Raw genomic sequence first — 56,305 nt, forward strand, 5'->3', positions numbered from 1 at the left:
TCCACTTGCTTTTTAGGTAGAGAATCTATTTTAGATTTAAGGCTTTTAAATAAATCATCTAAGCTAGATTCTGCTTTGGATACACTGCTTTGTGGATTAGCTATACTCTCTCTTAGCTCCCTTAGTTTTGGCATTAGTGAGCTTAAAGCACTTTGGCTTTGGGTAACCTGCCCTTGATTGATAAGATATTCTAAAAAGTCATATATATCTACTTCACTTAAAGCCTTGCCCTGTGTAAAAAATGTCGGTTGTGTGGCAAGTTCTAAGGCTTTTGGAACTTCTTTTAAGCACTCATATAGAGCAGAGCTTGGGTTTTCTTGGCGTGAGAATTTAGCTAGGGCAACGCCAAAGGCTTGAGCGGTAAGATTTTCCACCTTGTTAGAATCTAACACAAGGGCATTTTTTAAGGCTTGTTTATCTTTAGCTAGATTTAAAAAGCTTTCAATATCATTAATTAAATGTGTATAATCTAGCTCTCTTGTAGGATTTTGCTTTGCTGTGTAGAAAATTGCATCGCTTAGTATATCTCTAAACTCTAAGTTTTTAAAGCTAGGATTATGAGCGAGATTATAAAAGCTCCCTGCATTATCTATATACATATTGATGATTTTATTTTTATATTCACTATTGCCTTTTATGGAATCTAGGCTTTGTAAGATATTGCTATTTTTTCCATTTCTCGCTAGGCTTGTTAAAAGGGCTAGATTTGGCTCAAAGGTATTAAGCCCATTGCCTTGCTTATCTATATGTCTTGCCACAAGGCTTTTTAGCTCATTGACATTTTCACTTTGCAAAGCTTTTGGCAGTGTAGCGATATTTTGTCTATATAGACTAAGGGTTGATAGAGCTTTTTCGCCCATTGTGCTTTCTCTACCGATATTTGAGCTAAAAGCAAGTTGAAGTATTTGCTTATCACTCATATTTTCTTTTAATCTTCGCACGATGATTTCATCATTTTCTAATTCCACGCCTAGAAACTCTTTTGCCCCTTGCTTATACTTTTGCTTTGCAGTCTCTGCATTATGTGTTTGTGCGTTAAAAATCTGCCTTAGAGCTTGACTTCTGCGATTCCCGCTTACGACTTTGCCATCTCTTGTGATGATAGGCACTCCATTTACTCCGCCCTCTTGGTAGAATATAAGTTCAGGTTTAAAGTCATTAACGATATTTGCTATTACACCCTCTTGCTTGATTAATCGCCCTTGCGTGTTTGAGTTATCAAAGTTTGGCTTTATATCACTCAGTTTAACTACTGCAAACTCCGCTTCAAATGGAGCAGTCTCATCATTTAGCACTATACTTGTATCTCTTATGGGCTTGTAGAGTATATCCTGCCCCTTATCTAGTGGCACTTCATCAGCGTTTTTGCCAAGTTTTGCTTCTTTTAGGGCGATAATCTCATCTCTTTTAGCTTGAGTTTGTGCCGCAGAATCTGCCATTGCTTGTTGTGCTTTGGCTTCTTTTTGTATTTGGCTTTGTATTTGTGTAGAATCTAGCTTAGCTATTCCAGCTTTGCTCCTCTTTTGTGGTATAATGTCTTTTGCATTTGCTGAAGTAGTCTTTTCAGTTTCACTTTGTGAGCTAGGCAAGTCTGTCCTACGCCTAGCAATGCTTTCATCTTTTTCAAATGCTGTTAGAATCCAATTTTCTTTTTGTCCTTCAAAATCTTTTCTAATACTTAATTTATACATATCATTTTCTAGCTGATACCTATTAGCATTCTCTTTTACAATGGGTAGATTCTGCACTAATTCATCTAATTTATCTATCACTTCAGGGTGGTATTCTACAATCTTTGCTAAACCCCAGCCATCGCTTTTGTCTGTGCCTTTTTCACCCCACGCAAGAGTAATATCCCCTATTTCATCTCTATAAAATGCCCCTTGCACTTGTCCGCTTTTTGTTTCTAGCAAATGTTTTATAGCCTCTTGTGGCTTGTGATAAAACTGCGGATAATTCTCTCCAAACTCGTTTATAGGCTCTACTTTCACACTAGAATCTATCTTTTGTTTGTCATAACCTTGCTCCTCCCCCTTGTCATACTGAGGCTTTGCCGAAGTATCTTTTTTAGAATGAGATTTTTCGCTACCACTCAAAATGACAGAATCTACTTCTTGTGCTAAAGGCTTAGATTCTATTTGTTTGGCAAGTTTATTTTCTAGCTCATCTTTGGCAAACTTCTCTAGGCTTTCTTGTAGCATTAGCTCATCATAGCTATTAATCTGTTCTTTAAAATTACTTTGGATATAGACATTTTCTAGCATATCTTTTGAAAGGAGCAGTTTTTCCCCATTATCTAGCTCCACTACACTCCGCAGGACATTGCCATCTTGTTGCCATTTTAGGTTGTTTGTGGTAGAATCTGCCTTGCGAGTCCATTCAGCTTTGCTTTCACTCGCTCGGCTGGTAAAAGTTTGGATAAGGTCAGCGTTTTTTATTTTTGATTCTATATATTCATTTCTTGCTTTTGGTAAAAATGTGATTAATCTTTTGTTGTCCTGTTCTGTGATGAGCAGTGTGAAAAAGTTATCCCCATCGTTAAAAACCTTAACAAGCTCTTTCCTGTCGCCCTTTGTAAGTTTTATATCCCATTCTTTAAGTGTTGGCTCTACTAAGTTTAAATATGCTAAACGACTTTGTGCATCCTGCTTTTTTTGCAAATGGACAATAAAATTTTCTTGATTCTCCACGCTTTGAGATAAAGTATTTTTAAAAGTTTGTATATCTATCTCTTTTGGAATAGTTTGCCCTTGCGTGTTGTGTAGCTTTGTAATTGCTTCATCTGCGTTGATTTGCAATACTTTTAGGTCATCTGGTTTGGGTGGGGCTTTTTCTACCACTTCCCTTAACTTCTCCACCTGTTCCTTGCTTACCTTGCCATTGCCTATTGTGGTATAAATGAGTGTATCATCATTTATAGCTTTAAGGATACTTTCATCACTTGGCGTGGTTAGAGCATTATTTAAAGCATAGTTTTTAGCTCTATGTTTTAGCTCATCACTTAAAGTTTTTGGATTTGACACATAGCTTTGTATATCTTTTGCCACACTCTCATTGATATAAGCCTCTCCATTAGGATTGCTTGGGCTTTTTGGATTTGGGCTTGTGAGACGGGGATTATTAAGCATATCAAGTGTAATAGCTCGTGGGTATTTCAGCTCTTGGACTGCTTTTTTAAGGTGATGGAGCAGGGCATCTTTATCGCCAATGTAAGGCACTCTAAAAAATAATGCCTTAAACAACCTATTTGTCATAAATACCTGCATTCTGCCTTCCAGCGTAGTGCTTAACGCTCCACTTCCTGCCGCACTTTTAAAGCCCTTAGCTCCACTTAGCTTTTGCATAAACTCATAAGTTTGAGCAAGTTCTTTAAAGATATTAAGTGCATTTTGAGCTTTTGGGTGCAAGGGTAGAGATTCTAATTGCTCTATATCTTTTAGGGCTTTGCTTAAGTCTATAAAGGTAGAACTGTCCTTTTCTTTAATGTGTCGCTCTAGGCTTCTAAAGATAAGCAAGGTTTGTGTATGCTCTTGCATTCTAGGGTCAAATTTGGCAAATATGGTATTCTCTAGCCCCACGATTGAATCTTGCCATTGCTTATCAAGCACAGCTTGTTTCCACTCATCTACACTTCGCATTGAATTTATCGTGCTTTTCTTTGGTTGGTTCATAAAAATAGCTTTTGTGAGTTTATCATTGAGCCTTTGCTTTATGTCTGCATAGGCGATATTTGCTTCTCTAAACTCTTCTAGCACAGCTCTTGCAGATGCATCAAGCTCCCCTTTAGCTATACCACTTTCAATAGTGTTATGAATTTGCGTATCAATGGCGTCTTTAAGCTCTAGGGCATTATCTTGGAATCTAAATTTTTTTAAGGCATTTGGGTTATCGTTATAGTTTCTAATAATGGCATTTACATCTTTTTTTTCTAGGGCTTCTTTAATGGTGATATTCCGCCCTTGCAAATTATTCACTTCACTCACTAATGCTCTGCTTATCTCAGCATTTGCCCCAAACTCTCTTATAGCATAATCTGCGACATTTTTAAAAGGTGTAAGTAAGTCAATGCTTTTGTCTTTAAGTGTAGATTCTAGTTTGGCTACACTTTGAGCGTATTGAGTTTTCACATTGTGTTCTGCTAACTCTACGGCTTTTTGAAAGGCTTTTGGCAGACTAGGATTTGCTTCATCTTTGAGTATTTCTTTAGCGATTAAGTTTTCATAGCTTTGGCTTAGGGCTTTAAAGTCTTTTGCCATTTTATTACTTGCTTCACTTAAGATTCTAGCCTCTACATCATCAAGTTGGTTTGCAAGGCTATCAGCTAAGTCTTTATTTCTTAACGCCGTGCTTAGTAGCTCTTGGCGTTTTTGTGCTAGTGAGCTAGGCTCATTAGTTTTTTTAAAGACTTTAGGAGCATAGGCAGAGACTTTATTTAAGATTTTCTCCGTCAAACTTTCATTTTGAAAGTCTTTTTTAATCAACTCATCACTTTGAGATTCTTGAAAACTTTTTAAAATACGCGGGATTTCATCTTTTTTAGCTTGTTTTGATAAGGCTCTATCAATCGCACCCATATTTTGTCCGCTTAGGGCGAGTTTTACTTGATTTGTGGCTTCTTTTAATAATCCTAAGCCTTTGTCGGTTTTTACCATTCCACCTTTGATTGCCTTATAAGTGGTAGCAACACCTTTAAATACAAAATCCCCCGCGATATTTAGCCCCGCTTCTTGTGAGCCGTGTATAAGAGCTTGGGCTATGTCAAAATCTTTATTGAGCTTTGCATCTACAAGCAAAGAATCTAATGCACCACCTAAAAACGCCCCTCCCGCTCCATATAGCACCATATTGCCAAATCTAGCTTTAGCACTTGCTCCCTTGTTTGCTCCATACATCGCTCCTGCTATACCTAGCCCAAAAGAGCCTTTATTATCATTCAGCACACCTAAAAGCTCTTGGTTAAAATTCTGCTCTACCTTATACGCCCTTTCATCTTTTATGAAATATAGCCCATTTTTGTTATAAGCCACCGCTTCAAAGCCCAAAAACTCCGCTACGCTTTCAAAATTCTTTATCTTTTCTTGTTGCTTTTCACTAAGCGTTTCAGCATTTGAAAGCAGTCCAAAAAACTGCTCATCTTTTAGCACATTTTCTAAGCTCTTTGAGAGTTTGACATAGTTATTTGTCTGCTCCCTTGCCCTTTGTATATCCATAAACATTTTTTGTTTTTCTTGCTTATCTCTAAAAAGAGAGCTAAAAAAGCCCAAATCATTCTCAATGATTTCCTCTTGTTCTTTAGTTAAAATCACTTCTTTGTTTTGATTTTGGGTTTCTCTGATTTCCTCATAGAGTGCAAAGGCTTTTAGCTCATCTTGCAAACCTTTCTCTGCTTGGCTTAAGTGTAAATCATTCTTTAGTCCCAGCTCTTTAGCGACTTCTTTGCTAGGGCGTGTCAAATCACTCACCAAATCATCAGCTACTTCAAAAAAGTTTTTCTTCGCGTTTAATCCTAAATTGAGATATTCTTTAATCTCATTATAATGCGGGATATTCTCTACATCTTTCCCCGCTCTCTTTACAAAAAGTGCTAACTCATCTGTATCTTTAATCAGCTCTTTTATATCATCACTCTCATAGCCAAAAGTGCTAACCACCCCTTGAATATTTTTGCTTACATCGTTGAAAAAGCCTTTATTTGTGTATTTTTCTTTAAACTCACTTGCTTTTTTATTTAAATCCCATTCTGCTCTATGTCCGTATAAGCCTTTATTTGTGGCATTGTCTAAATCAAACTCTACTTTTAGATTTTGTTTAATATAGTCGTATTGTTGCTCTTTTGGGAGATTAAGCGAATCTATCTGCTCCCATTGTATATTTGTAGGATTCTTACGCAAAAAATCAATGCTTTGAGATTTAAACTCACTCTCTCCTAAGTTTTTGCGTTGTGTTTGGTTACTTTGCTCTAGTTTGTCAAAGTTAAAAATTGCCATTTTAGTCCTTTATGCTGTATAAGCCATAGGTTATTATCCCTATGGCAAAGCCCACTGCAAATATAAACATTCCTGTGCTTATCATTTTAGAATCCTATTTTGTTTCATTGTCGTGAAATTTTTCACCTTTAGTCCTTTTTAGATTCCTTTGTGTCGTGGTATAGTATGTTTTTAAGAGAGAAAATTAAAGGGTTAAAGCGGTTAAATGTAAAAGGTTGTTTTAAAAGGGTGAGAGTTATTAAGTAAATATTTATATAAAATATAATATAATTACGCTAATTAAATATCCGCAAGGGTGTTTAATCGGTAGGCGGTAGGGACAATCTTTTAAAGGATTTGAGATGTTAAGTTTCAAGTTCAAAAAGGTTGTGAGAATGCTTAGGCTTAAGATTTTGATTAAAGTCAAAATCTTAAGCCTAGCAATTTAAACAACTTTCCCCACTCTCTTGTGGTGGGGTTAGTTGTATTATATCCTTTTTAAAAAGTGGAGTCAAATGCAAGAGAATAAGCCCTTTTACACAACCCTAAGCTTTGAGCTAGACCTGCAAGAGTTTAAGTCTCTCTACAAACAAGCGGGGTTTAAAAATAAAAATGAGTTAGCAAAATTTTTAGATTTAAGCCATACCACTATCAATGCGTGGGGGAGTGTAACGCCCTTTCCACGCTACATAAAACCCCTTTTAGTTTGTATGATACAAGCCCAAAATAACAAATCCTCAAACTTTAAACACAAAAGCTAAGCCTTAGCCTAAGATTTATCCACGCTTGGTTATCTCATATCCTTCACACTAATCTGCATCGTTTTCTTTGCCATTTTTTGAGCATCACTTTGTTTGCCACTCTCTTGGGGATTATTTGCTTCTTGTTTCATTTGCTCTTGCATTTGACCCATCACTTCGCTTTGAGATTCTAGCTTTTGGCTTTCTTTTTGGAGTTTTTCTATTTGAGCTTGAAGTTTTGCCATTTCTAGCTCTTGCATTTTTTGGCTTATGGGCTGATTTGCTTTGTTTGCTTCTTCTTGTGCTTTATCAGCTTGTGCTAAGACTTCCTCTATATCCTCTATGATTTGAGAATCTGTATCTTTTAGCATTAAAGGCAAAAGTGAAGTAACAATATCGGGTCGTATGCTTGAGATTGTTTTAAAAATCTCACTCCAATGAGCAAACCGCTCTTCTCGCCCTTGCTGTTTGAGCTGGGATTTAAAGTCTAAGTCAAAATGTCCTATCTCTATTTTGTTACTCTCATCGGTATTAATGCTAAAATACCACTCTACTTTCTTTTTATCTGTCATCTTAAACATCTGCGGCTTGGTGAAGTAGTGCTGAATGAAACTTAGCACCTTTTCATAGAGTAATCTATCAGCATTATCTGCGGAATTGACATAATATTGAAGTCCCAAAAGCCCGCTTTCTCGCCTTTGAGCGATAGCTATGCCACTTTGCCTATTTGTCGCCATAGCTAGAGCTTCATCGTTTAAGCCACTTAGGATTTTTGCCATATTTTTCTTTTGCTCACTCTTTTGAGAGAGAGCGGCAATATCGGCTTGGTGCTGCACGAATTGAATCTTATTTTCTTGCAATGCCCCGCTTCTTACACCCACTACGGCATTATCTTGGCTCACTCCCTCTACAAACTCATCTATATCTTCTACTGCATCTAGCTCATATAAAGCCTTTATCGTGCCTAGCATATTCCCCATTTTAATTTCAGCAAAATTAATATAATCCTGTATGGGCTTAATATCACGGAATAATCCATACCAATTATGCTTTTCATCTATGTTATACCTTGCTATGATAAAAGGGTGTGTGTTGTTCTTAAAGGGGCGTTTTTCATATGGTATGCCAAAGGTAGCGATTCCAGCTAAATTTTTCTTCCACTTCCTCATCATATTCCCTTATCCAAGTTTCTATAATATCCACGCGATTATCTACAATAGTGCTGCCATTTTGAAAAATATCTACATTTTCTCCCAAAAGTAGCCTTGCTTCTAAATAGCTCAAATTCTGCTTTTTATGAAAACGATTAGAATCTAGGGCATTTTTATCCACGCTATAAGTATCCACTAAAAAACTTTCATTGTTTAAAGCCTTTAAAGAGATGTGAAAATCGCCTTGTTTGTCTTTATTAACCCATAGCTCTATAACACTCTGTCCCATAAGTAAGTCAAAGTCTCTTTTGTAAATCTCTTTTTCATAGTCTTTTTGTGAGTTAAACACACGCAATAAATCATTTAAAAGATTAGCCAAAGGCTTATATTGTTCTTGTCTGCCACTGACTTTTATCTCTTGCAGACTTTGAATCTTATAGCCCAAAATCTTATCGCATATCATTTTGTAGATATTTTCATAAATGGGGATTTGCCCCCGCCTTGCGAGTTTCTCTAGCTCTTGGGCGGCAAGTTGATGTCCGTGATAATACGCCTTAGCTTCTTTATACTCTTTTAGGGCTTTATCATTTGCTAGGGAATCGTTAGTAAGCATTGTGTTAAGTTCATATAAGCTCAGCATTTTCGCGTGTCTCCTTTTATTGTGTTGGCTTAGGCTTGTCTCTTTGGTTTAAATCGCAGATTCTGCGTTCGCCAACGGCGGCACTTACGCTTAAGTAAGCTTCTTGTTGGCTCACTTGAAAGCTACGATTTAAACTCAAAAATACTTCGCCCCCTTCTTCCGCTGTATTGTCGCCTTTTTGGCTAGAATCGGCGATTATTTCGCAAATCCTGCCGCCCTTTGTTTCTAGTTTTGTATCCCAAAGCCCCACCGCACTCGTGCAAAGCACTCGTCCAAACTTGCAAAATCTTAGAATTTTCTTGTCATACTGAGCCGTAGGCGAAGTATCTTTAATATTCTAAGCCTTTTACACGCTTAAGGCACGCCCACGAACGCCCTTAAGGGTAAGGGGCGGATTTATAAGGGGGAGTGAGCGGTATATCTGCGAACCGACTTCGCATTCGTGCGTAAGCACTAATCCACACTTGCAAATTTAAGCCCCTCCCCCTTATAAAAAAGAAAAAAGGAATTGTGAAAAAGCTCTTGTAGCCTTAACCCACTCAAACAATACAAGTATTAAACACAAAAGCTAAGTTTTTAAAAAGGGTTAAAGTCTTGATATTATAACGATATTATGTTATAATTTACGCTAATTAAATATCCGCAAGGGTGTTTAATCAGTAGGCTGTAGGGAATCACTTTGAAAGGCTTAAAATGAAACTCAAAGCTTGGAGTGTGTCCATTACTTTCAAGCTTGAACTTCATTAATCACACTCCTCTTGCATTATGCAAGGGGTTGTGTGATTATATCTTTTTTAAGAATCGGAGTCAAACAAGTATGTCAAATGTTTTATGTCCGCATTGTCAAAAGCCCATTAATCCAGCTTCACTGCTTAAAACACAGGATAAAGAGACCAAAGAGTGCATTATCTGCGGCAAAAGCTTCACAGGGAGCAAAAAGAGTAAGTTTTGCTCTAATGCGTGCAGATGCAAAGCCTACCAAGCTAAGAAAAAATCTAGTTAAAGCGTTGTCTTTAGGGCTAAAATCTTTGATTCTGCATTCGCCAACCGCGTTATTTTGCAAGTGTGGATTTGTGGCTTTGCCACTGCATATGTTTAATAAACTCCTTGTTGGCTTATTTGAAAACAAAGATTTTAACTCGTAAATACTTCCCCTATGGTTTTAAGTGTAGTGTTAGCAAAACACAGAGCTGTGAAATCAAATAAAAGGATTCTAAAATGCTAAAAGTCGTAGTAACCCCCTAAGTGTTTGCCAAGCAAACCACCTATTTTGAGTGGTTTCTAAACATTTGCTATAATTTTTGCAATACAAAAACTAAGGGGAAAAAATGGAAACACCAAAGAAAAATAAAGGCGGCAGACCTAGAAAATATGGAGAAAAAACTTCCATTCAAAGCCTTAGAGTAAGTCAAACAATAAAAAGCTTCTGTCAAAGCCTTGATAATGCAAACGATTTTTTAATTGACACAATCCAAATACACCAGAATATAAAGCCTTTATTGCTAAAAGAGAAGCAGAGCAACACAAAGACCAACCTAGTCTGTTTAAAGGGGAATAATGAGCCAAAAAGAACGCATTAAACTAGAGATTGATGTTTTTAAAAGCTTTAATATTGGCTTTTCTTACTGCTATCTTTGGAATTTTTGGTTATGCCCTTATGAATTATGCAAAGATAAATCTACTGCAAGGAATAGGCGGTTTTGTAGGCTTAATCATTATCTTTGTAGCTCTTTACTTCGTTGTAAAGAGAATAATTAAGAATCTAAAACAAATCGAGGAGCTAGAATGATAGGACTTATTGTTAGTATGATGGCTTTAATAGTTCTTGGAAGTTCGGTATTTATGATTTTAAAAATGTTTGAAAACAAATAAACTCATTCTTTTCAATCCAGCAGTATAAGAAACTACGCTTTACTTTTTTAGTCAAGGGCGTCGCAAAAAATGCTCTTTAAAAGCTCATAAATGGCTTTTAAATCGTTTTTTTGCTTGCAGGTAAGGGTTACCCATTACCCTTGACTAAAACCGCTTGTTTCTTTTTGGCTGGCTATGAAAGAATGAGAAGTTATATCTACCGCTTTGCAGTAGATTCTGCTTTGTGTCGGCGTGATTTTAGATACATATTCATCACCATAGCAGAATTAAGGCTCAATGCTTCAAACCAACTAGGTTCATTCTCTGCCGCATAGTTAAACAATTCGCTAAACTCTCTAATATCGTTTGCTTCGCAAAAACTCCGCATATCGTTGATAATCCTAAGTCTAGTTTCTTTTTAACCATATATCTCAAGTGTTGCATTAATACCCACAGCCTTAATATCTTTGAAGTCGTATTGTGCTTTTTCAGGATTATCAAGGTGTATAAAGTATCTCATCAAGCCTTGCAAATTATGAACTTTCTGCGGTATTGTAGCGTTGATTGTGTCGCTAATCTCTTTAACCTGCTCGTATCGCTTAACGCCATCAAACACTAAAACTATATGCCAATGTGGCTTTTTTTTGTGTCTCATCAGCGTTAATGTCGCTATCGTGCAAGGGACTTCTAGCCCATTTGAGATTAAATTGTTCTGTTAGAATCTGCTCCCAATCAGCAGGAACGCTATCAGGGTAAGCGATGAAGCTCCAAATTCTTGTGCGACCTTGACCGTCTTTATTTGTTTTTTGGTTTTCTTTTGGCATAATTACGCCTCCATTAGTGATTTTAAAAGGTTAGGTTTCAAAGTTTGGCGACTAGAACCTAACTTTTTTTTGCATTATAATAAACTTTGATAATACAAAACAATTTTCTCCCTTAAATTTCAAAATCCATAGAATCTAGATTCCAAAAAGCAATAAACTTTCCTTAAAGGTATTTAAAGTATAATCCCGCCTTAATGATTTTTTAAGATTAAAGGGTGTGAATGGCAAAGCTTTCAGTTGTCGTGCCTTGCTACAATGAGGCTAAAAATATTATGGCATTTTATACAAGTATGCTAGAAGTATTTACCGCCATAGTTTGCCATCACGACCATACAAAATTTTGAACTCGTCTTTGTCAATGATGGAAGCAAAGATGAAACGCTTTTGACACTGCGAAATTTAGAAAATCAAATCTTATCATCATTTGCCCACAGTTAAAATTTCAATCTCTATTGTTGATTTTTCGCGTAATTTTGGTAAGGAAGCGGCGATGTATGCGGGGCTACAAACAAGCAGTGGGGATTGTGTAGTGATTATTGATGCGGATTTACAAGATCCGCCTTTGATGATTGTTGAGATGTTTGATAAATGGTGTAATGATGAAGCGGATATAGTGTATGCAAGGAGGGTTTCGCGTAAAGGGGAAGGATTCTTGCGTGCGAGACTAAGCGAGGGTTTTTATGTCTTAAGCAATTTTATTTCTGATGTGCGTTTGGAATCTGGTGTATTAATAATCCTACTTGGTTTCTCTATCACAATATTCCCTGTCTAAAGAGTAAAAAGAAAAACCATTAGATTTTATGCACTTACATTAAGATTCTAACGCTAGAATTACGCACTTTTTTAAAAAAGGATATTATCATGTTTAAATCACTCTATTTTCGTATGCGAATTATTCACATTCTAGGTATCATCATACTCGCAACCAATGCCTTGCTCTTTACTGAGAATCTCATAGGGCAAATTGTGCAATTTGTCATCGTGGTCGCACTTATCATACACGATATCGATGAAAAGACTTGGGGTGTGAATATGACAAAAATCATTGCTAAGGAATTAAATTCTATCACACTAGCTTCAAAAATCAATGTCAATACTTCATATAGCACAGAAAATGGTAAGATTCTCGCACTTATCGATGATTTTAAGGCGCGTATACAAGCCGTAGTAAAAACTATACATGAAAAAGTCAAAAGTGGTCAAACAGATATCAACGGACTTGGCAATATCGCAGATTCTCTTGAAAGCCTCTCACAAGATATGAATGCTATCGTAGAATCCACAAACATAAAAGTAGTTTCTACAAGCGCGCTTTTGCAAACTTTTAACGAAGAAATTTTGCAAACCAAATCCGAGCAAGAATCGATGTTTGCTGCTATGCAAGAAATTAGAGCACTCCTTAAAGATGTATATAATTTGGTAGAAAATATCTTTAGCCAAAATGCCAATCTCATCTCGCACTTTGAATCTCTAGAAAACAATACCAATACAATTATCAATATCGTTGAAACCGTGCGCTCTATTGCTGATCAAACAAATCTTTTAGCGCTTAATGCCGCTATTGAGGCTGCAAGAGCGGGAGAGCATGGAAGAGGCTTCGCTGTGGTAGCTGATGAAGTAAGAAAACTAGCAGAAAATACCCAACATAGCCTTGGTGAAATCGATAGTAATGTCAAAGCAATGACTCAAGATGTCAATGAAAGCAAACAAATCATCATAGAAAATAAAGAAAATGTAGAAAGTCTGCTTTCACGCACCAACGATGTAAACACCAAGATTGATACTTTTGAGGATATCTTTAATGAAAGCTTTGAAACTACCCAAAAGCTTATCGATCATAGCGATGTGATGAGCAAAGATCTCACAATCATCAACGAAGATATGAAAAAAATCCTAGATTTTGCCAAATATAATCTCACAACCTCTCAAAATGTGTATGGCATATCTTTATCTATCCAAAATAGCTTTGGGGAGCTCAAAAAAAGCGTAGAAAATCTCGCATAAATGAGCTTAAGTTTATGTGTGCTACTTAGTCCCGGACACGCAAAAAGGGCAGCATTGTTTAAATCTTGGGGTGGATTCTATACCTTAAGCGATATTTGGGCTATGAGCTTGGAAGAGAAGTTGCGACTTGTAAATGATAGATATACAGGGTTTACAACCGCTTCTTTGCTTTTCTTTATTATTCCATCATTATTGTTTGTTTTGAATTGTAGCTATTTTAAGAGTAAGAAACTATGGGGTATAGGTGTATTGCTGTGTGTCATTGCTATAAGTGTTGTTGTCAAGAATCATAAAAGATTTTTATCCGATTTTAAAGAGAATTATGGTGGGTTGTTGTATTTTTCTGTGCTTTTTGTTTTATTGTTAGCGGCGGTGTGGTTTTATCGTAGAGAACATAATGAATCTACGAAGAGGCTGTTTATAAAAATCTTATTGCTTTTTGTGTTGTTTTGTGTGTTTGTTGGCACAACGATACAGGTGGGGATTCCCGATAGGGCAGGGCTTATGTTTATTTTAATCACTGCAATAATGGTGGCATTTGTATATCAGCATTGGAGTGCGATGAATGAGAGTGGAGCTAAGAAATGTAATAAGTGGATTTTTGCCCTTTTATGTGGATATGGCTTGTTTGTGTTGAGTGCATATATTGATGGGCGGCTAAAGTGGGAGAGAATGCTAGATTCTATACAGGAGCAAAAAATGCAGGGCAAGGAAGAGATTGTGGTGAGTGCTAAAACATTTCAGTCTTTTTATCGTAAATATGGTGATTGGGGGAATCCGGGAGAAGATCCAAGCGTATGGCCAAACACAACTTACGCTCATTATTATGGAGTTAAATCTTTTGTAGCAAAATAAGCTCCCCCAAACGAATAGCTTAAAAGAATTAAATCTAAAATAAAGGAGTAAAAATGAGTAAAATTTTGACACAAAAAAGTGTGAGTGTGCTATTTTGGGGCTTTGTATGTGTGTATGCTTTTTTGGTGGCGTATAATGCTGATTTTAGCGTAATTGATGATCACACATTGCTATCAACGCTTTTTGTTGGGAAAGATATTCCTTTGTTTATTATTCCAGATATTGGGAGATTTTTCCCACTTGATGGGCAGGAGTTAAATATTTTATCAGCAGTTTTTGGTGTTAAGACAAGTGTGTTTTATATGTTTAATGCGTTGTGTGTGTTTGTGGTTGTTTTGTGTTTGCAATATGCTTTAAGGGTATTTTTACAAGAGATTGCTTATAGCGAATCTCTTGCTTCATCAGTTTCTGCCCCCCCCCCCGTTAAATCATTCTCTATCCGTTAAAATAAATCTCATCTACTTTGTTTTATTCCTTTTGCTAGTATCTCCAGCCTTTAGCACTTCGTGGCTTAGGCTATTTGTGCCAGAGCGTATGGAGTTTGTATTTTTGAGTATATTTTTGATGTGCTATGCGTATGTTTTGCAGCATAAACAAGCAATTTTTGCCCTTATATGTGGCATTATAAGTGCTAATATTGCGTTGTATTATAAAGAGACTGCGTTTGCTATGATAGGAGCTTTTGCCTTTGTGATGTTGGTATGTGGGTATAGAAATTTTAGCGTTCAAATTAGAATCTTTAACCTAGTTTTGCTTTTAAGCTCCATAGTGTGGCTTGTGGTGTATTATTATGTGGTTTTGCTCAATAAGCAAGGCGATGGATTCTATGGGGAAACGCCCTATAATGCCCTATTGATGGTTGGAAAAGGTTTTTTTTACAGGCTTGATGAATGAACCTTTTTTGTATGGCGTGGTGTTTGTGGGATTGCTGCATAGAATCTATATGGTATTTGTGAAAAAATCAGCATTTAATCCCCTGCTAGATAGTAGTGTAGTCGCAAGTGCCATTTTGTTACTTGAATATATTGTGCTAAGGCTAGGCAGTTTGCATTATCCACTGCCAGCATATATTTTTGCTCTTATTGTCATTGGCTATTTTCTTGGAAAGTGGCGATGGCATAGGGTTGGGAAAGTGTTTTTGTGGTTTATTAGCATTATTTTTATAAGCAACACTCTTTTTATGTTTATATATTATTTTGCTCATTATAAATTTGTGCCAGTGAATTTTCAATCAACCCTTAGCTTTGTAAGTCAATATACACAACAGAATCCACATACAAAAATCTATCTTGAAGGAGTGGATAGGGCAAGTAATGTGGAGGTATATCATAGTTTTGGTGAATGGCTTTTGTATTTCAAAGCGTTGGATTTTGATCTATTGAGTGATAGGGCAGTAGATGAGCGATTCTTCCGTGAAGAGGATTCTGCTGCTAAATGGAGTGTTTTTAAAAACAATGAGATTGTTCCTAAAAAGAGTGGTGATATTGTCATTATCACACCTTTTACTGCTGAAATTCTAAATATGGATAGCTTAATGGAGCGATATGAACTCTTATTTGTAGCAGACTATGGCTATAATGTGCCGCTTTTAGGAATAAAATCTTTTTTAAAAAATGCTTTAATGTGGCTTGGGATAACAAAAAATAGTGATATGATTATTTCACAAAATATTTATGGTTTGCCTTTGCATTTTTATGTAATGCGTGTGCGTTAGCTCTTTGTAAGTCATTAAATCCCTTGTGATATAATCAGCCCAAATGTGTGGAGTGCAGGAATGAAAGACATATATCAAAAGGGTGTAAAATATCTTGCTGTGGGGGTGGCAAATACCTTTGTGGGCTATGGTATGATATTTGGGCTTATGTGGGGTGGGCTAATGCCCGAAATTGCAAATATTTTGGGCTATAGCGTTGGCTTTATTGTCTCTTATTTACTTAATAAACGCTACACTTTTGCTTCTCCTGCTTCGCACAAAAGGGATTTGCCTCGTTTTGGGCTTACTATGGGCTTAGCCTATATCGCTCAGCTTGGCAGTATGAGTACTTTGCATCGTGTATGCGAGATTAACCCCTATGTGGCGACTATTATAGGCAGTGGTGTGTATGTTGTGGTGGGTTTTTTTGTCAGCAAAAATTGGGCGTTTGTGAGCCATAAAAAAGGAGAATAGAATGATTGTCATTCCGGCACGATTAGAATCTACGCGTTTTCCACAAAAGGTGCTGTGTGATTTGGGCGGGTTGCCTATGGTAGTGCGGACTGCATTGAATGCGGGGGCGGTTGATGAAGTGGTCGTGGCTTGTGATGATAGGCAAATAGAATCTGTGTGTAAAAAGCACAATATCCCCTGTGTGCTAACAAGCAAGGAGCATAGTAGTGGCACGGATAGATGTGCGGAGGCGATAAGAAAGCTTGGCGTGGCAAAAGATGAGATAGTGATAAATGTTCAAGCTGATGAGCCATTTTTGGAACAAGGTGTGATCGTAACCTTGCAGAATCTAATGAAGGACAAGCAGCCTTTTATGGCAAGTCTTGCTAAGGTGATTGATGGAGAGCAAATCATAGATTCAAATCTTGTCAAAGTCGTGTGTAATGCTAAAGATGAGGCGATTTACTTCTCTCGTGCTCCTATTCCATTTTGTAGAGATGGGGTATGTGAGGCATTGCAAGATACGCCTTATTTGGGACATTTGGGGCTTTATGGGTTTTTTGCTAGAACTTTGGAGGAGTTTTGCTCCCTGCCAAAAAGCCCACTAGAAGATATAGAAAAATTAGAGCAGCTTCGTGCGATATATCATAAAAAAAGCATTGCAATGGCGGTTGTGGAGACACAGAGTGTGGGGATTGATACACGAGAGGATTATGAAAAGGCATTGCAGTATTTGACACATAATATGAAGTGATAAAAGGGTAAAAAATGAGTGTAGCAAGTGTGGAGACAAGTGCGAATGACAAAGTGGATATGCGTAAAGATTCTGTCTATAAGCTTTTTTTCTACTTTTTTATCCCAAATCTCTGTGCGATGTTGGCTCTTTCTACATATTCTACTATTGATGGAATCTTTGTTGGCAAAAAGCTAGGTGAAGATGCTTTGGCAGCTATTGGGCTATGTTGGCCTGTGTTTCCTGTGCTTATTGCATTTGAGTTACTTTTTGGTTTAGGAGCAGCATCAATTGCGGCATATTTTTTGGGGAAGGGGCAGGATCATCGTGCTAGGCTAATGTTTAGCTCCGTTGTTTATTTTGCTTCAATCAGTTCGGTGTGTATTGGGATCTTGCTCTTTGTGTATGCAAGGGAGGTTGGCATTGCACTTGGGGCAAGTGGAGATGTGCTAGATTATGTTGTGGAATATTTGCAGGTTATTTTTCTTAGTGCAGTAATTATTGTTCTGCACCCATTACTTGATGTTTTTGTGATTAATGATAAACGACCTATCCTTGCGATGATGGCGATGATTATCGGCTCGGTTTCAAATATTATTTTGAATTATATTTTTCTTTTTGTTTTAGAGCTTGGTATGTTTGGCTCAGCTTTGGCGACAGCTTTAGGACACGGGCTTGGTATGAGCATACTCTTAACGCATTTTGTGAGAAAAAAAGGGCGGATTTATCTTGTCAAACGCTTTAGTTTTAATGCTGTGTTGGCTTCAGCAAAAAATGGAATCCCACAAAGTCTATCCGAACTTAGCGTAGCGGTGGTAATTGTGGTGTTTAATCACACGCTTGTCTCCCTTGCGATTGATGAGGGTATGAAGGTGAGCTACTTGGCGATTTATAGCATTGTGATGTATGTGGGTGTGGTGTGCTTTACGATTTTGCTTTCTTGTGCGCAAGGGGTGCAGCCTGTGGCGAGCTATAACTATGGTGCAAAGCAAATGGGGCGTGTAAAGCAGGTCTATGCCTTTGGCGTAGGCTTTGCTACATTAATTGGAATCTTGGTGTATGTGATATTTTTGTTTGCAGATTCTCATCTTGTGAAGTTGTTTTTGAAAAGTGGGCAGGAGTGGATTTTAGAGCCTACGCTTGAAGCGATGAAGGTGTATTATGTGGGATATATTTTCCTTGGGCTTAATATTGTTAGCTCTATATTTTTTCAATCCATTCAACGCCCTAGAAGCTCGTTTGTTATCACACTTTCTTACAATCTCATTTTTATTATCCCCTTGCTTTTTGTGCTATCTCATTTGTATGGGGTGCTTGGTGTGTGGGTGTCCTATCCGCTTTCACTGATTTGTTCAAGTGTTGTAGTTGTAGGTGTGCTGTTGTATGAGTATCGCTATGGGGTATTTAAAGATTCTGCAATCAAAGCTCTTGTATAGAATCTAAAGCCATAGATTCTATACCTTTACGCAAAAAAGTTTTATTTAAGATTTATATTTTATTAGAGCAGCGTGATTTTACCCTTATGTGTGGTGAGTATGCCCTGTGTCTTTAGGGTTTTAAGTGTGCGGGATAGGGATTCTGGTGCGATATTTAGGGCGTTTGCGATGTGTCGTTGAGTGAGTGTATGGAGGCTGTCTTTGTTGTGTGAGAGATAGTTTAGGACTTTTTCTTGCAAGCTTTGGTTTTGCAGGGCAATGTGAGATTCTAGAATCTGTATCTTTTTGCATAATGAAGTGATAAAAAGTAGGCAAATCTTGCTGTTTTCCAAACAATGTGTGTGGAATTTTTCATAACTTATAGTGATAATCTCGCATATTGAGGCACATTCTGCATTTGCTGGATAGGGGTTTTGCATAAAAAAGGGCATTTCAGCGATAAATTGCGGAGATGAAAGCGTATGTAATGTCAGCTGTGTGCTTGAGATATGCTCTTTTGTCTTATAAAGTCGCACCTTGCCGCTAAGAAGCAAGTATAAATGTGTGGGCATAACACCTTGCAGGAAGAGAATCTCGCCATTTTGATATGTGCGCTTGCTGCCGATTTGATCCATAATATTAAATAGCTCTTGCATAAATAATCCTTTAAAAAATATATAATCTTAACATATATCAATGTTTTCTTGTGTGATTTTGTTTAATATTGCACTTAGATTCTGTAATTTATCATTATGAAAGGATACAAATGGAAGCAATCTATCCATATATGCTTACGCTACATTTGCTTTGTGCGATTATATTTTTGGGATTTATTTTCACTGATGTGGTGCTACTTAGTCCGTTAAAAAAGGTATTTGGCGAAGAGTTAGCCGATAAAATCTTTGGCACTATCTCAAAGCGGGGTATAAAAATAATGCCCCTTTGTCTGCTTTTGCTTTTATTGAGTGGCGGAGTGATGATAAGCCGCTATGTAGGTACAACGCAAGGATTTTTTAACTCACCTTTGCAGGTGCTATTGATGATAAAGGTCGTATTTGCGTTGTGTATTGTATGCATGATGATTGTGTCTTTATCGTGTAAGTTTTTGGGACTAAAAAATCCATTGGCAAAAAGCATTCACAAGGTGGCTTTAGTGCTTGGATTTTTCATCGTGGTGTTGGCAAAAATGGCATTTTATATGTGAAGTTAATTTCAAAAAAGGAGCGAATATGCAGGAAAAATTTGATGTGATAAGTGAAGATTCTATTATTAGGCTTATGGATATTTTTTATAATAAGGTGCGTTTTGATAAGCGTGGGCTAGGCGATGTGTTTAATGCTAAAATTGGCACTGATGAGATTGCGTGGGAGAAGCATAAAGCAAAAATTGCGACATTTTGGCAGGGTATGCTTTTAAATAGTGGCGATTATAGCGGGCAACCTTTGAAAGCCCATCTTGACCTGCCCCCTTTTCCTAGGGAGCTTTTTGCTGTGTGGCTTGAGCTTTTTAAGCAAAGTTTAGAATCTGTATATGCAAAAGATGAGCATATTGCAATGATTATGGAAAGGGCAGAGATGATTGCTAAGCGATTTATGTTTATGCTGTATGAGAGTGGGTATGTGGAGCGTGGATAAGGCAAGAGCTAGAATCCTATCTTTTGTAGTATTGCTGTGTGTCAGTGCGTGGGCAAAGCCTAGCGGAGTGATTGATCCGTTAGGTGTAAAGGCAAAAGAGCTTTTTGAGATTAAGACTTTTTGCATAAGGGGCAGTGGAGGGAAAACTAAAGAAATTATGCCAAATTCCTCGTGTGGGGAAGTGGGACGGAGAGATTCTATAAAAGATTTCAAACATAGGTGGTTTCAAATCCACATCGCTTTACCAAAAATAAAAAGTGATACACAGAGTGTGTTTTATATGCTTGATGGTAACGCATTTTTCCCTATAATTCTTAATCTTGTAAGTGCTGATATAGGTAGGTATGATAAGCTTCCTCTTATTGTGGGCATTGGACATAATAGCCCCTTGGCTTTTGATAGGGCTTTGCGAAGCTATGATTATTTGCCTTTTGTGCCACGAGATTCTATACTTACGCAAAGGGTTGATGAAACCGGTGGGGTAGAGCAATTTTTGGATTTTATAGCAAGTCAAGTTTTGTCTTTTGTAGCAGAACAATATGGGACTCCCAAAAAGCAGTTGCTCTTTGGTCATTCTTTTGGAGGCGTGTGTGTTTTGGAGGCATTTTTTACCCAAAAGGGTGGTTTTACTCATTATGTGAGTGCTTCTCCTTCATTGTGGATTGATAGGGGGCAGTTTGTTAAAAATAGTGTGGCAAATCTTACAACATCATTAAATGCACAAATGTTTTTAACATACGGAAGTTTGGAGAGGGAAAGTCAAATAACAACACAAGCTGATAAAATATCTCAAGGCAAAGTTGTAGATATTGATGAGATAGTGGGGATATTAGGGGTAAATTATAAAGAATTTGTCAATCAAACTCACGGCAGTTCAATCCCTTATGCACTGCAATGGAGTTTATACGAATTTATGAAGCAAGATTAGCATTATTTTACTTGAATAAGCACCTTGTCCCTTGCCATATCATTTGGGTTTGTGCCTAGCTCACCTTGTGGAATAGGCTTTTGTAGCTTATTGAAAATATCCTTCCAGTATTGTGGCAAAGTGCCATCGGGTGCATAAAAATTCATAGGTTTTGCACTAAAAATGTGCCGCCCTTTTGTATCTAAAAAAGCTTCATACACAAGCTCACTGCAATACATCGCACCATTATTTGCCGTGTAAGTAAAGTCATAAGGCTCTCCTAAATGCTTTTCTGCACGCTTGATACTTGCTTGTATATCCACATTTTTGGCTACTTTTGGAGCAAGACGCATAATATCAAAATGTGGATTTTCTTTAAGAAAAACCTCAAGCTTTTTGCGGACTACACCTTGCTTTGGCTCTGCTTCTAACACAGAATCTAAATGCAAATCAAAGATTCCTATATGCGTGTAGCTTACCTCATCTTTTTGTGTGGCTTGGCTAATGGCTTTGTCAAATGAAGATTGTGAGGCTTTGACAAAGATTAAATCCCCGTGTTGCAACTTTAGCTCTTGTGCCAAGGGGGAAGGGGTAGGGCTATTCACGCTAATGCTTTGATTTGCTAGGCAAGTGAGAGAGAATAGCACAAGACCTGCAAGAATTTTCTGTATAAAATGGCTCATTATATTCCTTTATTTTTGGGGTAGAAAGGGTGGATTCTAGCATATTTGTATTAACTATTTTTGCTTTTTCCCATAAGATGAGCGATTGAACCTGAATAGGCGATATTTTCAGCTGGAATTGAATCATCATTTAAAAACTCAATAACGCCATCTTGTCGGGACACAAGCTGTGCGTTTAGCTCATCTTCTTGGTAGGTGTAGTGCATATTGGCATTAATCACACCGGGCAAAGATTCTAAATGCTTATTAATCGCCACTTCCTCCTGTGTGCTTTTAGCTTCAAGCACGACTATGATTTGAGATGAAGTCTCATCTTCTAGGTAGATTTCACAGCCTTGCACTTCTAAAATTGCCTCTTTGACAGAGTTGAAGGCGGATTGTATTGTTTTGACAACAATGCTTGAAATATTCATTACTTTGCTCCTAATTGCCAAATTACAAAATGTTTATCATCGCTACCGACAATCAATGTTTGCTCATCATAGAAAATAAGCGTATTGATAAGCGAGGTTGCACCCTTAAGTGTCAAAAGCTCTTGCTTTGTAGTAAGATTTATAATAGCAATGTCGTTTTGCTCATTTTTGCTATATGCTCCAAGTGTGCCATTTGGGGAGATTCCAACTGCATAGATAAGAAACTCACTTTGAATCTTTGTAGCATTTTGCAAGGTAAAAGGAGTGCTACTATTTGTCTTAAAAGTGTAGATTGCCATTTGCCTATCCACGCTTGCTGTAAGGATTGTATTTTGCGTAGAGACGATTTGGTAGTTATTGTCCTTGTTAATCATATCAAGTCGTTTAAGAATCTTGCCATCAGTAATGTTAATGACATTGACAATGCCAGATTCATCAGTGCTAAAGATAAATGGAGGATTCACGCATAAATCTGAAAAACCTGCAAGGCTGGGGTGGGTATTGTAAATAAAAGTTTTGCTTTTTAAATCAAAAAGCCCAATTTCATTACTTAAAAAGCCAACAACTAATTTATCTCTATCGTAAGCCACAATGCGTTTGGGAGAAGTGCTTGTCTGCAATAGGGGCTTTAGATTCTGCGGGGATTGTAAGGGTAGTTCCAGAATCTGCTTTGTGCCTTTAGAGCCTTCCGCAAGGACAAAAAGTGTTTTGCCATCAAAAGTTGTTATATCATATATTCGTGGCATTTGGGAGTTGCCAAAATAATTGTGTATGGGGGGTAGAGTGAGCGTTTGTATTTTGTGGGTTTTTTGGGATTGAAGTGTAAAAATATCAATCTTCCCCCCAGCATTGCCCACAAAAATCATATTGTCAAATGTGCTAATATGGGTGAGAATCTCATCTGTTTGTATGATCTGGGCATTTTTGCTTGTTAGCTCCATAGGCTTTGCGTGTAGAGCTTGAGCCAAAAAGATGACACAAAGCCCCACAAACAAGCTAAATTGCACAAAAACACGCAAGTATGAAGCAAATCTACAAAGATACATTGTTACTTGACACCTTCATTTAAGACATCAAGAAGATTTGATGAGTTTTTGCTTTCAGCATCGCGAAAATCCGGTGCAAAAGTATTTGCAACTGCTGGGTTAATGTTTGCTTGTGGTGTATGGCAAAGCACACAGTTAAAACGAGCGTGGGAAACCTGCCCTAAATCTTTGTTTGTGCGTAAGTCGTGTGTATGTGAAGCAGGAACAGCCACCGCACCCACATCAGCTGCAACAGCAGGATCGTGGCAAGTAAGGCACATATTATTATCCTGTGTGATAGGGAGCATATCCTCAACATTATGTGGAATCATAGGCGGAGCATTTTCATAGGAGCGTTCAATTTTGGTGCTTTCCCCCGCCTCTAGTTTAGAATACTCATATTCAGGCAATTTTACATCTTTTTCATCTTGTAAATCTACCTTACGCAAACCAATCTCCGTATCTGTAAGAGCCTCACCTTTTTGTGTTTCTTGTGAATCTGAACACGCAAAGAACGCCAACCCAAGCAATCCAATCATTAAACCTTGAAGCCATTTTTTCATTTTTTCTCCTTTTGTGTAAAATTTAAAATACTAAAATGCAATGCATTATCATCGCATGCCTCAATACATCTTCCGCAACGCAAACAAGTCATTGTTTTTAAGATTCCATCTTGTTTGCCAATGGGCTTTAATACCTCTGGTTCAGGGCAAACTCGCACACATTCCATACATTTTGTGCAGTTTGCAAGTGTGTGTCTTACACGCAAAAGTGCAAATCTGCCAAGTAGGGAATACATCGCCCCAAGCGGACAGATATGCCCACAAAAACCATTTTTCAGCACAAATAAATCAAAGCAAAATACAGCAAATACAGCAAAAATACCAAACCCCATACCAAAAACCACACCACGATGCAGCATAGAAATCGGGCTAATAAGTTCAAAAGCAGCTACGCCAAACAAGCCACTTAGCAATAATCCTAGCCCCAAAATCACAAAACGCGTTGAGCGTGAGATAAAAAGTTTGCGTTGAGCAGTGTTGAATCCAAGCTTATCACGCAAGAAATTTGCAAAATCGGTTACAAGATTAATTGGGCAGACAAATGCACAATATACCCTGCCTAAAAATATCCCATAAATTGCCATTACAAGCAATGCTCCAAGTAGCACATCAAGGGCTAATCCACCACCAGCTAGAAAGATTTGCATAACGCTTAAAGGATCAGTTAGGCTAAAGATTCCACCAAACCAGCTTGAATGACTAAGATTGCCTTGCACGATATGGCTAAATATACTCGGCTCTTTGGCAAGAACAGAGCTAGAATCTCCCACTAGAGATTCTATATTGCCTCCAAAAATCCCCACCTTCTCTTTGTATTGCACATTTTTAAGAGTAGCAATAGAGTAGTTTCCCAAGATAAAAAGCACAAGAATGCTTATTTGGCAAACGCGTCTTAGTAGAAGGTATTTGACTTTTGCAAACTTCATTATATATCTCCGTCATTGAGATAATCTAGGCTACCACTTGTTTTTTGCTTTTTATTTTTTTGCTCTTTTATCTCAAAAAGACGATTTTCATCTAGGCTATCCCAGCCTTTTATGTAGTTTGTCCCCATTTTGCCCAAAGCCACACTACGAGGCAGAACAATAATGGTTGGAAGCTCTGTTACACAGGCTTTCTCACACATTCCGCAGCCCGTGCAGTAATCACTATCCACCACAGGGAGTAAGAATCCGTGTTTGCCTGTGCGTTCATTGCGTTTGTACTCAAGCTTGATTGCTTTATCAAGCAAAGGACACGCACGATAGCACGCATCACATTGAATCCCAGCATATGCTACACAATGTTTAGAATCCACAATCGCCACGCCCATTGTCGCATTATTAATATCAGGCTCTTTGTGTTCCAAAGCATCTACTTCTAGTTTTTTTGGCTGATACAAACGCTTTAAATCCAAAGCATCAGTGGGACAAGCCTCTGTGCAGGGAATGTCTCTACACATATGGCAAGGCACTTTTCGTGGCTGAAAAAAAGGTGTGCCAAGTGCTGTATCATCATTTGGTGTGGCAAGTTTGAGTGTGTAAAATGGGCAAGATTCCACGCAAAGCCCACATTTGATACAGCTTGCGATAAATTCTGCATCATTCTTGCTTGCTCCCGGAGGACGCAAGATATTGCCATTACCAGCTTTTGCAACATTCACATATGCACCCCATACAAACGCACCAAATAGGGCAAAACCTGCATTTTGTCCTATTTTGAGTAAAGCCTCTCGCCTTTTGGGATTGCTTGGTTGCTGTATTTTCACTTAGAATCCTTATGCCTTATAGATTTTTACCGCACATTTTTTAAAGTCTGTTTGCTTTGAGAGCGGACAAGTCGCATCAAGACATACTTTGTTTATAAAGACATTTTCATCAAACCAAGGCACATAGATAAGCCCCTTTGGAGGGCGATTTCTACCGCGTAGGTCAAGCTTTGCTTTGACTTTGCCACGGCGAGATTCTACCCACACGATTTGATTTTGTGTAAGATTCTGTTTAGCTGCATCATCTGGGTGCATATAGCAGAGTGCTTCAGGCACGGCACGATAGAGTTCAGGCACACGCATAGTCATCGTGCCAGAATGCCAATGCTCTAGCACACGCCCGGTGCAGAGCCAAAGTGGATAATCTTTATCAGGCATCTCACAAGGATCCATATAAGGACGGAGGAAAATTTTTGCCTTATTATCAATACTTACTTTTGCATCACTTGGGGCATTGAGTGAGCCAGCAGGCATACTTTTATCTTTGTTGCCATAGAATGCAAATGCCTTGCCATTACCAAGTTTTTGAGCGTAGAAGTCATATTTGGCGTTAAATCTCCATTGTGTTTCTTTGCCATTTACAACAGGCCAACGCAACCCTCTCACGCGATGATAAGTATCAAAATCAGCCAAATCGTGAGCGTGTCCTAAGCCAAATTGGCGATACTCTTCCCAAAGGTATTTGTGAATAAAAAATCCATAGCCCTTAAAGTCCTCATCATTGCCATCTTTAATCGCACGATTATCCCCAAATACTTCAGTATTGAGTTCATCTTTCAGCAAAAGATCATTCGTGCTAAAGCCTTTTGCATTTTTATTTGCAAAAAGCACATCATAGAGTGTATCACTCTCTTTATACCCCATAGCCTTAGCAGATTCTAAAACAGGCTTAAGTTCAAGGTTAGCATATTCCTTGCCCCATACCTCAGCAAGTGTAAAGCGTTTGGCAAATTCAGCCATTTGCCAAATATCAGGCATAGCCTCACCCGGAGCTATAACTTGTTGTTTCCAGTGCTGTGTGCGTCTCTCTGCATTCCCGTAAGAACCCCATTTTTCATAAATCATTGCCGTTGGCAAAATAAGATCGGCTACCTTTGCACTCACTCCCGGATAGCACTCACTCACAACGATAAAGTTATCAAGCTCTCTTGCTGCTGCAATCCAGTGATTAGCATTAGCTGTATTTTGCCAAGGATTATTTACTTGCACCCACGCCCATTTAATCTTGCCATCTTCTAAATCACGCATAATTTTAAGATAAGGTGAGCCTACCTTGCCATTAAGCGTTCCGCTAGGGAGATTCCAAATTTTTTCAGTGATTTCGCGATGTTTTGCATTTCCAACAACCATATCCGCAGGAAGCCTATGTGTGAAAGTCCCAACCTCACGAGCTGTGCCGCACGCACTTGGCTGTCCTGTGAGTGAGAATGCACCGCTGCCGGGCTTGGCTTGTTTGCCTAAAAGCATATGCACCATATAGCTTTGTTCATTAACCCAAGTGCCTCTTTGGTGCTGATTCATACCCATTGTCCAAAAACTCACAATCTTACGATTTTTATCAATGTAATAATCCGCTAAGGTTTGAAGTTTTTTCTTATAAGATTCTAAATCTTCATCGGGATTGCCTTTTGAGAGTTTTGCCACAAAATCAAGGCTATAAGGCTCTAAGCCTTTTTTGAAGTCTTCAAAGCTAATGCCCCAGTGGTTTCCAGCTGCATCTGCTTTATCCATTTTCATTGTATCTCCGGCTTTTATCCCAAGATATTGCAAGGTAACGCCTTCTTCTTCGCTCACCACTTTTGATACTTCTTTAGCGACAATGTCTTTTTCTTCAGCTTTAAACTTGGCGTGATTTGGGTTATTTCTCATACCATAGCCGATATTGACAAAGCCCGTGCTAAAGACGCAATTTTCTTTGACAAATGTAGAATCTACTGCATTGCGATTAATAATCTCGCGTGCGATATAGTTCCAAATCGCTAAATCTGTATGTGGCTTAAAGATGATTTCCATATCTGCTAAATCCGAAGTTCTATTCGCAAAAGTTGAGAGATTAATCACCTTGACATTGCTATTGCTTAGCTTTCTATCGCTCACACGACTCCAAAGCACAGGGTGCATTTCTGCCATATTTGCCCCCCAAGTAACGATAGTATCGGTTAGTTCAATATCATCATAACAGCCAGCAGGCTCATCAATCCCAAAAGTTTCTATAAAGCCCACAACCGCACTTGCCATACAATGTCGTGCATTTGGGTCAATATTATTACTTCTAAAGCCGCCTTTGACAAGTTTTACCGCAGCATAACCTTCTTGAATCGTATATTGCCCAGAGCCAAAGACTGCCACACCCGTTGGTCCAAGCTCGTTGTAAGCTTTTTTAAACTGCTTTTCCATTTCATCAAAAGCACGCTTCCAGCTCACCGGTGCAAACTTACCTTTTTTATCAAACTCACCATTGCTATTCACACGCAAAAGAGGTTTTGTAAGCCTATCTGCTCCATACATAATCTTGGCACAGAAATAGCCCTTAATGCAGTTTAGCCCTCTATTTACAGGAGCTTCTGGGTCGCCTTTGACAGCCACGATTTTGGCTTGTCCGCTACTATCTTTTTGGGTAGCGACCATAATGCCACAGCCTGTTCCGCAGAATCTACATACCGCTTTATCCCATTTCCAAAGTTTTTGTGCATTTTGTGCCTCTGCACTCATTGCACTAGGGATACTTAGCCCCACACTTGCTGCTGCTGAAGCTGCTGCCGCACTTTTGATAAACTCTCGGCGTGAAAGTGTGGGCTTATGCTCTTGCATTTTCTTTGTCATAAAACCTCCTTAAACAATGTTGTTTGACATTTGGGGAATCCAAATGTTTGAGGCAAGATTCTAAACTTAGATTCTCATTTTACTACTTGATGAAAGTCAATGTGAGTTAATAAAAATTTTACTTTTAATCACTCTATCTTTATACTTATAAATATATTTCTATTTAGCAATGTGTGCAGAATCTTTGACATATTAGATAAGCTTGATTTGTAAAATTCCTTACAATACATATTTTCGCTGTTTAAGGAATAAAGATGAAATAAAGAATATATCATGCTTTTTGATTTAGATGGGACGCTTGTAGATTCTACATAGGCTATTTATGCGAGTTTCTCTCAAGCCTATCTAGCGATGAATGACACGCCTCCAAGCCTAGATCAAGTCAAATTGGGCATAGGACATACTTTAGAATCTATGTTTTTACAAAATGGTGTCAAAAAGCAAAGTGTAGATGAGTATGTGAAGCATTATAGAGTGGCGTATCGTGGGCTAATGGAGCAAGGCACTCATCTATTAGTTCACGCAAAAGAAGCCATAATCTTAGCCCATAGTTTTGCGACACTTGGCGTGGTAACGACAAAGCGGGGGGGGGATTTCTCGCAGATTCTGCTTGATAAGCTTGGCGTGTGGGAGTATTTTAGCGGTATTGTTGGTATAGAATCTGTGAGTAGCCCAAAGCCCCACGCAGAGCCGATACTTAAAGTTTTGGAAATGTTGGATAAGGATAAGGAGATTCAAAGAGATAGAATCTATATGATAGGTGATACAATCCTTGATATACAAGCGGCAAAAAATGCTAAGATTCAGGCTGTTGTGGTGCTGTGTGGCTTTGGCAAAAAGGAAGCAATGCAAGAATCTCAAGCACCTTTATGTGAAAACACACTTGAAGCAATAAGGTGGATTCAGCAAAATTCAGCAAGGGATTTATCTTAAGTTCCGAGGTTTAATTTATGTTTATTTAACGAAGTTTGGCTATGATTTCGCTTTTTTGAGATATTTTTCAAGGGTGTTGTAGCCAAAATGTAAAATAAAAAATGCAAAGAAAATATAATCTTAAATATTGCGGGGAAAATAATGGCAGAACCAATGACAAACTACGGCTATGAAAAGCTATGTGCGGAGCTAAAGAATCTTAAAGAGATAGAGCGTCCAAAGATTGTGGTAGAAATAGATGTAGCACGCTCTCACGGAGACTTGAAAGAAAACGCAGAATACCACGCCGCAAGGGAGAAACAAGCTTTTATTGAAGCAAGAATTAATGAGCTTGGGCTTATGCTCTCTCAAGCTCAAGTCATTGACCCTGCGAGTTTAAAGCACGATAAGGTGAGCTTTGGCTCAAGTGTGAAGATTCTAAACCTTGATACCGATAAGGAGTTTGTCTATACGCTTGTAGGCTCAATGGAGAGCAATCCATCTAAAGGGCTTATTTCTGTTTCTTCGCCTATTGCCAAGGCGTTAATGGGAAAAAAGCAGGGCGATGAGGTGGGCATTATGCTACCTAGTGGCGAGAATGAATTTGAGATTTTAGAAGTGTTTTATAAAGAGATTGTGTTTGGGGATTAGGCTATGAAACAGGCTCGTATTAAGATTAAAAAGCTTCATTTAGATGCAGAGATTCCAAAATATCAAAGTATAGAGGCGGCGGGATTTGATTTGCATTCCATTGATGAGTGTGTGCTAAAAGCCGGAGATAGGGCAGTGATTAGCACAGGATTAGCCTTTGAGATAGAATCTGGCTTTGAAGTGCAGGTGCGTCCAAGGAGTGGTTTGGCACTAAAAAATGGCATAAGTGTGCTTAATACGCCCGGCACGATTGATAGCGATTATCGTGGGGAGATTAAGGTGATTTTAGTCAATCATTCGCAGGAGGATTTTATCATACGCAAGGGCGATAGAATCGCACAAGGCGTGGTGAATGAGATAACTCAAGCGGTGTTTGCTGAGGTAGAAGAGCTAAGTCAAAGTCAAAGGGGAGAATCCGGCTTTGGCTCTTCTGGCGTGAGTAAGTGAAAGTAAGTAAAGATAAACAAGGCAAAGGAGTTTTATGAGTTTGCAATCAAATCTCAAAGAGGTGAGAGAGGAATTTAAATCTGATGAAAGGATTTTAGAAAATGCGTTTCGTTTAGAAATTTTGTGGAAGCGGTATCGCAAGTATGTATATGTGGCTGTGGTTTGTGTGGCTGTGGCTTTGATATGGTGGGGTGTGAGCGTGTATATGCAGGAGCAGAGAGCAAAAGAGGCGAGTGCGGCTTATGCGGTGCTTACACAAGATTCAGAAAATAAAGAAGCTTTAGAATCTTTGCAAAAAGCAAGTCCAAAGCTGTATGAGATGTATAAGTATTTTAATGCTAATGGTGATAAAGCAGTGTATGAGGAGCTACAAAATTCTTCTTTTAAACTTATTGCAAATCTTGCTCAGTATGAGATAGCGACTTTATCTTTGAGCGAGAAACTCAAAGATAAAGAGGCGGTGAAAAATGTAGATATTGCAGGGGAGATTCAGTCTTTAGAAAATGTGGAATACAAGGCGTTGAGAGATTTAGCGATTTTGCAAGAAGCGTATGTGTTGTTTGGGCAAGATAAGGTTGAAGCAGCTCACCAAAAGCTTATGCTTATCGCTGAAAATTCGCCTTTTGCCGCAGAAGCGATTATGCTTAAGCATTTTGGGCTTGATGACTTGGCTAAAAATGCACCAACTAGCACAAATACAGAATCTAAGCCTTAAAGATTTGGTGGCAAAATGATGAGAAAACTTCTTTTATTTGCGTGTCTTTGTAGCCTTGCTATCTTTGCGGGGTGCAGCTCTAAGAAACATTTTAAACCAGAGATAATAAGTGGCAAAATGGAGTTTAAAGACAAGCTAAGTTCGCCCATACAAAGCGTTTCAAGGCAGGGAGCTATTTTAAGGGATAATACGCTTATTACTTTGGAAAATGGTATAACGCCCATTGTGCTAGAAAAGGGTTATAGGTTTTTGGCACAAGATGGGGATAGTTATGCGATACAAAAGCAATGCGATGAGATTCTTATTGTGCGGAATGGAAATGAGAAACTCCATAAAGTGCCTTTTAGCTCCTGTGTGCTAACTGCGAGTTTAAAGGGCGATAAGTTGGCTATGGTGCTTATTGACAACACGCTTGTGTATTATGACATAGCCAAGCAAAAAGAGATTTTTTCGCAAAAATACCCAAATGTCAGTGCGATAAACTCTTACCTTGCTTCACCTTTAATGAACGATTCGTATGTGATTTATCCGGATTTGGAGGGTAAGATTCTTATTTATAGTATCGCTCAAAATAAGATTGTTAAGGATATTTTAGTCAGTAGCGATAAGTTTTTTAATAATGTCATTTATCTTCACGCTAAGGGTGAATACCTGCTAGGTGCAACAGCAAAGCGTGTGAGTGCGATTATCAATGATAAGAGCTTTAAGTATGATGTGGATTTGCGTGATGTGAAGTTTTATAATGATAAAGTGTATGTGCTAGGCATTGATGGGGAGATTTTGGAGCTTGATCATACTTTGAAGTTGTTGCGTAAGGTGCGTTTGCCTTTTGCGGTGCTAAGTGGCATTGTGATACAAAATGACACGCTTTATACGCTTGAAAAGGGTGGCTATGTGATAGTGTTGAATCTCAAAGACTTTGCACCATTAGTGTATAAAAGCAATCTTTCCAAGAAAAAAAGCCTTTTTTACACCAAGGATAGTATATTCTACGATAAGGTTTATAAAAGGTTTGAGTAATGCTATTGTGCGATGTGGGGAATACTTTTTTACATTTCTATCATAATGGTAAGATTTGGAAAGAAAAGCCCTATGCCCTAAGCAAGAAAAAAGAGAATCTGCCTATATATTATATCAGTGTCAATGAACGCTTTGAGCGATGTTTGCTTGCTTCGCACCCATATTGTGTGAATATTGGCGAGTATATTGAGATAGAGAGCGAGTATAAGGGGCTTGGCGTGGATAGGCGTGCAGCGTGTAAGGCGGTGCAAGATGGCGTGATTATTGATGCGGGAAGTGCCATTACTGCGGATATTATGCAAAATGGAATCCACCTTGGTGGCTACATTATGCCCGGACTTAGTGCGTATAGAAAAATGTGTGCTGACATCTCCCCCGTGCTTGATATAAAAATAGAGCCAAGTGTGAATCTCTCCGCCCTACCGCAAAATACAAGCGATGCCCTAAGCTTTGGGGCGATAAAAAGTGTGATTTTGATGATAAAAAATACCACACGCACAAAAAAGATATTTTTCACAGGGGGCGATGGCAAGTTTTTTGCACGATTTTTTGAAAATGCCATTTATGATAACACGCTTGTGTTTAAGGGTATGCAAAAAGCCCTTGAGAAGCATATCTAGCAGAATCTAAAGAAAATCTTAAGGGAGACAAGATGATAAAAGTCGCTTTGCCAAAAGGTCGCATTGCCAAGGAGAGTTTAGCGTTGTTTGAGCGGTTGTATGGGGCGGGATTTGCCTTTGATGATAGGAAGTTGATTTTAGAGCATAGGGACTTTACCTTTATGCTTGTAAGAAGTCAAGATGTGTCTACTTATGTAGCTCACAGGGCGGCAGATGTGGGGATTGTAGGGCTTGATGTGATAGAAGAGCAACAGCTTGAAGTCATAAAGCTTTTAAATCTACAAATCGGGCAGTGCAAGGTTGTTGTTGGCTCACCTTGCGGGAAAAGCCTTGATTTTCAAAAGCCACAGCTAAAAATCGCTACAAAAATGCCAAATATCACGCGTAAATATTTTGCTAATAAAGCCTTATCTATTGAGACGCTTAAGCTCTATGGCTCTATTGAGTTAGCCCCGCTTGTTGGACTAAGTGATGCTATTGTGGATATTGTGGAGACAGGTAGCACGATGAAGCAAAATAATCTTAAAATTGATGAAGTGATTATGGAATCTAGTGCGTATTTGATTGCTAATACAAATAGCTTTTATGAGAAAAAAGAGCAGATTCTAGCGTTGTATGATAATCTTAAAAGCACACTATAAGGGGGCAAAGGGGGCAAAATGAAAAAGATTCTAAAGATTCTGTTTTTATGTTTAAGCGTAGGTCTATGGGCTGGAGAATGGGAGATGTTTTCTGATGGCAAGGATACTTATATCTATTCCACAAATACAGGCGAGATTTATATCCGTCATCAAATGGGGAAGAAAAACTATGAAGATGTATTTGTCAAAATGCCCCGTGGTATGCAACCAAATGAAGTGAGAAACCCTCGCCAAAGCTCCATATCTCAATCCCCACAAACGCCCCAAACCCCTAAAGATTCAAGTGAAGCAGAAAGACTCAAAGATATGCAGTTAAACGCGTTGAAAAAATCCCAAGATATGCTCAATGCTGCTATTGAGTAGGGCTTAGATTCTGCGTTTTTGTGCTTGTGCTTTACTAAAATCTTGCTTTGCTAGAATCTTGTCATACTGAGCTGTAGGCGAAGTATCTACATTCTTTAAAATTCTTTTTTTAGCTAAGGGGGAGAGGCTTGAATTGTGAAGTCGCTCTCTCCCCCTTAGCAATCCCCCACTCCGACGACACTTTCAAGGTAGGCGATTCACGCAGTGAAACGCCACCATTGATTTTATGCGTGGCAAGGGTGTGCCTTGCCACTGCGGTGGTTGCTGAATCGGCTTGAGATTCTACGGCTTTCTCCGTCATTGCGAGACTTCCGCAGGAAGTCGTGACAAAGCGTATCTTCTTTAGCAATCCATATAAAAACACAAATCCCAAAGCTAGAACCCACTCACAGAATCTGCCCAAAGCCTAATTCATCTCTCTATACAAATCACAGCCTTGCTGATAGCCTAAATAACAAGCTTGTCCGTAGAAGCTTAAAGCCGCTTGTCTGCTTTTTGCCACACCTATGCCCTTAGCATACATATCGCCTAGATTCACGCACCCTGCCACGCTCCCGCCAGCACAAGCCCTTTCATAAAGATTTAAAGCGTCCGCATAGCTTTTACTTACAAAAATCCCCTCTTGTGAAAGCACCCCTAGATTATTGCACCCATCAGGCTCAAAGCGTGAGCAGGAGAATTTATACAGCTGCAACGCCACGCCATAGTTTTGCTTCACACCTAGCCCATTTTGATATAAGATTCCAAGGTTGCTACACGCTTTTAGCACCCCACCATCACAAGCTTTTTTGTAAAAATAAGCAGCTTTGTTATACCACTGCACGCCATTTTCGCCTTTCATATATTCGTGTGCGACAAAGTAGCAATCACTCGCACTGCCTTCATTGCAGTTTTGTAGATACTCCGCCACTCTCTTTTTCATATCTGCACTTTCATAGTTATTCATATTTTCATCAGCTAGCCACGCCCCAAACGCAACAGCACACATCACACCTAGTGTCAGCAAGATTCTCATCTTTTCTCCTTTAGTTTCAGGGCTTTGTATTCTTCGCACCCCTCTTGGAATCCCAAATCACAAGATAGCCCATAATACTCCATCGCCTTTTTCTTATCTTTTTTTAGCCCCTTACCAGTAAAAAGCATTTCCGCGATATTAAAACACGCCCTATCATCTCGTGCCAAACACGCATCACTATAATACAACCCCGCTTGTTTATAATCCCGCTTTATCCCAAGCCCCTCTTCAAACATCACACCTAGATTATTACAGCCCCTAGGGTAGCCAGCTTGACAGGATTTGTGATAGAGATTGAGCGCGACTTTATAGTCTTGTCGCACACCTAGCCCATAATGATACAAGATTCCAAGTGAGCTACAGCTCTGCCCAAAGCCCCCATCACACGCTTTGTAATAATAGCTCGCACTCATCGCATAGTTTTGTGCCACACCGCTCCCTTGAAAGTAAAGCGTCCCAATAGCGTGGCACGCTCCCAAATCCCCATCATAGCACGCATTTTCATAGAGTCTTATAGCGGTGCTAAACTCCCCATTAAGCCACGCATTATACGCTTCTTGCAATTCACGCGAGGGCTGTGCATTAGCATTGTATGAGGCTTGTGCTTGTGGCGTGGTGGCTGAAGGTGGCGTGATTTCTTTGGAGTGTGGAGTTTGCATAGATTCAAGCGGGATTTCTGGCATTGGCACTTGAGTTTCACTCAGCGTAGAATCCGCAGGTGTAGAATCCACAAGTGCGGAGTTTTTCTCAATCTGTGGAGCGATATACTCGCTATTTGGCGTTGGGCTTAGTGCAGTTGAGCTTACAATATCGCTCTCACTGCCAATAAGGCTTGTCGCCACGCCCAAGCCCACAACCAAGCCTATGATATACAATCTCGTGATATACAATCTCGCCTTCCGTAGTATCATTATTATTCCCTTCCGCGAATAGAATTTTATCTAAAAATATGTATGCTAAAAGTGTTCCTTTTTTAAGATTCTAGCAAAAATTTTAAAAACTTTTATGCGAAAGTCTGTAAAATGGCACGATTTTTTCTTACTTAAAGATTCTAATAAATGTTTATAGAGGTGCATATGCGACCAAAACACAAAAAAATGGGACATAGGACAATGAGACATAAAGTAATGGCACTAGCGATGTGTGCGGGAGTAAGTGGCTTTGGCTTGGAATTTGGCTCTATGGGGCAGGTCTCTGCTGGTATGGGCGGGGCTGGTGTGGCTGTGCGTGATTCTGCGTGGGGGCTATACTATAATCCCGCATTGCTAGGATCGGATAGACGCACGAAAATGGGCTATAGCTTTGGGATTCAGTTCAAAGAGCAAAATCTTTTGCAGCTTGCCACCATTGATGTGGCAAATTTAGAAAAACTCCCCGATACGCTTACAAATCAGCTCACCGGTCCAAGTAGTGGCGGCACAAGTGTAACAATCGGCGGACAAAAGGTTGATGGTGCGTTGGGTGGAATGCTTAATGCTCTTTTTCCAAGTAGCGGTGGCACCATTGATAAGGACGCTGTGCAAGGACTTATGCAGGAAGTAACAGGCACACAAACAACTTGCACTGATGTAAAAGATTGTTGGGGTAAAATTACTGATCCAACGGCGTTAGAGAATTTGAAAGATAAGCTTGCAGGGGCAGCCACAGAGGGAGGCTCTCCGCTGATAGGAAGCATTATTGGTGGTGTTGATGTAGGTAAGTTGCCTGAAATTATGAAAGAAGTCTCAAGTGGGAATTTTGATGCTAATACTATGTTGCAGCAAGTAGGGAAAATAACTATCGCAAAAGGGGCAGATTCTGTTATTGATAAGCTTTTAAATGACTTTGGCGTGGTAGATGGGGCGTTAAAGGGCAATGATGTGAATCTGGCTACGCAAAATGGCTTTGTCTTTCAGTTTGCTGGGGATAAAGGCTCAAGGCGAGTGGAGAGCGATAGCTTAGGCACAATCAATGTCCAAGAGATAGATTTGGGGCGTGGAGCTGTGGGGATAGGGCTATTTGCTTCAGCATTTTCTAATGCCTCCGCACAGATTGATCCAAATAATAATAAGCTCATTTTTGACTTAGGCAGGAAGTATTATCAGGCAAGTATTAATGGTAATAGTGTAACGCTTGAGTATTTGGTAACTCAAAGTAATCTCAATGGCTCAATTATGAATCCACAGGCACAGCATACTTTGTATGCCAACGCCTTAGCCCTTGTGGAGATTCCAATAGGCTATGGGCATACGATTTTTACACCTATGGGTGATGTGAATCTAGGCTTGGCGGTGAAATTTATCCAAGGGATTGGCTATGGTGATAAGGTTAATTTTGCTGTAGGGAATATGCCAAGCGTGAGTGTGGATAAAAATAAAATGGATATGGCTCAAACCTTTGGACTTGACTTTGGACTGCTCTATTCGCCAAGATTTGTGAAGAATCTTCATCTTGGGCTTGTGGCTAAGAATGTCAATTCCCCCACCATTAACCGCACGGGTGTGGCAGATACGACACTTCACCCGCAGGTGCGTGCAGGGGTGAGCTATGAGATGATGGACTTTCTCACTTTTGCCTTTGATGCAGATGTGCTGCCAAATGAGACACTCTCACTCTCAAGCCCCAAAAGTCAGTTTTTTGGCGGTGGGGTGATGGCGAACTTTAAAAAGGTGGATTTCCGCCTTGGGGCTATGCAGGATATCCGCTCAAATGCGGGAGAGGGACTAATCCTAACCGGTGGGCTAAATCTCTTTGGATTCTTAGATGTGGCTATGCAGTATGGGCTAGGGCAGAATATCACTATACAAGGCATAAATGTGTCAAACTATATGAGCTTACGCGTAGGCGGGCAGTTTAGCTTTTAATCAAAAGGAGTTGTTGTGATGTTAAGATTTTTTGTTGCTGTGTTGAATATAGGTTGTAGCTCTTAATAAAAAGTTTAAATCCTATCAATCCTTGAATCTTGCCAATCATAGTAATCCAACTCTCATCAAGTAAGATTCTGTCCTTACTTTGTGAGCTACAAAATCCGCAAAGATTCTTTAAAAAAAACACAAGTATTTGTCATAACGCTGTCAAATGCTTGTGTTATAACTTCACTCAACAAAGCGATACTTCACTTTGCAATACACATAAGGAGCGAGTATGGCAACACAAGCACAAAGAGACAATAAAGTTCTAAGCAAATTTAAAGCAAAAATGCAGAGAGCATTAAAAAAAGCAGATGGAATGCTTTTAGATTCTAGCGCACAAGCCCTGTAAAAGCTTTTGCCCTTTAAGCCCATAGCCAATGATAAAAACTATGACAAAAAGCTTTTTGTCGCACACTTAATGAATCTTGTCCCGCATTTGGTGGATTTTGATGAATGCTTTAAGCTTTTTAGAAAAAATTTTAATGCAGATTTGGCTAGTTTTAAAGATGAAGCTATGGTCGCGGAGTTTATCACGCCCTATCTTTTAAGGCATTTTCATACATTAAAGCCTAAAGCCTTTGTGCGTAAGAATCTTAAGCTTTTACAAGAGTGCTTTGGATTAAGTGGGTTAGAGACAAATATCTTATATGCAGTTGATTTATTTGAGAAAATAGGTAGATACTATGATGATGATAAACTTGATTATTTTGAGTTTTGTTTTCTTTTAGGTGGTGTATTACATACTAATCCTAAAAAGATACAAAAGCTACTTATGGCAGATATGCCACTGAGAAAGTTTGGCTTTATTAGTAGTGGATATAGGCGTGGTGAATTTGAATTAGAAAAGTTTGCTGAAAGACTTATGATAGAACCTTTTAACAAACAAGAGATGATGAAATCCCTTGCTAGAATCTATCCTAAAAGCACACTTGAAAGAGCGGATTTTAGCTATATGCAAAAAGATTTAGATATGTTGCTGTCATTTTGCAAAAACGCCAAAAACCCTAGCATTTTTCTCTATGGCAAAGCAGGAGTTGGCAAAAATGAAATCGCCGCTCTTATCGCAAAAGAGTTAGATAAGGAATTATGGGAGATTTATAATATCAATGAGAAAGGCGAGATTGAAGATGATAGACTTGAGCAGTTTATAAGAGCTCAAGCTATGCTAAATGCGGATAAATCTGTGATTTTGCTTGATGAGTGCGAGGAGTTTTTCCCTAACTTAAATGCGAAATACAATGAAGATAAGGCAAGTAAAAATACGCTCAATAAAATGCTAGAATCTGTGAAGATGCCAAGTATTTTTCTAAGCAATAGTGCGGATATTGACCCGGCGTTTTTGCGGCGATTTGGCATAGTGCTTGAAATCCACGCCCCACCAAAAGAGAAAAAACAAGCAATGATAGAAAAATCCCTAAAATCGCAAGGAATACGACTAGATTCTATGATTATTAGTCAAATTAGTGAATCTTGTCTTTCACAAGGGGTGCTTTTGCAAGCTTGTAAGGTAGCAAAAACTCTAGCCAAGCACAAAAGCACACAAAGCCCAAAAGAGCGACAAAAGCACATTAAAGAGAGCTTTATCCAAGTGCTAAATGAGCATTTAAAGCTACAAGGGCAAAAGCTCATTTCTATTAATGTGAAAAAAGAGCAGAATCTACCTTATGATATGAGTCTCATTAATGCAAGTGTTGATATGAAAGCTTTGTGTGAAAGGATTAAAAATGTATGTGGGATAAAAGATTCTCTATCGCAAGATTCTACACCATTACAACAAGGCATTAGAATCTTAGCATACGGAATGGCAGGAAGTGGTAAAAGTGAGTTTGCCAAAGCCTTAGCAAAAGAGCTAGATAAACCTATAATGTTAAAAAAGGCGAGTGATTTACTCTCTATGTGGCTAGGAAAGAGTGAGCAAAATATCGCAAAAGCCTTTAGTGAAGCGGAGCAAAAGGGAGCGATTTTAGTGCTTGATGAAGTGGATAGCTTTTTACAAGATAGAAGCGGGGCAAGTCGTAGCTGGGAGATTACACAGGTTAATGAAATGCTTACACAAATGGAGAGTTTTGCTGGTATATTCATCGCTACAACAAACTTTATGGATAATTTAGATAGGGCGAGTATCAGGCGATTTGATATGAAAGTGGAGTTTAAACCACTAGATTCTACTAGGCTTATAAAGGCTTTTGGGCTATATGCTAGGCATTTAGGCATTAATGATTATGTAGAATTTTTAGAATCTAGCTTTGCTATAAGGGCGTTGGAGAAGCTAGATAATATTTGCTTTGGAGATTTTGCATTAATTGCAAGAAGTGCTAATTTTACGCCACTCACTTCTTCACAACAATTATTAGAGAAGCTACAAGAAGAATCAAAGCTCAAAGATACACATACAAATACGAGGAAAATGGGGTTTTAGAGTCTGCCTTAGAATCCACTTTTGGGTGCTGCCTTTGGCATTTGGGGACTTAGGTTGGCTTAAGATTCTAGGACATAGCGGCTTAGAATCCTTATCGCGTTTTGCGTTGCATTTTTTTTGATTACAATGCGTGCGTTTATTTTATTTGATAAGGAGTATTTATGGGTAGTCAAATCTACAAACCACAAACCATAGAAGAGCTAAGAAAATCTTGTCAAAGATGAGAGTATCCATTTGGGTGATATTGATACAAGTGCTATTAATTATATGGGTGGGTTGTTTTACAATTCTACACGCAGGGACTTTAGCGGGATAGAATCTTGGAATGTGAGCAATGTAACTCATATGAATAGTATGTTTAAAGGGGCAAAATTTTTTAACGCTGACATTAGCAATGAGAAGTATGTTTGATGGTGCAAGGAGTTTCAATCAGCCTTTAAACTCTTGGAATGTCAGTCAAGTAACTAATATGTCTCATATGTTTGCGGAGGCAAAGAGCTTTAACCAGCCACTAGATTCTTGGGATACAAGCAATGTAACTAATATGGCAGGAATGTTTATGGAGGCAAAGAGTTTCAACCAGTCGCTAGATTCTTGGAATTTGACTATTAGAGAGTGGAAAATATGTTTTGGTGATTAAATAAAGATGAGTGGCAAAGATTCTAAATACTTAGAATCTACCCCTTTATCTCATGTTTTATTTTAATTTAGCACATTAACTCCCTCTCTTTCTTTTTTATGTGAAATCCCACAAGCCCACGCAAAATCCTCTTACAATTCTGCATACATTTCAATCCATTTGTCATAACGCTGTCAAAGCTCTTTGCTATAACTTCATTTATCAAAACAATAGTACAAAGGAGACAATGCAAATCACACAAAAAAAATCTATTTTCCCTTATGCAAGATTGGCTTAGAGAATGCGATATGAAGATTCTAGGTTATCACAATGACACTAAGGCACAAAAGGCGAAAAAATGCTTTTGTGAATCTCTGCATTTGTTAGAGTTTTTAGACATATTTTCTTATGATTTAGTGTATAGCTCAAAAGAATTTTTCCTAGCAGTAGCAAAGCAATCGCAGAGAGATTTAGGCGTGAGTGAATATGAGTTTGAAACCCTTTTGCAAGATTCCATTGCCAAGCTTAAGAATCTTGCAAAGCTTAGAAATGCACGCATTTATGTTAAAACAGATTTTAGCTTTGGGGCAAATACGAGACCACTCCATGTTCTTGCGATGGCACAAGGGCTTTTGTGGCTTGGATTCGGTCCGCAATATACACAAGCTACCCTAAGCCTTGCAGAGATTTTACAAATGACAAAAGGAATGGTGATAATGCACTATATTAAAAACAAAGGCAAACTAAACATTTGGGGCAATATTTTAGAATATTATTTAATCTATGATGACAATCGCTATGAGTTTGACACACAGGGCAATCTCAAAGATAGCACTCAAGCTAAACTCGCACAAGGTATAACTTTTATAACACTAAATGTTTAGTTTGTGAGTTAAAGCTTTTTTAGCTAGATAGTAGTTTATAAACTATAGCCTTGCTGTTTTTTTGATTATAATACGCATACACATATTACATTTAAGGAGCGACAATGGCAAATGATTTCAAAGTAGAAGGTTTCAATTTAGAGGACTTATTGGCAAATAAAAAGATGTCATATCAAATCCCATCGTATCAACGACCTTATGCGTGGGATAAAGATCAAATTAGCGATTTAATCGAGGATTTGACAGAATCTTATTGCAATGGCAAGGAAGGACAATATTTTTGTGGTTCCTTAGTGATTGCAAAAGGTGCAAATAGTGAGCGATATGATATTATAGATGGACAACAAAGACTTACAACTTTTACCATTTTAGCCTGTGTGATTAGGGATTTTCACATAGACAACTTGGGAGCTGAAAACAAAGATCGCATACAAGATAGCATATATGATAAATATGATAAAGACAAACACAAGCTAAAATTTTTAACAGATGAAAAGTATCAAATTGCCTTTGAAAATAGCGTATTAAGAGAAAATGTTTTACAAGAAAGGCTAAAAGATATTAAAAAAGCACAAGATATAAAGGATAATAGATATTTGCAAAATGCGTATTATCTAAAAGAAAGGCTTAAAGAAGCAATTAGCGAAAATAATATTGGTATAAATGATTTTGTATCGTGGCTTTATACAAAAGTTATTTTAACAAGGATTGAATGCCCTGATGAAGAAAGTGCGATTAGAATCTTTAATGTTTTAAATGATAGGGGTATGCCACTTAGCCCTGTGGATATTTTAAAATCTTCTCTTATGCAGTCATTAGACAAAGAGCGTAGAGAAGCTTTTAAAACAACTTGGCAAGAGATTATGTCAAATTTGAAAACAATGGGATTTTCTATGTATGACACATTAAATGCTTATCTTTACTATGCGATAGCAAAGAATCCAAAAGAGAGACTTGATAAAGAGCTTAAAGTCTATTTTGAGAATATTAAACAAGATTCAATTGCTATTATTGAAGAGATAAAAACATTTGCAAACCACTATATTGAGATGATTAACACTAAAGATAAATATATCTATTGTTTAAAGTATCTGCTTAACCAAATCTATTGGCGAAGCATTTTGTGTGCTGCAAAAATGGTGGATTATAAAGATTACAATAAGCTAAAAGAATTGCTTATGGCTTACTATTACCAAAACCTTATAGGTATGGCAACAGCTAATAGATTTAAGCAAGTTTCGTTTAATGTTATCAAAGCAATCAAAGACAATAAATCAATAGACGAGATAAAAAACATTATGTCTGAAAATCTCATATACTACCGCACAACAGAATCTTATAAAGAATGGCTAGATGATGCAGATGTTTATGATTTGAAGTGGGTAAAACCAACATTGCTTTTGCTTGAATACTTTTCTAAAGATGATGAAATTGGATTTATAGAAATGGATAATAAGCTTCATACAGAGCATATCTTACCGAGAAACCCCAAAGATGAATGGAAAGAAATCTTTAGCGATGAAGAAAGGGATAGAAGGACAAATGCCATAGCTAATCTAACATTGCTAAAATTTAAAAAGAATACTCAAGCTCAAAACAAAACCTATGAAGAAAAACGCGAAGTCTATCTCAACAAAGATAATGTAAGCACAAGCTTTAATATCACACAAGATATTTTTAAACATAAAAAGTGGAATGTGGAAGCGTTAGAAATGCGAGATAATGAGATTAAAACTAAGATAGCAAAAATTATTGATATTTTTTAAAATCTCATTGGAATCCTAACATATATAAACAATGCGATTAAGGTAGCTTTAGCTTAATCGCATTTTGCAACCTATATCTAGTATTTTTGCTTTACATTGTTTAAAATATGTAATTTTTCCATCATATTTCAATCCATTTGTCATAATGCGCTCAATAGATTGTTACACTTACTAAATATCAAAAAAAAAGTTAGCAAATGAATAAACATAAACTCAACAAGATTCTAAAAACCTTGCCTGACACATTTAACTTTAAAGCGGTGTTTGAGCTGGATTTAAAAGATAAGAAAAATACACAACCACACGATACAACCACACAAAAGGATTCTAAAGAATTAGAGTTGCTACAAGATATACAAGCAATAGAAAATGAATGGCTAAATTTTTCCACGAATTACTACGATATGGCTTCTAAAAAATGGGTAGATTATACAACTTATTGGAGTAATCGCATTAAAGAAAAGCTAAAATTTTATGGAATCTTTATAAGTGATAAAGAGATTGAGGCATTAGATATTGACCTAGAATTTTTCTATGAATATGAACTTGATGACTTTATTAGGGAATATAAATTATCAAAGACATCTAAGGAAGTGTAATGGATTCTAAGCGAGTGATGATATTTAGCGGAGCAGGACTTAGTGCGGAGAGTGGATTGCGAACATTCCGTGATAATGATGGCTTATGGGAAGAGTTTGACATTATGGAAGTATGTAGTGCGAGTGGCTTTGCTAAGGATAGAAAAAAGGTGTTAGACTTCTATGATAAAAGGCGGATACAATTAGGGCAAGTCGCCCCAAATACTGCACATAAGATGATAGCAAATCTTAAAGCAAACTATCCACAAGAAATAGTCGTTATCACACAAAATGTAGATGACTTGTTGGAACGAGCTGGGTGTAAAGATGTGCTACATTTACACGGATTTTTACCTGAAGTGCGTTGTGAATTGTGTGAGGCTATCACAAATATTGGCTATCAAGCTATGCCAAAACTTATATGTGAATCTTGTGGGGAAGAATCTTTGCGACATAATATTGTAATGTTTAGCGAATATGCCCCAAACTACGCCTTGCTAGATAGGGAGTTAGAGAGACTAAGGGCTGCAGAGAAAAGCCTTTTTGTGTGTATTGGCACAAGCGGGGAGGTGCTAAATGTCGCACAATTTAGTCAATACGCAAAGCAGAGTGTATTAAATAACTTAGAATCTAGCTGGTTTGATGAGTATTTTGATATGTGTTTTATAGAATCTGCTGTGAGTGTTGCTCCTAAGATTGAAAAGCTAGTGAAAAAGTTTATAGAATCTTAAGAAGTTTAGATTCTAGATTTTGCGTTGTCTTTTTGGCTAGAATCGGCGATTACTTCGCCTCGTGCTTCGTCATTTTGCAAGTGTGGATTTGTGGCTTGCCACTGCATATGTTTAATAAACTCCTTGCACTCGGCTCGTAAAACCCCGATTCTAACTCAAAAATACTTCCGCAGGGCGTTTTGAAATGTGCTAGATTCTAAGCTAACTTGTCATACTGAGCGTAGCGAAGTATCCAATATGCAATCTAAAACAGATTTTTAGCCTACGGCTCAAAATGACAAGAATCAAGAATCTAGATTCTATACACTAAAAGATATTTCATTTTTCAAAAGCTTACATAAGCAAAGCTCTTGCCTACACTTGCAAAAATAACAAGATTCTAAAAGTTAGGATTCCAAAACCCCCAAATACTCTCTCACCCTCTTTTTAATAAAATCTTTAAGCCCTTGTGGCTCTAATACTACAACATTTGGAATCCACATAAGCATTAAAGGGGTAATCTCCATAAAATCTGTAATATGCAAGGTAATATCTAGGCTGCCATCTTTATGTTCTATTAAATGTTGATTTGGTGAGATTTTCTTGCGTTTAAAATATTTGGCTACTTTAGAATCTATCCATAATCTCACTATAAAAGGTTTTGCTTCAGGCACAAACCACGTATTTAAAGCACTATCTAACCGCCCTAATACTTCTTCGCTTACACTTTGCCCTTGTTTTACTTCTTTTATGTCAGTAATGTTATTGAGATAAAACTTTTTTTACTACGCTAGATTCTAGCCCGAGTAGATACCATTCACCATTAAAGTTTAGAATCTTTAGTGGCAATACTTCCCTTTGTGTATGGGTTTTGGCATTGTTGTTAGATTCTTGTAAAAATTTAAAGCTAATGATTGTATGCTCTTTAATAGCTTTTTGTAAAAGCAGAATAGATTTAGTCTCAAGGGTGATTTCTTCTAAATTTGAACGGGTGAAAAACACATTTGTGCTTTGTTTAGGTTGGCTTTTAGATTCTAAGCTTTCAAGTAGGGATAGGATTTGTGTTTTTGTAGCCCCTCCCATACTATATGCAAAGCTTTTTAAAAGTAAAAATGCCATAGATTGCTCTTCATTTTCTTGTGTTGTGTAGTGTCTGTGAAAATAGATTTTATCTTGTTTGTAGCTATACTCTATGCCCATATTTTCCACATCTCGCCGCAATGTCCTAAGGCTTACATTAAACTCTTTAGCTAATTCTTTGGCACATATCACACCATTATTTTCAGGGTTATGAAGTGTGGCAAAAATCTTACTAATACGAGCCATTTCTGTTGCGTAATCGTGGAGTGGCATAGGTAAGTCCTTATGTAGTATGAAAATCTAAGATGAATTTAAACAACAATATAGAATCTAAAATATGTAAGCCTAGATTCTAGGCAGGGCTAGAATCTCACTCAATATTTGTATAAACCGCTTGGACATCATCATCTTCTTCAATTTTATCAAGGAGCTTTTCAATCTCTTGGAGTTGGGTTTCATCAAGTGTGATTGGAGAGGTTGGGATTCTCTGTAGGGTGGCTTTTGAGATGGGAATCTGCAAGGTTTCAAAGCCTTCATTTAATCGCCCAAAGTCTGTATAATCTCCATAAGCGATGTAATATTCCCCCTCTTCATCATTGAGCTTTTCTAACTCTTCAAGCCCATAATCAATGAGCGTAAGCTCTAGCTCTTCAATATCGCTTTGTGTGCGAAACTCAAAGACACTTTTGCGTGAAAACATAAAATCAATTGAGCCATTTGTAAGAATACTTGCATTTGGCGTTTTGTTAAAGTAGCTTTTAATGTTGGCGATTGTGCGGGTTGGGTTGTCTGTGGTGCATTCTATGAATATCAACACCCCATAAGCAGCCTTGCCCTCATAGGTGATTTCACTAAAGATTCCATCTTTGCCGCTTGCTCGTTTGATGGCTGCATCAATATTGTCTTTTGGCATATTTTGTGCCTTGGCATTGGCAATAGCGGTGCGAAGCTTGGCATTCATCGCTGGATCGCCTCCACTCTCTTTGGCTGCAACGGTAATGGCTTTGGCAAGTTTTGGGAAAACTTTACTCATTTTATCCCATCGTTTTTCTTTGGCAGCTCGGCGATATTCAAATGCTCGTCCCATAATATATCCTTTGGATTAGAATCTAAAGGCGGCATTATAGCTAAAGCTTGGTAGATTATTCAATGCTTGGGAAAAGCTTTTATCTTGCTTTTACATTGGGTCAAATTGATAATCTTGCAAAAGCTTGATAATGGCTTGTTTGTTTAGCATAGGCTTTGCTTGAAAGATTCCAAGGTTATTGGCAGAATCAATACATTCTAAAAAATCAAGCAAAATATGATAATGTGGGCGATTAAAAAAGTCGTGGATAATAATGATACTTTGCGGACAATATAAAATCGCATTCAAAGCACAGGCTACGCGAAAGCGTCCATCAATAAAGATTGTATCAATCTGTGAGCGGAGTGTAGAATCTAGACTGACAAAGATACTTTGGGAATAGAGTGGAAAGCTGTGTTTTTGGCTCTCATCTTTTGGGAAGCCCCATTTTTTCACTTCTCCGATGTTAATGGGGTAGAATCTCAAGCGATTGTGGGCAAGGGCATTTTGGATAAGGCTATTTTGGGATAGCTCATTGATAAAAGCAGTGTTAGATTCTACGCTAAAGATTTGTGCTTGTGTAAGGTAGCAAAGTAAAAATGTGCTACCCCCGCAACCAAATTCTATATAGGCTTTGGATTTGAGTGCGTATTGTGTGAAAAGCGTAATCTCTGTGGGTAGGGCATACATCGGTATAAAGCATTGAGAAGTGAATGCTTGTGAAATGGGGGTGTGAGAGAGGGCTTGAGTCTTAGAATCTGCTAGGCATTGATTAGGGCTAGAATCTAGCAAGAAAAGCCTTTAAGATTCTAAAGAAGTTTAGCTATCTCTTTAGTGTGATAGCTAATGATAATATCCGCTCCCGCTCGTTTAAAGCCTGTGAGCGTTTCAAATAAGACGCGTTCATAATCAATGAGATTGGCTTTTTGTGCGTGTTTTAGCATAGCGTATTCTCCGCTTACATTATATACGGCTAAAGGGAGCAAAGTGCGGTCGCGAATATCACGCACAATGTCTAAATAGGCTAGGGCTGGTTTTACCATTAAAATATCTGCTCCTTCAGCTTCATCGGTTAGGCTCTCTAAAATAGCTTCTCTGCGATTAGCACTATCTTGCTGATAGGAGTTTCTATCGCCAAAGCTGGGGGCGGAGTTTGCCACATCGCGGAATGGTCCATAATATCCACTTGCAAATTTAGTGGAATAACTCATAATGGGGATATGGGAGAATCCGCCTTTATCTAAGTAGCTGCGTATTGTGCCTACCATTCCGTCCATCATCGCACTAGGAGCTATCATATCACCCCCGCAGCTTGCAAGGACTAGAGCCTGTTGCCCTAGAATCTCAAGTGTAGCATCATTATCTACACTATTAAGATTCTTATCTAAGATTCCGCAATGTCCGTGGTCTGTGTATTCACAAAAGCATAAATCAAGCGTGATAATCATCTGTGGAAAATGTTTTTTTATAGCTTTTATGGCTTGTGGGATAATGCTTTTATCGCTTAAAGCCTCGCTTCCACAAGAATCTTTATGGGTTGGCAAACCAAAAAGGAGAATATGATAAATGCCAAGATTAAGCAGTTCTTCACACTCTTTAAGAATATTATCAACGCTTAGCTGAAACACATCGGGCATAGAGGGGATTTCATTTTTGACATTTTGTCCTTCAATTACAAAAAGTGGATAGATAAAATCCTGCTTATGTAATCTAGTTTCTTTCACAAGCTCTCGCATAGGGGCTTTTAAGCGTGTGCGTTTTAGTCGTCTAAACATTGTTCCTCTCCTTTTATCTAATCTGCTTTTTTGGGTTTGATGGGGCAGTAGTTTTCTACTACACAATGATGAATAATGAAAACATTGCAACCATCTTCATATTTGTAGCTAAAGTCAAAGCCTTGATTATCAAGGGTGTTTTTGATGATATACATTCCTAAGCCAAAGCCCTGTGATTGGGAGGTTTTTTCATTTTTAAAATATGGCTTGAAGTAGTCTTCTAGTGGATATTGCAGAGCTTCACCTTTGGAGCTTGTGTAGAGCTTATCATTTTTGGTATAAACACGCACTTTGCCATCTGTGCTGTATTTGATAGCATTATCAAGGAGATTTTTTAATGCAATGGCAAAAAGGTCAAAATCTGCTTTGATAAGAGCATTTTCTGTCTCTAGTGTGATAGGGCTAGATTCGTGAATGAGGAGCATTTCTTCAGCGTGATGAATAAGGTCATATAAAAGAAACTCTTGCTTATTGATATGGTAGCTTTGAGAGTTGATTTGCTCAATTTTTGCAAACTCATTGATGAGGTCATTAAGACGCATAAAGGCGGAGCAAAGCTGCTGCTTTTGGCTATCATTTTGCACCATCTCAGCTACAATTCGCCCCTTTGTGATGGGTGTTTTTAGCTCGTGCATAATGGAGCGTAGAAGCAAGGAGCGAGATTCATTGAGATTTTTAATCTTATTTGATGCTTTGTGGAATTCATAATATAATTCACCAATTTCATCTTTTGTGTTTTGCTCATATTGAGGGTTAAATGTCCCATCAGCAAACTGCTTAATTTGGCCTTTTAGAATCTTAAGAGGCATTAGGCTTTTTAGGACGATGAAAAAGACAAAGGTTAAAAGCACAATACCAATGAGTGTGATGATATAAAAGTCTTCATACGATTTGCGGGAGTTATCTTTATAGAGCGTGGTTTCATCGTGGGTTTCAAGCAGGATATAAATGCCATTTTGCGTATTAATCGCTTTTGCAAAAACACCGGTAAAATCCGTGGGCAGCTTATTAATCTCTTGCAAAACGCGTTTAATCTCATCTTCTTCCACGGGGGCAAACTGCATAGTTTGGAGATATTGCTTGATGATTTGGATATTCCCACCATATTGCATTATTTCGTTGATTGTTGTGGTGAATTGTGAGTATCGCAGCTCGGATAAAAGATTCTCATTTTCTATATGATCTTGGATAAAGTAGTAAGAGATAGCAAAAAAACTTAGCAACGCACAAAGAAATAAAATGATGATTTTAAAAAAGATAGAGTGCCGAAAGGAAAGCATAGAATAATCCTATGCTTCAAGCTTGTAGCCAACACCACGCACGGAGATGATGTATTGGGGTTGTTTTGGGTTTTCCTCTATTTTGGAGCGGAGGCGTCCTATGATGACATCAATGCTTTTATTTGAGCTTTCAGGGTTAATAGATTCAGATTCAATAGCAATGGCTTCGCGTGAAAACACATGCCCTTTTTTGCTGATAAGGAGAGTGAGAATCTCATATTCCGCACGGGTAAGCTCTAGCTTTTTGTCTTTGAAGAATACTTGGCGGCTGTATTTGTCAATCTTAAACACACTATCTTTTTCTTTGTCTTGCTCTTTGATACTTTTTTTGTTGTAGCGTCTAAGGAGTGATTGGATTCTAGCTACTAGCTCTTTTGGGTCATAGGGTTTGGAGATGTAGTCATCTGCACCACTTTTAAGTGCTTCGACTTTGTCATCAACATCACTTCGCGCCGAAGAAACAATGATGGGAATACTATTTTGCTTAGCCACTCTTTTGCAAACTTCTAAGCCATCAAGGTTGGGTAAAGTCAAATCAAGGAGCAAAATATCAAAATGTTTAGCATTAACCGCACTCATTCCCGTATAAGGCTCATCATAATTGGTAACATTCATATCGTATTGTTTCAAATAGCCTGTAATAATTTCTGCTAATTCCACATCATCTTCAATCATCAAAACTTCTAGCATTGTTAAACCTTTAGTTTTTTAGTCAGTAATAAAAAGTTAGGGATTGTATAACAAAACACTTTTTAGATAGCTTAAGTATTGTTTGATGAGTGTTGAAAAGTGATATGGAGAAAGAAACCGCCCGAATGGGGGCTTGAGCGGCTCAATAAAGGTTTAGTTATCATCGGTGTGAGCATCTTTGGGAAACAAGGAGGAAGTTGGAGGGGGATAACCTCCTTTGAGACGATGCTCACAATGGTTAATCCATCACCTCGCCCTATCTCATTCAGGCTAAAGGCTAGGGAGAATTTTAAAAGGCATTATTAAACAATAATTTAACAATTATTAACAAATCTTCCAAAATCAGTATATAAATTAAAATATAATTATTTTTTCAATATTTCTAAACGCTCTTGAATCACATTGAGTTGATGCTCAAGGAAGTGGATTGTGATGTGCAGCATAGATTCTATATTGTGGTTATGTTCAGCCTTTAGCCCTTCAAAAAGCACCAAAAGCCGCTCTTGCAGATCTTCTAAAAACTCACATTCTTCTTTTAAAGATTCAGCACTTTTTTGAACTAAGGGCGTTTGGGTGAGCTGTGGGCTTAGATCATTGAACGCATAATAAGAATCTGTAAGCTGGAGGGCGGGAGCTTGTGATTCTTGGGTGAAAGATGGATTTGAGAGTTCATTAATCGTTTCAAGTATTAAATCTTTGAGTTCCATTGGAAAAGCCACCTTTGAAATTGGATTGTTTCATCTTGTGATTGTGGATTGATAAACTGCTCTTTACGCATTTGATTGACTTGTGGAAAGTTATTTTGCATAAGCATAAGGTATTTTATGGCTTGTTGTGCGTCTTTGTTGTTGGGATCTTGTAATAAAATCTCGCGATAGATTTTTAACGCGTCTTCTTTTAACCCGTGCATTTCGTAGATTCTAGCAAGTGTGATTGACTTGATACTCAAAGCCCTTACCCCTATTAAAAGATAAAACATCGCATTGTATAATTATTTTGCTAATTTAAATATTAAGGTAGTTTGTATCACAGAAACTTCCGGCGTGAATGTTGCTAAAGGCATTTTTGAGCGATTTAAAAAAGTTTGGATTTTCACTCTCCATATTTTTTAAAAACTGCTTTGTCACTTCCCTTGCATAAGGCTTTTTATCAGAATCTAGCCAATTAATCGGGCAGTTGCAATCAGGGGCAATGTAGATGTTATTACTTGCGATAAAATCAATAATCTGCCGCTCACGCACAAAAATTAAAGGGCGGATAACTTCTAGCCCATTTTCAGCACGATAAATGGGCGGCATAGAACGCATTGCACCATTATAAGTAAGATTCATAAAAAAGCTTTCCGCTGCATCATCAAGATGATGTGCTAGGGCAAGTTTGTTGTAGCCATACTCTAGGGCTTTGCTGTATAACGCCCCCCGTCTCATACGCGAACAAAAACTACAATAAATTGTCCCTTCTCTTTTGTTTTGCTCCAAAATCTCATAAATATCTGTGCGGTATAGCTCATAGGGAATGCCTAGCTTCTCGCAGTATTCAAAAATATATTCATATTCTCCACCCCTGCCATAATCCACAGTCAAGGCTTTAAACTCAAACTTAAAAGGTGCGTGTTTTTGCATATAGGCAAGGATTGTGGCTAGAAGAATAGAATCTTTCCCGCCGCTTAAGCCTAAAAGGATTTTATCGCCCTCTTTAATGAGATTGTATTGAGCATTTGTTTTGCCTACAACACTTAGGATTTTTTTGCTAATTTTTGGGGCTTGTTTTGTTTGGGACTTGTTCTTAGAATCTGCAATGTTGTTTTGAGATTGTGCTTTAAAATCAAAAGTGGAATCTACACTCCATTTCATCTTAGGGTGTAAGGTCATATTGTGTATGGTATTATTCATTGTTTATTCCTTTGTGGGAGTTTTCAAGTCATAGTTTTTGATAACATCTCCCCATTGTTCTATAAACTCATCATAGGATAATGTGTGTGTTTCAAATCTCTTTTCCTCATCTTTCCAATATCGCAAAAATACCTTATGAGAATCTTTGGGTAATGTTATCTCTATGTAATCTTTGCTGCCATCTGCTGTCTTTATGTAGATAGGCTCATCATCACTTGCTTTAGGCTTTTTGTCTGTGAAGTAGCCACGATTTTGATAGATAAGAAAGCATAGATACGCCCCCATTACTGAAGCGATGATGATTTGTTCGTAGAGCTCCATTGTAACCGCTCTGTTAGTTTTTAAGATTTTTTAGAATCTGCGTTTCATCTGTGAGCGTAGCATCATACTTAATGATAGCAAGATTCTCATTTTCATTGATGTAAAATTCAATCACACCTTGAATCTGCTCGAGCCTTGGTAATGCGTGAGTGATAGAATCATTAAGTGGGAGATAAATATTTTTATGATTTGCTGGATTTGTAAGAAACAAAGCCAAAGCAATAGCCCATATCACACACACCGCAGCAATAATAAGCGAAAGATAAAATAGTCCTATCTCCTCATATAGCCACCCACCGCACATTCCGCCAAGAGCTGAGCCAACATAGCCAAGTGTGGTAAAAATACCAAGAGCTGTCCCCTTTTGATGAGCCTTGGGATAGCGGCTAGCAAGGGATTGCATAATAGGCTCGTGAATGGCAAAACCGATAAAAAAGATTAAAACCCCAGCAGTAAAAAGCATAAGACTATCTTGCGGAATGGCAAATGCCATAAGAAAATAAGAAAGCACAAAGGCGAAAATTCCAAAAAGCATAACAGCTTTAAACTGCCCCTTTTTCTGTGCAAAGACAGATGAAGGACCCATTGCAAAAACACCTACAAGTGCCGCAGGAGCATAGATTTTCCACATATCCCCCTCTGCAAGATTGAAATGATGTGTCAAGGCGAGACTTATGCAAACAAAGGCGAAAATCATCAAAAATTTTTGCAAAAACGCACTTAAATTCATAATAAGTAGATTCTTATCTTTTAACACATCGCTTGTGTCTGTATCATTGAAGTGGTATTTCACACTTGGTGTATCAGGGACTTTCCAATATAGGATAATAAGAGAAAGCACACAAAATGCACTTGTGATAAGAAATAAGGCATTAAGTCCAAAAGTGCTTGCCACAATAGGGCTTAAAAGCATAGCTAAAACAAAGCTTATAAAGATTCCAGCGCCCATAATCGCCATTGCTTTATTACGCTCTTCTTCCTTAACCAAATCGGCAATTTGCGCACTCACCACGCCACCAACAGCCCCAGCTCCTTGCAAAAATCGCCCAATAATCAGCATAGTGATATTTTCCGCAAATGCACATACCAAAGAGCCAAGCAAAAAGATAAATAACCCAATTCCTACGATATGTTTGCGGTTGTATTTATCACTCCAGATTCCAAATGGTGTTTGAAAAATGATTTGTGTTAGGGCGTAGCCACCAGCGGCAAGTCCGGCTAGAAATGCCGTAGTATGAAACTCATCAGTATATAGCCCAATGATAGGTAAGACAATAAAAAGTCCAAAAAATCGCAGACTAGAAATTAAAGCAAGGGAAAAAACAGCTTTCATTTGATTCCTTTTGATGTCGTTGAAATGTATCACTAGAAACTAGAATCTAGCGTGATGAGGCAATAGTGATAGATTCTATAATATCCCCTTGTTTAATACTATCAAGCACCTTGAATGATTGAGAATCCTCTTCTTCAATCCCACCAAAAACCGTGTGCTCTCCATCAAGATGAGGCTGTTTCCCAAAGCAGATGAAAAACTGACTTCCACCCGTATCGCGTCCAGCGTGTGCCATAGATAAAGCCCCTTTGATATGTTTGTGCGGACTTTGCACTTCACATTTGATTCTGTATCCGGGTCCGCCTGTGCCATTACCGATAGGGCAGCCACCTTGTGCGACAAATCCTGCAATTACACGATGAAAACTTAAGCCATTGTAGAATCCACTTTGAGCTAGGGTTGCAAAATTTGTAACACTCTGTGGTGCATCGGTGTTAAAAAGCTTTAAGGTCATTGTGCCTTTGCTTTCTCCATTTGGCGATTTTACCGCTATGAAAGCGTAGTTGAGTATGGTTAGCTCATCTTGTTTGATATCAAATACTTTGAGTTCTTCTCTAAACATTATTTGCTCCTTAAGGTGATTTAAGATTTATAGAGTGAAAGCCGATATTGGCTTAGTCTTAGGTTCTCACATAGATTCTATTATGGATACTATGTAAAAAAGTGCGACGATTCTACCGATATTAGTTTAATAATATTTCAATGAAAGGTTGGCAAGTGGTGTTTGAGCGAGGCGTTCTCTTTGCTGTGTTTATTGCTATGCTGTGTGTGCCAAATCCTGCCTTGCTCTATGGCTCTGAAGATTCTTTACAAGAGGTAATGGAGGGGTATGAAAGCCCACAAAAGCTTTTTGCTCCACAAGAGATAAGCCCACAAAATCCCAACCAAAATTCTAACAAAGACGGAGCAGATTCTATCGCACACAAACACACGCAACAAAACTCGCAGGGCATTTCACCAAGAGATATGAAGCTCCCAAAGTTACCAGATTGGATTTACAGCACGGCAATTATTGAATCTTCTTTTAATGATGGTTCTTTTAAAAAGGGCCTGGGGACATTGCTGAAGAATGGCTTGTATATTACTTCTTCAGAAGTTATCTATAATGGCAGGATTACACCGGCAAAAATTTATGTCAAAATGCAAGATGATTTTAATGAAAATATGATGTGTGTGGCACAGCTTAGCATTAAGGCAATAGATCTTAATTCGGGACTTGTACTTTTAAAAGTGGCGAAGTTTGTAGATAGCTATTGTCAAATGCGTCCTGCAAAAAGCTATTATCAAGATAGAATCTACAAGCATTTTGGTGTTGATATTTTTGCCTCAAATGTTTGGATTAAGCCACATACAGAGGCGTATTATCCTTATTTGAGCAATGATTTTGTATTTATTGAGCAAAGTCTTAAACTTAATAAATTTGCCACATATTATGATTTTGAGAAAAGAAGAGAGCAAGTATATGGCTTTGAAGTGGAGCAGGATTCTTATGAGGAATTTACCTATGGCAGGGCATTTTATGACAAAAATGGCGTGTTTTTGGGGATTATGAGTAGAGCGGGGGTTGGGTATTTACCGGTATTTATTAATCGCAATGTGATTCAGGATTTTTTATGTGATGTGCAGGAGAAAGAGATTATAAATGAGGATTTTGTGCGTAGTGCGTGTAAAAGGCTAGGGAGTAAGAGAGAGCGGTTTTTTACTGATATGAAAGGACACACAAGCTTTTATTAGGTCGGGTGAGAATTACAACGAGTGTGGCTAGAGTAGGGTATTTTGGAGAGGATTTTGCTTAAAGTAGAATCTGTTAGGAAATTATATGTTTTTTTGGGTAGAATACCGCTTTTTGTAGAATCCCAAAAATCAATACAATAATAAATACTAAGGTCGTTGTTATGATGAATAAATCGCGTGTTGTTTTGGCAGGTATTATTGCTTCTTTGTTGATAAGTTCAGCTTTGTTTGTGGGGCTATCAGCCGATGAAGCAAAAAAGTCAAAGCCAAAGGTGCAGGAAGTTAATAAGGTAGAATCTTTTAAAAAGCTTCGCCGTGTTATGGGGATCGTTGAGGAATATTATGTTGATGAACTAAGTTTTGATGAGATTGTGGACAAGGCTATTGATGGACTTTTGAGTAATCTTGATGCACATTCAAATTATCTTAACAAAAAGAAATTTGATGATTTGCGTGCTAATACTGATGGCGAGTTTGGCGGGATTGGTATCACTGTTGGGCTAAAAGATGGTGCATTGACCATTATCGCACCTGTTGATGACACTCCCGGTGATAAAGCTGGACTAAAAAGTGGCGATGTAATTATAAAGGTTAATGATCAAAGCACTATTGATATGAATATTGATGATGCAGTGAATCTTATGCGTGGTGCGCCAAAGACAAAAGTAGAGCTTACTATCGTGCGTAAGGGAGAGTCTAAGCCGCTAGTGTTTAATATCGTGCGTGATATTATCAAAATAGATTCTGTAAAAGTGCGTAAGAT

Annotated in this window: 66 protein-coding genes (1 of these 66 cut by a window edge); 35 read left to right on the forward strand and 31 right to left on the reverse strand. The window is 38.1% G+C overall.

All coding sequences use genetic code 11. From position 1 onward, the window contains the following. On the reverse strand, positions 1–5,987 hold a 5,987-nt coding region (locus tag EBF12_RS11775; protein WP_244196386.1), incomplete at its 3' end, for a putative barnase/colicin E5 family endoribonuclease. Positions 5,988–6,481: 494 nt separating this feature from the next. Here EBF12_RS11775 and EBF12_RS05570 point away from each other — a divergent pair. Next, on the forward strand, positions 6,482–6,727 hold the full coding sequence (locus EBF12_RS05570) for a hypothetical protein (RefSeq protein WP_121726780.1): 246 nt from the start codon (positions 6,482–6,484) through the stop codon (positions 6,725–6,727). 29 nt (positions 6,728–6,756) lie between these two features. Here EBF12_RS05570 and EBF12_RS05575 read toward each other — a convergent pair whose 3' ends face one another. Genes EBF12_RS05575 through EBF12_RS05585 form a run of 3 tightly spaced genes read right to left on the reverse strand, consistent with a single transcriptional unit; the run spans position 6,757 to position 8,765 of the window. Beyond that, positions 6,757–7,875, reverse strand: coding sequence for a coiled-coil domain-containing protein (locus tag EBF12_RS05575; RefSeq protein ID WP_244196387.1), 1,119 nt, complete (start codon positions 7,873–7,875; stop codon positions 6,757–6,759). After that, complete coding sequence (locus tag EBF12_RS11780; RefSeq protein WP_244196388.1) at positions 7,820–8,497, reverse strand: portal protein; 678 nt, start codon at positions 8,495–8,497, stop codon at positions 7,820–7,822. The genes EBF12_RS05575 and EBF12_RS11780 overlap by 56 nt, the downstream gene beginning before the upstream one ends. A 16-nt stretch (positions 8,498–8,513) precedes the next feature. Continuing rightward, complete coding sequence (locus tag EBF12_RS05585; protein WP_121726781.1) at positions 8,514–8,765, reverse strand: hypothetical protein; 252 nt, start codon at positions 8,763–8,765, stop codon at positions 8,514–8,516. Between the two features lie 511 nt (positions 8,766–9,276). Between EBF12_RS05585 and EBF12_RS11085 the strand changes: the two genes are divergently transcribed. The 3 genes from EBF12_RS11085 (at position 9,277) to EBF12_RS05600 (ending at position 10,255) form a co-directional block, all read left to right on the forward strand. Further along, entirely contained in the window at positions 9,277–9,642 is a 366-nt protein-coding gene (locus EBF12_RS11085) for a hypothetical protein (RefSeq protein WP_157979061.1), read from the forward strand. 183 nt (positions 9,643–9,825) lie between these two features. After that, positions 9,826–10,077: a hypothetical protein gene (locus EBF12_RS05595; RefSeq protein ID WP_121726782.1), complete on the forward strand. Its 252-nt coding sequence runs from the start codon at positions 9,826–9,828 to the stop codon at positions 10,075–10,077. Beyond that, the gene (locus tag EBF12_RS05600; RefSeq protein ID WP_157979062.1) at positions 10,055–10,255 is read left to right on the forward strand and encodes a hypothetical protein; all 201 of its coding nucleotides are present in this window, start codon (positions 10,055–10,057) and stop codon (positions 10,253–10,255) included. The genes EBF12_RS05595 and EBF12_RS05600 overlap by 23 nt, the downstream gene beginning before the upstream one ends. A 310-nt stretch (positions 10,256–10,565) precedes the next feature. Here the strand turns inward: EBF12_RS05600 and EBF12_RS12315 are convergent, their stop codons facing one another. The 3 genes from EBF12_RS12315 to EBF12_RS11425 are packed head-to-tail and all read right to left on the reverse strand — an operon-like array spanning position 10,566 to position 11,172. After that, positions 10,566–10,748 (reverse strand): hypothetical protein, encoded by a 183-nt coding sequence (locus EBF12_RS12315; RefSeq protein ID WP_415579728.1) that lies wholly within the window; start codon positions 10,746–10,748, stop codon positions 10,566–10,568. Positions 10,749–10,766: 18 nt separating this feature from the next. Beyond that, entirely contained in the window at positions 10,767–11,003 is a 237-nt protein-coding gene (locus tag EBF12_RS12320) for a Rep family protein (RefSeq protein WP_208630953.1), read from the reverse strand. Next, a complete protein-coding gene (locus tag EBF12_RS11425; protein ID WP_208630954.1) occupies positions 10,957–11,172 on the reverse strand; it encodes a Rep family protein in 216 nt (71 codons plus the stop codon). The genes EBF12_RS12320 and EBF12_RS11425 overlap by 47 nt, the downstream gene beginning before the upstream one ends. Positions 11,173–11,393: 221 nt before the next feature. Between EBF12_RS11425 and EBF12_RS11790 the strand changes: the two genes are divergently transcribed. From EBF12_RS11790 to EBF12_RS05640, 10 genes are all read left to right on the forward strand, one after another. After that, the gene (locus EBF12_RS11790; protein ID WP_244196389.1) at positions 11,394–11,516 is read left to right on the forward strand and encodes a glycosyltransferase; all 123 of its coding nucleotides are present in this window, start codon (positions 11,394–11,396) and stop codon (positions 11,514–11,516) included. 146 nt (positions 11,517–11,662) lie between these two features. Further along, positions 11,663–11,944 carry a glycosyltransferase gene (locus tag EBF12_RS11795; protein ID WP_015453572.1) on the forward strand — a complete coding sequence of 94 codons (282 nt, stop codon included), beginning with the start codon at positions 11,663–11,665 and terminating at the stop codon, positions 11,942–11,944. 605 nt (positions 11,945–12,549) lie between these two features. Continuing rightward, the gene (locus EBF12_RS12325) at positions 12,550–13,176 is read left to right on the forward strand and encodes a methyl-accepting chemotaxis protein (protein WP_415579729.1); all 627 of its coding nucleotides are present in this window, start codon (positions 12,550–12,552) and stop codon (positions 13,174–13,176) included. Continuing rightward, positions 13,177–14,031, forward strand: coding sequence for a DUF6056 family protein (locus tag EBF12_RS05620; protein WP_121726785.1), 855 nt, complete (start codon positions 13,177–13,179; stop codon positions 14,029–14,031). Positions 14,032–14,084: 53 nt separating this feature from the next. After that, positions 14,085–14,477, forward strand: coding sequence for a hypothetical protein (locus EBF12_RS11800; protein ID WP_244196390.1), 393 nt, complete (start codon positions 14,085–14,087; stop codon positions 14,475–14,477). Further along, positions 14,407–14,925: a hypothetical protein gene (locus EBF12_RS11805; protein ID WP_244196391.1), complete on the forward strand. Its 519-nt coding sequence runs from the start codon at positions 14,407–14,409 to the stop codon at positions 14,923–14,925. Before EBF12_RS11800 ends, EBF12_RS11805 begins: the two co-directional genes overlap by 71 nt. Next, positions 14,918–15,745, forward strand: a complete 828-nt coding sequence (locus EBF12_RS11810) for a hypothetical protein (RefSeq protein ID WP_244196392.1) — start codon at positions 14,918–14,920, stop codon at positions 15,743–15,745. Before EBF12_RS11805 ends, EBF12_RS11810 begins: the two co-directional genes overlap by 8 nt. Positions 15,746–15,805: 60 nt before the next feature. After that, positions 15,806–16,198, forward strand: coding sequence for a GtrA family protein (locus EBF12_RS05630; protein WP_121726786.1), 393 nt, complete (start codon positions 15,806–15,808; stop codon positions 16,196–16,198). Position 16,199: 1 nt separating this feature from the next. Beyond that, positions 16,200–16,931, forward strand: a complete 732-nt coding sequence (gene kdsB / locus EBF12_RS05635) for a 3-deoxy-manno-octulosonate cytidylyltransferase (protein WP_121726787.1) — start codon at positions 16,200–16,202, stop codon at positions 16,929–16,931. Positions 16,932–16,945: 14 nt separating this feature from the next. Beyond that, the gene (locus EBF12_RS05640; protein WP_244196393.1) at positions 16,946–18,346 is read left to right on the forward strand and encodes an MATE family efflux transporter; all 1,401 of its coding nucleotides are present in this window, start codon (positions 16,946–16,948) and stop codon (positions 18,344–18,346) included. A 62-nt stretch (positions 18,347–18,408) separates the two neighbouring features. On the opposite strand, the gene EBF12_RS05645 is transcribed toward EBF12_RS05640, so the two are convergent. Next, positions 18,409–18,981: a Crp/Fnr family transcriptional regulator gene (locus EBF12_RS05645; protein ID WP_121726788.1), complete on the reverse strand. Its 573-nt coding sequence runs from the start codon at positions 18,979–18,981 to the stop codon at positions 18,409–18,411. 110 nt (positions 18,982–19,091) lie between these two features. On the opposite strand from EBF12_RS05645, the gene EBF12_RS05650 reads away from it, so the two are divergent. From EBF12_RS05650 to EBF12_RS05660, 3 genes are read left to right on the forward strand one after another with little or no spacing between them, the layout of a single operon-like run. Then, complete coding sequence (locus EBF12_RS05650) at positions 19,092–19,529, forward strand: copper resistance protein CopD (protein WP_121726789.1); 438 nt, start codon at positions 19,092–19,094, stop codon at positions 19,527–19,529. A 25-nt stretch (positions 19,530–19,554) separates the two neighbouring features. Further along, positions 19,555–19,959 (forward strand): group III truncated hemoglobin, encoded by a 405-nt coding sequence (locus EBF12_RS05655; protein WP_121726790.1) that lies wholly within the window; start codon positions 19,555–19,557, stop codon positions 19,957–19,959. Further along, positions 19,904–20,887: an alpha/beta hydrolase gene (locus tag EBF12_RS05660; protein ID WP_244196394.1), complete on the forward strand. Its 984-nt coding sequence runs from the start codon at positions 19,904–19,906 to the stop codon at positions 20,885–20,887. Before EBF12_RS05655 ends, EBF12_RS05660 begins: the two co-directional genes overlap by 56 nt. A 2-nt stretch (positions 20,888–20,889) precedes the next feature. On the opposite strand, the gene EBF12_RS05665 is transcribed toward EBF12_RS05660, so the two are convergent. Genes EBF12_RS05665 through napA form a run of 7 tightly spaced genes read right to left on the reverse strand, consistent with a single transcriptional unit; the run spans position 20,890 to position 28,120 of the window. Then, positions 20,890–21,549 (reverse strand): YiiX/YebB-like N1pC/P60 family cysteine hydrolase, encoded by a 660-nt coding sequence (locus EBF12_RS05665; protein WP_121726792.1) that lies wholly within the window; start codon positions 21,547–21,549, stop codon positions 20,890–20,892. A 50-nt stretch (positions 21,550–21,599) separates the two neighbouring features. Further along, positions 21,600–21,962 carry a chaperone NapD gene (locus tag EBF12_RS05670; RefSeq protein ID WP_121726793.1) on the reverse strand — a complete coding sequence of 121 codons (363 nt, stop codon included), beginning with the start codon at positions 21,960–21,962 and terminating at the stop codon, positions 21,600–21,602. After that, positions 21,962–23,008 carry a WD40 repeat domain-containing protein gene (locus tag EBF12_RS05675; RefSeq protein ID WP_121726794.1) on the reverse strand — a complete coding sequence of 349 codons (1,047 nt, stop codon included), beginning with the start codon at positions 23,006–23,008 and terminating at the stop codon, positions 21,962–21,964. The genes EBF12_RS05670 and EBF12_RS05675 overlap by 1 nt, the downstream gene beginning before the upstream one ends. A gap of 2 nt (positions 23,009–23,010) precedes the next feature. Further along, positions 23,011–23,550: a nitrate reductase cytochrome c-type subunit gene (locus EBF12_RS05680; protein ID WP_121726795.1), complete on the reverse strand. Its 540-nt coding sequence runs from the start codon at positions 23,548–23,550 to the stop codon at positions 23,011–23,013. After that, positions 23,547–24,476, reverse strand: a complete 930-nt coding sequence (gene napH, locus EBF12_RS05685) for a quinol dehydrogenase ferredoxin subunit NapH (protein ID WP_121726796.1) — start codon at positions 24,474–24,476, stop codon at positions 23,547–23,549. The genes EBF12_RS05680 and napH overlap by 4 nt, the downstream gene beginning before the upstream one ends. Beyond that, the gene (napG, locus tag EBF12_RS05690; protein ID WP_121726797.1) at positions 24,476–25,297 is read right to left on the reverse strand and encodes a ferredoxin-type protein NapG; all 822 of its coding nucleotides are present in this window, start codon (positions 25,295–25,297) and stop codon (positions 24,476–24,478) included. The genes napH and napG overlap by 1 nt, the downstream gene beginning before the upstream one ends. 9 nt (positions 25,298–25,306) lie before the next feature. Continuing rightward, complete coding sequence (napA, locus tag EBF12_RS05695; protein ID WP_121726798.1) at positions 25,307–28,120, reverse strand: nitrate reductase catalytic subunit NapA; 2,814 nt, start codon at positions 28,118–28,120, stop codon at positions 25,307–25,309. A gap of 318 nt (positions 28,121–28,438) precedes the next feature. On the opposite strand from napA, the gene EBF12_RS05700 reads away from it, so the two are divergent. The 8 genes from EBF12_RS05700 (at position 28,439) to EBF12_RS05735 (ending at position 33,489) form a co-directional block, all read left to right on the forward strand. After that, positions 28,439–29,053 (forward strand): HAD family hydrolase, encoded by a 615-nt coding sequence (locus EBF12_RS05700; protein ID WP_279629420.1) that lies wholly within the window; start codon positions 28,439–28,441, stop codon positions 29,051–29,053. Between the two features lie 141 nt (positions 29,054–29,194). Further along, the gene (gene greA, locus EBF12_RS05705) at positions 29,195–29,683 is read left to right on the forward strand and encodes a transcription elongation factor GreA (protein ID WP_208630955.1); all 489 of its coding nucleotides are present in this window, start codon (positions 29,195–29,197) and stop codon (positions 29,681–29,683) included. 3 nt (positions 29,684–29,686) lie between these two features. Next, entirely contained in the window at positions 29,687–30,130 is a 444-nt protein-coding gene (gene dut / locus EBF12_RS05710) for a dUTP diphosphatase (RefSeq protein WP_121726800.1), read from the forward strand. A 34-nt stretch (positions 30,131–30,164) separates the two neighbouring features. After that, positions 30,165–30,845 carry a hypothetical protein gene (locus tag EBF12_RS05715; RefSeq protein WP_121726801.1) on the forward strand — a complete coding sequence of 227 codons (681 nt, stop codon included), beginning with the start codon at positions 30,165–30,167 and terminating at the stop codon, positions 30,843–30,845. 15 nt (positions 30,846–30,860) lie between these two features. Then, complete coding sequence (locus tag EBF12_RS05720) at positions 30,861–31,865, forward strand: plasminogen-binding protein (protein WP_244196396.1); 1,005 nt, start codon at positions 30,861–30,863, stop codon at positions 31,863–31,865. Then, positions 31,865–32,485, forward strand: coding sequence for a type III pantothenate kinase (locus tag EBF12_RS05725; protein WP_034585674.1), 621 nt, complete (start codon positions 31,865–31,867; stop codon positions 32,483–32,485). The genes EBF12_RS05720 and EBF12_RS05725 overlap by 1 nt, the downstream gene beginning before the upstream one ends. 32 nt (positions 32,486–32,517) lie before the next feature. Beyond that, positions 32,518–33,126, forward strand: a complete 609-nt coding sequence (gene hisG / locus EBF12_RS05730; protein WP_121726802.1) for an ATP phosphoribosyltransferase — start codon at positions 32,518–32,520, stop codon at positions 33,124–33,126. 18 nt (positions 33,127–33,144) lie between these two features. After that, positions 33,145–33,489 carry a hypothetical protein gene (locus EBF12_RS05735; protein WP_244196397.1) on the forward strand — a complete coding sequence of 115 codons (345 nt, stop codon included), beginning with the start codon at positions 33,145–33,147 and terminating at the stop codon, positions 33,487–33,489. Between the two features lie 109 nt (positions 33,490–33,598). On the opposite strand, the gene EBF12_RS05740 is transcribed toward EBF12_RS05735, so the two are convergent. The 3 genes from EBF12_RS05740 to EBF12_RS05750 all read right to left on the reverse strand — a co-directional run bounded on the left by EBF12_RS05740 (position 33,599) and on the right by EBF12_RS05750 (position 35,415). Then, complete coding sequence (locus tag EBF12_RS05740; RefSeq protein WP_121726868.1) at positions 33,599–33,790, reverse strand: hypothetical protein; 192 nt, start codon at positions 33,788–33,790, stop codon at positions 33,599–33,601. A gap of 105 nt (positions 33,791–33,895) precedes the next feature. Further along, positions 33,896–34,504: a tetratricopeptide repeat protein gene (locus EBF12_RS05745; RefSeq protein ID WP_121726803.1), complete on the reverse strand. Its 609-nt coding sequence runs from the start codon at positions 34,502–34,504 to the stop codon at positions 33,896–33,898. Beyond that, on the reverse strand, positions 34,501–35,415 hold the full coding sequence (locus EBF12_RS05750; protein WP_121726804.1) for an SEL1-like repeat protein: 915 nt from the start codon (positions 35,413–35,415) through the stop codon (positions 34,501–34,503). Before EBF12_RS05750 ends, EBF12_RS05745 begins: the two co-directional genes overlap by 4 nt. A 201-nt stretch (positions 35,416–35,616) precedes the next feature. Between EBF12_RS05750 and traF the strand changes: the two genes are divergently transcribed. From traF to EBF12_RS05790, 8 genes are all read left to right on the forward strand, one after another. After that, a complete protein-coding gene (traF, locus tag EBF12_RS05755) occupies positions 35,617–37,347 on the forward strand; it encodes a conjugal transfer protein TraF (protein WP_244196398.1) in 1,731 nt (576 codons plus the stop codon). 403 nt (positions 37,348–37,750) lie between these two features. Then, on the forward strand, positions 37,751–39,814 hold the full coding sequence (locus tag EBF12_RS05760) for an AAA family ATPase (protein ID WP_244196399.1): 2,064 nt from the start codon (positions 37,751–37,753) through the stop codon (positions 39,812–39,814). 234 nt (positions 39,815–40,048) lie between these two features. Further along, the gene (locus EBF12_RS11815; RefSeq protein ID WP_244196400.1) at positions 40,049–40,225 is read left to right on the forward strand and encodes a BspA family leucine-rich repeat surface protein; all 177 of its coding nucleotides are present in this window, start codon (positions 40,049–40,051) and stop codon (positions 40,223–40,225) included. Further along, entirely contained in the window at positions 40,218–40,454 is a 237-nt protein-coding gene (locus EBF12_RS11820) for a BspA family leucine-rich repeat surface protein (RefSeq protein ID WP_244196401.1), read from the forward strand. Before EBF12_RS11815 ends, EBF12_RS11820 begins: the two co-directional genes overlap by 8 nt. Before the next feature lie 260 nt (positions 40,455–40,714). Next, positions 40,715–41,317, forward strand: coding sequence for a hypothetical protein (locus EBF12_RS05770; RefSeq protein WP_244196402.1), 603 nt, complete (start codon positions 40,715–40,717; stop codon positions 41,315–41,317). 104 nt (positions 41,318–41,421) lie between these two features. After that, positions 41,422–43,083 carry a DUF262 domain-containing protein gene (locus EBF12_RS05780; protein ID WP_121726806.1) on the forward strand — a complete coding sequence of 554 codons (1,662 nt, stop codon included), beginning with the start codon at positions 41,422–41,424 and terminating at the stop codon, positions 43,081–43,083. A 197-nt stretch (positions 43,084–43,280) separates the two neighbouring features. Further along, complete coding sequence (locus tag EBF12_RS05785) at positions 43,281–43,682, forward strand: hypothetical protein (RefSeq protein ID WP_121726807.1); 402 nt, start codon at positions 43,281–43,283, stop codon at positions 43,680–43,682. Continuing rightward, positions 43,682–44,392: an SIR2 family NAD-dependent protein deacylase gene (locus tag EBF12_RS05790; RefSeq protein ID WP_121726808.1), complete on the forward strand. Its 711-nt coding sequence runs from the start codon at positions 43,682–43,684 to the stop codon at positions 44,390–44,392. The genes EBF12_RS05785 and EBF12_RS05790 overlap by 1 nt, the downstream gene beginning before the upstream one ends. A 386-nt stretch (positions 44,393–44,778) precedes the next feature. Here EBF12_RS05790 and EBF12_RS12190 read toward each other — a convergent pair whose 3' ends face one another. The 13 genes from EBF12_RS12190 to EBF12_RS05855 all read right to left on the reverse strand — a co-directional run bounded on the left by EBF12_RS12190 (position 44,779) and on the right by EBF12_RS05855 (position 54,370). Beyond that, positions 44,779–45,021 carry a WCX domain-containing protein gene (locus tag EBF12_RS12190; RefSeq protein WP_482793327.1) on the reverse strand — a complete coding sequence of 81 codons (243 nt, stop codon included), beginning with the start codon at positions 45,019–45,021 and terminating at the stop codon, positions 44,779–44,781. A 112-nt stretch (positions 45,022–45,133) separates the two neighbouring features. Continuing rightward, positions 45,134–45,724, reverse strand: coding sequence for a helix-turn-helix transcriptional regulator (locus EBF12_RS12195; protein ID WP_121726810.1), 591 nt, complete (start codon positions 45,722–45,724; stop codon positions 45,134–45,136). Positions 45,725–45,821: 97 nt separating this feature from the next. Then, positions 45,822–46,538, reverse strand: a complete 717-nt coding sequence (locus EBF12_RS05805; RefSeq protein ID WP_121726811.1) for a YebC/PmpR family DNA-binding transcriptional regulator — start codon at positions 46,536–46,538, stop codon at positions 45,822–45,824. Between the two features lie 90 nt (positions 46,539–46,628). Next, positions 46,629–47,309, reverse strand: coding sequence for a hypothetical protein (locus EBF12_RS05810; RefSeq protein WP_121726812.1), 681 nt, complete (start codon positions 47,307–47,309; stop codon positions 46,629–46,631). A 17-nt stretch (positions 47,310–47,326) separates the two neighbouring features. Next, positions 47,327–48,292, reverse strand: coding sequence for a porphobilinogen synthase (gene hemB / locus EBF12_RS05815; protein WP_121726813.1), 966 nt, complete (start codon positions 48,290–48,292; stop codon positions 47,327–47,329). Between the two features lie 17 nt (positions 48,293–48,309). After that, on the reverse strand, positions 48,310–49,572 hold the full coding sequence (locus EBF12_RS05820; RefSeq protein ID WP_121726814.1) for an ArsS family sensor histidine kinase: 1,263 nt from the start codon (positions 49,570–49,572) through the stop codon (positions 48,310–48,312). A 9-nt stretch (positions 49,573–49,581) separates the two neighbouring features. Next, positions 49,582–50,262: an acid response regulator transcription factor ArsR gene (gene arsR, locus EBF12_RS05825; protein WP_167444792.1), complete on the reverse strand. Its 681-nt coding sequence runs from the start codon at positions 50,260–50,262 to the stop codon at positions 49,582–49,584. Positions 50,263–50,627: 365 nt separating this feature from the next. After that, positions 50,628–50,969, reverse strand: a complete 342-nt coding sequence (locus EBF12_RS05830; protein ID WP_121726815.1) for a CiaD-like domain-containing protein — start codon at positions 50,967–50,969, stop codon at positions 50,628–50,630. Next, on the reverse strand, positions 50,951–51,241 hold the full coding sequence (locus tag EBF12_RS05835; protein ID WP_244196403.1) for a hypothetical protein: 291 nt from the start codon (positions 51,239–51,241) through the stop codon (positions 50,951–50,953). The genes EBF12_RS05830 and EBF12_RS05835 overlap by 19 nt, the downstream gene beginning before the upstream one ends. 25 nt (positions 51,242–51,266) lie before the next feature. Continuing rightward, positions 51,267–52,154 (reverse strand): tRNA 2-thiocytidine biosynthesis TtcA family protein, encoded by an 888-nt coding sequence (locus tag EBF12_RS05840; RefSeq protein ID WP_415579714.1) that lies wholly within the window; start codon positions 52,152–52,154, stop codon positions 51,267–51,269. Between the two features lie 3 nt (positions 52,155–52,157). Then, positions 52,158–52,475, reverse strand: a complete 318-nt coding sequence (locus EBF12_RS05845; protein ID WP_121726817.1) for a hypothetical protein — start codon at positions 52,473–52,475, stop codon at positions 52,158–52,160. A gap of 13 nt (positions 52,476–52,488) precedes the next feature. Further along, complete coding sequence (locus EBF12_RS05850) at positions 52,489–53,808, reverse strand: MFS transporter (protein ID WP_121726818.1); 1,320 nt, start codon at positions 53,806–53,808, stop codon at positions 52,489–52,491. Between the two features lie 46 nt (positions 53,809–53,854). Next, positions 53,855–54,370 carry a peptidylprolyl isomerase gene (locus EBF12_RS05855; RefSeq protein WP_121726819.1) on the reverse strand — a complete coding sequence of 172 codons (516 nt, stop codon included), beginning with the start codon at positions 54,368–54,370 and terminating at the stop codon, positions 53,855–53,857. A gap of 155 nt (positions 54,371–54,525) precedes the next feature. Here EBF12_RS05855 and EBF12_RS05860 point away from each other — a divergent pair, with 155 nt between their 5' ends. Continuing rightward, the gene (locus tag EBF12_RS05860; RefSeq protein WP_244196404.1) at positions 54,526–55,542 is read left to right on the forward strand and encodes a hypothetical protein; all 1,017 of its coding nucleotides are present in this window, start codon (positions 54,526–54,528) and stop codon (positions 55,540–55,542) included. A 161-nt stretch (positions 55,543–55,703) separates the two neighbouring features. Continuing rightward, positions 55,704–56,305 carry the beginning of a S41 family peptidase gene (locus EBF12_RS05865; protein WP_121726820.1) on the forward strand. It continues 751 nt past the right edge of the window, so only the first 602 of its 1,353 coding nucleotides appear in the window; its start codon is at positions 55,704–55,706; its stop codon lies off the right edge, out of view.

Source organism: Helicobacter labetoulli (genome assembly GCF_003670275.1).
In the GTDB taxonomy this organism is placed as follows: Bacteria; Campylobacterota; Campylobacteria; order Campylobacterales; family Helicobacteraceae; genus Helicobacter_C; species Helicobacter_C labetoulli.

Excerpts from the sequence above, each read along its gene's own strand:
- EBF12_RS05570 (WP_121726780.1), top strand. The coding sequence starts at position 6,482 with ATGCAAGAGAATAAGCCCTTTTACACAACCCTAAGCTTTGAGCTAGAC.
- EBF12_RS05575 (WP_244196387.1), bottom strand. The coding sequence starts at position 7,875 with ATGAGGAAGTGGAAGAAAAATTTAGCTGGAATCGCTACCTTTGGCATA.
- EBF12_RS11780 (WP_244196388.1), bottom strand. The coding sequence starts at position 8,497 with ATGCTGAGCTTATATGAACTTAACACAATGCTTACTAACGATTCCCTA.
- EBF12_RS05595 (WP_121726782.1), top strand. The coding sequence starts at position 9,826 with ATGGAAACACCAAAGAAAAATAAAGGCGGCAGACCTAGAAAATATGGA.
- EBF12_RS05600 (WP_157979062.1), top strand. The coding sequence starts at position 10,055 with ATGAGCCAAAAAGAACGCATTAAACTAGAGATTGATGTTTTTAAAAGC.
- EBF12_RS12320 (WP_208630953.1), bottom strand. The coding sequence starts at position 11,003 with ATGAGACACAAAAAAAAGCCACATTGGCATATAGTTTTAGTGTTTGAT.
- EBF12_RS11425 (WP_208630954.1), bottom strand. The coding sequence starts at position 11,172 with ATGCCAAAAGAAAACCAAAAAACAAATAAAGACGGTCAAGGTCGCACA.
- EBF12_RS11790 (WP_244196389.1), top strand. The coding sequence starts at position 11,394 with ATGGCAAAGCTTTCAGTTGTCGTGCCTTGCTACAATGAGGCTAAAAAT.
- EBF12_RS11795 (WP_015453572.1), top strand. The coding sequence starts at position 11,663 with ATGTATGCGGGGCTACAAACAAGCAGTGGGGATTGTGTAGTGATTATT.
- EBF12_RS12325 (WP_415579729.1), top strand. The coding sequence starts at position 12,550 with ATGCAAGAAATTAGAGCACTCCTTAAAGATGTATATAATTTGGTAGAA.
- EBF12_RS05620 (WP_121726785.1), top strand. The coding sequence starts at position 13,177 with ATGAGCTTAAGTTTATGTGTGCTACTTAGTCCCGGACACGCAAAAAGG.
- EBF12_RS11800 (WP_244196390.1), top strand. The coding sequence starts at position 14,085 with ATGAGTAAAATTTTGACACAAAAAAGTGTGAGTGTGCTATTTTGGGGC.
- EBF12_RS11810 (WP_244196392.1), top strand. The coding sequence starts at position 14,918 with ATGAATGAACCTTTTTTGTATGGCGTGGTGTTTGTGGGATTGCTGCAT.
- EBF12_RS05630 (WP_121726786.1), top strand. The coding sequence starts at position 15,806 with ATGAAAGACATATATCAAAAGGGTGTAAAATATCTTGCTGTGGGGGTG.
- kdsB (WP_121726787.1), top strand. The coding sequence starts at position 16,200 with ATGATTGTCATTCCGGCACGATTAGAATCTACGCGTTTTCCACAAAAG.
- EBF12_RS05640 (WP_244196393.1), top strand. The coding sequence starts at position 16,946 with ATGAGTGTAGCAAGTGTGGAGACAAGTGCGAATGACAAAGTGGATATG.
- EBF12_RS05645 (WP_121726788.1), bottom strand. The coding sequence starts at position 18,981 with ATGCAAGAGCTATTTAATATTATGGATCAAATCGGCAGCAAGCGCACA.
- EBF12_RS05650 (WP_121726789.1), top strand. The coding sequence starts at position 19,092 with ATGGAAGCAATCTATCCATATATGCTTACGCTACATTTGCTTTGTGCG.
- EBF12_RS05655 (WP_121726790.1), top strand. The coding sequence starts at position 19,555 with ATGCAGGAAAAATTTGATGTGATAAGTGAAGATTCTATTATTAGGCTT.
- EBF12_RS05665 (WP_121726792.1), bottom strand. The coding sequence starts at position 21,549 with ATGAGCCATTTTATACAGAAAATTCTTGCAGGTCTTGTGCTATTCTCT.
- EBF12_RS05670 (WP_121726793.1), bottom strand. The coding sequence starts at position 21,962 with ATGAATATTTCAAGCATTGTTGTCAAAACAATACAATCCGCCTTCAAC.
- EBF12_RS05675 (WP_121726794.1), bottom strand. The coding sequence starts at position 23,008 with ATGTATCTTTGTAGATTTGCTTCATACTTGCGTGTTTTTGTGCAATTT.
- EBF12_RS05680 (WP_121726795.1), bottom strand. The coding sequence starts at position 23,550 with ATGAAAAAATGGCTTCAAGGTTTAATGATTGGATTGCTTGGGTTGGCG.
- napH (WP_121726796.1), bottom strand. The coding sequence starts at position 24,476 with ATGAAGTTTGCAAAAGTCAAATACCTTCTACTAAGACGCGTTTGCCAA.
- napA (WP_121726798.1), bottom strand. The coding sequence starts at position 28,120 with ATGACAAAGAAAATGCAAGAGCATAAGCCCACACTTTCACGCCGAGAG.
- greA (WP_208630955.1), top strand. The coding sequence starts at position 29,195 with ATGGCAGAACCAATGACAAACTACGGCTATGAAAAGCTATGTGCGGAG.
- dut (WP_121726800.1), top strand. The coding sequence starts at position 29,687 with ATGAAACAGGCTCGTATTAAGATTAAAAAGCTTCATTTAGATGCAGAG.
- EBF12_RS05715 (WP_121726801.1), top strand. The coding sequence starts at position 30,165 with ATGAGTTTGCAATCAAATCTCAAAGAGGTGAGAGAGGAATTTAAATCT.
- EBF12_RS05720 (WP_244196396.1), top strand. The coding sequence starts at position 30,861 with ATGATGAGAAAACTTCTTTTATTTGCGTGTCTTTGTAGCCTTGCTATC.
- EBF12_RS05725 (WP_034585674.1), top strand. The coding sequence starts at position 31,865 with ATGCTATTGTGCGATGTGGGGAATACTTTTTTACATTTCTATCATAAT.
- hisG (WP_121726802.1), top strand. The coding sequence starts at position 32,518 with ATGATAAAAGTCGCTTTGCCAAAAGGTCGCATTGCCAAGGAGAGTTTA.
- EBF12_RS05735 (WP_244196397.1), top strand. The coding sequence starts at position 33,145 with ATGAAAAAGATTCTAAAGATTCTGTTTTTATGTTTAAGCGTAGGTCTA.
- EBF12_RS05740 (WP_121726868.1), bottom strand. The coding sequence starts at position 33,790 with ATGACGGAGAAAGCCGTAGAATCTCAAGCCGATTCAGCAACCACCGCA.
- EBF12_RS05745 (WP_121726803.1), bottom strand. The coding sequence starts at position 34,504 with ATGAGAATCTTGCTGACACTAGGTGTGATGTGTGCTGTTGCGTTTGGG.
- EBF12_RS05750 (WP_121726804.1), bottom strand. The coding sequence starts at position 35,415 with ATGATACTACGGAAGGCGAGATTGTATATCACGAGATTGTATATCATA.
- traF (WP_244196398.1), top strand. The coding sequence starts at position 35,617 with ATGAGACATAAAGTAATGGCACTAGCGATGTGTGCGGGAGTAAGTGGC.
- EBF12_RS11820 (WP_244196401.1), top strand. The coding sequence starts at position 40,218 with ATGTTTGATGGTGCAAGGAGTTTCAATCAGCCTTTAAACTCTTGGAAT.
- EBF12_RS05770 (WP_244196402.1), top strand. The coding sequence starts at position 40,715 with ATGCAAGATTGGCTTAGAGAATGCGATATGAAGATTCTAGGTTATCAC.
- EBF12_RS05780 (WP_121726806.1), top strand. The coding sequence starts at position 41,422 with ATGGCAAATGATTTCAAAGTAGAAGGTTTCAATTTAGAGGACTTATTG.
- EBF12_RS05785 (WP_121726807.1), top strand. The coding sequence starts at position 43,281 with ATGAATAAACATAAACTCAACAAGATTCTAAAAACCTTGCCTGACACA.
- EBF12_RS05790 (WP_121726808.1), top strand. The coding sequence starts at position 43,682 with ATGGATTCTAAGCGAGTGATGATATTTAGCGGAGCAGGACTTAGTGCG.
- EBF12_RS12195 (WP_121726810.1), bottom strand. The coding sequence starts at position 45,724 with ATGCCACTCCACGATTACGCAACAGAAATGGCTCGTATTAGTAAGATT.
- EBF12_RS05805 (WP_121726811.1), bottom strand. The coding sequence starts at position 46,538 with ATGGGACGAGCATTTGAATATCGCCGAGCTGCCAAAGAAAAACGATGG.
- hemB (WP_121726813.1), bottom strand. The coding sequence starts at position 48,292 with ATGTTTAGACGACTAAAACGCACACGCTTAAAAGCCCCTATGCGAGAG.
- EBF12_RS05820 (WP_121726814.1), bottom strand. The coding sequence starts at position 49,572 with ATGCTTTCCTTTCGGCACTCTATCTTTTTTAAAATCATCATTTTATTT.
- arsR (WP_167444792.1), bottom strand. The coding sequence starts at position 50,262 with ATGCTAGAAGTTTTGATGATTGAAGATGATGTGGAATTAGCAGAAATT.
- EBF12_RS05830 (WP_121726815.1), bottom strand. The coding sequence starts at position 50,969 with ATGGAACTCAAAGATTTAATACTTGAAACGATTAATGAACTCTCAAAT.
- EBF12_RS05835 (WP_244196403.1), bottom strand. The coding sequence starts at position 51,241 with ATGTTTTATCTTTTAATAGGGGTAAGGGCTTTGAGTATCAAGTCAATC.
- EBF12_RS05840 (WP_415579714.1), bottom strand. The coding sequence starts at position 52,154 with ATGAATAATACCATACACAATATGACCTTACACCCTAAGATGAAATGG.
- EBF12_RS05845 (WP_121726817.1), bottom strand. The coding sequence starts at position 52,475 with ATGGAGCTCTACGAACAAATCATCATCGCTTCAGTAATGGGGGCGTAT.
- EBF12_RS05850 (WP_121726818.1), bottom strand. The coding sequence starts at position 53,808 with ATGAAAGCTGTTTTTTCCCTTGCTTTAATTTCTAGTCTGCGATTTTTT.
- EBF12_RS05855 (WP_121726819.1), bottom strand. The coding sequence starts at position 54,370 with ATGTTTAGAGAAGAACTCAAAGTATTTGATATCAAACAAGATGAGCTA.